Source organism: Sphingobium sp., from assembly GCF_048594625.1.
Lineage (GTDB): Bacteria > Pseudomonadota > Alphaproteobacteria > Sphingomonadales > Sphingomonadaceae > Sphingobium.
Genome location: NZ_JBMDWL010000006.1, coordinates 1 through 41936 on the forward strand (window position 1 = coordinate 1; position 41936 = coordinate 41936).

41 protein-coding genes and 4 pseudogenes are annotated in these 41936 nt (G+C 59.6%); 13 read left to right on the plus strand and 32 right to left on the minus strand.

All coding sequences use genetic code 11. The features are described 5' to 3' along the window. Nucleotides 1-208, plus strand: a 208-nt coding sequence (locus ACOJSJ_RS00325; protein WP_420142991.1) for a transposase, incomplete at its 5' end; no start/stop codon positions are given. Between the two features lie 88 nt (nt 209-296). Here ACOJSJ_RS00325 and ACOJSJ_RS00330 read toward each other — a convergent pair. The 13 genes and pseudogenes from ACOJSJ_RS00330 to ACOJSJ_RS00390 form a co-directional block, all read right to left on the minus strand. Next, the gene (locus ACOJSJ_RS00330; RefSeq protein ID WP_420142992.1) at nt 297-1136 is read right to left on the minus strand and encodes a glycosyltransferase family 2 protein; all 840 of its coding nucleotides are present in this window, start codon (nt 1134-1136) and stop codon (nt 297-299) included. Then, the gene (locus ACOJSJ_RS00335) at nt 1136-1717 is read right to left on the minus strand and encodes an SAM-dependent methyltransferase (RefSeq protein ID WP_420142993.1); all 582 of its coding nucleotides are present in this window, start codon (nt 1715-1717) and stop codon (nt 1136-1138) included. The genes ACOJSJ_RS00330 and ACOJSJ_RS00335 overlap by 1 nt, the downstream gene beginning before the upstream one ends. After that, nucleotides 1714-2364: a PIG-L deacetylase family protein gene (locus ACOJSJ_RS00340; protein WP_420142994.1), complete on the minus strand. Its 651-nt coding sequence runs from the start codon at nt 2362-2364 to the stop codon at nt 1714-1716. The genes ACOJSJ_RS00335 and ACOJSJ_RS00340 overlap by 4 nt, the downstream gene beginning before the upstream one ends. Nucleotides 2365-2375: 11 nt before the next feature. Further along, nucleotides 2376-3482, minus strand: a complete 1107-nt coding sequence (locus ACOJSJ_RS00345) for an acyl-CoA dehydrogenase (protein WP_420142995.1) — start codon at nt 3480-3482, stop codon at nt 2376-2378. Next, entirely contained in the window at nt 3479-4528 is a 1050-nt protein-coding gene (locus ACOJSJ_RS00350; protein WP_420142996.1) for a glycosyltransferase, read from the minus strand. The genes ACOJSJ_RS00345 and ACOJSJ_RS00350 overlap by 4 nt, the downstream gene beginning before the upstream one ends. Further along, nucleotides 4525-5448: a glycosyltransferase gene (locus tag ACOJSJ_RS00355; RefSeq protein ID WP_420142997.1), complete on the minus strand. Its 924-nt coding sequence runs from the start codon at nt 5446-5448 to the stop codon at nt 4525-4527. Before ACOJSJ_RS00355 ends, ACOJSJ_RS00350 begins: the two co-directional genes overlap by 4 nt. Continuing rightward, the gene (locus ACOJSJ_RS00360; RefSeq protein WP_420142998.1) at nt 5445-6551 is read right to left on the minus strand and encodes a glycosyltransferase; all 1107 of its coding nucleotides are present in this window, start codon (nt 6549-6551) and stop codon (nt 5445-5447) included. Before ACOJSJ_RS00360 ends, ACOJSJ_RS00355 begins: the two co-directional genes overlap by 4 nt. 241 nt (nt 6552-6792) lie before the next feature. After that, nucleotides 6793-6990, minus strand: a complete 198-nt coding sequence (locus ACOJSJ_RS00365) for a hypothetical protein (RefSeq protein ID WP_420142999.1) — start codon at nt 6988-6990, stop codon at nt 6793-6795. 19 nt (nt 6991-7009) lie between these two features. Continuing rightward, on the minus strand, nt 7010-7735 hold the full coding sequence (locus ACOJSJ_RS00370; protein WP_420143000.1) for a Crp/Fnr family transcriptional regulator: 726 nt from the start codon (nt 7733-7735) through the stop codon (nt 7010-7012). A 479-nt stretch (nt 7736-8214) separates the two neighbouring features. Continuing rightward, a pseudogene (locus tag ACOJSJ_RS00375) lies at nt 8215-8390 on the minus strand (ATP-binding protein); the annotation flags it as partial. A gap of 96 nt (nt 8391-8486) precedes the next feature. Continuing rightward, nucleotides 8487-8852, minus strand: coding sequence for a hypothetical protein (locus ACOJSJ_RS00380; protein WP_420143001.1), 366 nt, complete (start codon nt 8850-8852; stop codon nt 8487-8489). Nucleotides 8853-8900: 48 nt separating this feature from the next. After that, nucleotides 8901-9644, minus strand: a pseudogene (locus ACOJSJ_RS00385) (IS5 family transposase). Between the two features lie 808 nt (nt 9645-10452). After that, nucleotides 10453-10905, minus strand: a complete 453-nt coding sequence (locus tag ACOJSJ_RS00390; RefSeq protein WP_420143002.1) for a PA2169 family four-helix-bundle protein — start codon at nt 10903-10905, stop codon at nt 10453-10455. Nucleotides 10906-11068: 163 nt separating this feature from the next. Here ACOJSJ_RS00390 and ACOJSJ_RS00395 point away from each other — a divergent pair, with 163 nt between their 5' ends. The 4 genes from ACOJSJ_RS00395 to ACOJSJ_RS00410 all read left to right on the plus strand — a co-directional run bounded on the left by ACOJSJ_RS00395 (nt 11069) and on the right by ACOJSJ_RS00410 (nt 14101). Then, complete coding sequence (locus tag ACOJSJ_RS00395; RefSeq protein ID WP_420143003.1) at nt 11069-12736, plus strand: FAD/NAD(P)-binding protein; 1668 nt, start codon at nt 11069-11071, stop codon at nt 12734-12736. After that, complete coding sequence (locus tag ACOJSJ_RS00400) at nt 12733-13245, plus strand: DUF1543 domain-containing protein (RefSeq protein WP_420143004.1); 513 nt, start codon at nt 12733-12735, stop codon at nt 13243-13245. The genes ACOJSJ_RS00395 and ACOJSJ_RS00400 overlap by 4 nt, the downstream gene beginning before the upstream one ends. A 14-nt stretch (nt 13246-13259) precedes the next feature. Beyond that, entirely contained in the window at nt 13260-13682 is a 423-nt protein-coding gene (locus ACOJSJ_RS00405; RefSeq protein ID WP_420143005.1) for a hypothetical protein, read from the plus strand. Nucleotides 13683-13789: 107 nt separating this feature from the next. Then, the gene (locus ACOJSJ_RS00410; RefSeq protein ID WP_420143006.1) at nt 13790-14101 is read left to right on the plus strand and encodes an alpha-ketoglutarate-dependent dioxygenase AlkB; all 312 of its coding nucleotides are present in this window, start codon (nt 13790-13792) and stop codon (nt 14099-14101) included. A gap of 348 nt (nt 14102-14449) precedes the next feature. Here ACOJSJ_RS00410 and ACOJSJ_RS00415 read toward each other — a convergent pair whose 3' ends face one another. From ACOJSJ_RS00415 to ACOJSJ_RS00430, 4 genes are all read right to left on the minus strand, one after another. Next, nucleotides 14450-14830 carry a response regulator gene (locus tag ACOJSJ_RS00415; protein ID WP_420143007.1) on the minus strand — a complete coding sequence of 127 codons (381 nt, stop codon included), beginning with the start codon at nt 14828-14830 and terminating at the stop codon, nt 14450-14452. Between the two features lie 5 nt (nt 14831-14835). Beyond that, nucleotides 14836-18171, minus strand: coding sequence for a CheR family methyltransferase (locus ACOJSJ_RS00420; protein ID WP_420143026.1), 3336 nt, complete (start codon nt 18169-18171; stop codon nt 14836-14838). An 80-nt stretch (nt 18172-18251) separates the two neighbouring features. Then, entirely contained in the window at nt 18252-18854 is a 603-nt protein-coding gene (locus ACOJSJ_RS00425; RefSeq protein WP_420143027.1) for a PAS domain-containing protein, read from the minus strand. A gap of 301 nt (nt 18855-19155) precedes the next feature. Then, nucleotides 19156-19353, minus strand: coding sequence for a hypothetical protein (locus ACOJSJ_RS00430; RefSeq protein ID WP_420143031.1), 198 nt, complete (start codon nt 19351-19353; stop codon nt 19156-19158). Here ACOJSJ_RS00430 and htpG point away from each other — a divergent pair. Then, nucleotides 19340-21226, plus strand: a complete 1887-nt coding sequence (htpG, locus tag ACOJSJ_RS00435) for a molecular chaperone HtpG (protein WP_420143008.1) — start codon at nt 19340-19342, stop codon at nt 21224-21226. The two genes, ACOJSJ_RS00430 and htpG, sit on opposite strands and share 14 nt — an antisense overlap. A 218-nt stretch (nt 21227-21444) precedes the next feature. Here the strand turns inward: htpG and ACOJSJ_RS00440 are convergent, their stop codons facing one another. From ACOJSJ_RS00440 to ACOJSJ_RS00485, 10 genes and pseudogenes are all read right to left on the minus strand, one after another. Further along, a complete protein-coding gene (locus ACOJSJ_RS00440) occupies nt 21445-21699 on the minus strand; it encodes a hypothetical protein (RefSeq protein ID WP_420143028.1) in 255 nt (84 codons plus the stop codon). Then, complete coding sequence (locus ACOJSJ_RS00445) at nt 21696-21968, minus strand: hypothetical protein (protein ID WP_420143009.1); 273 nt, start codon at nt 21966-21968, stop codon at nt 21696-21698. Before ACOJSJ_RS00445 ends, ACOJSJ_RS00440 begins: the two co-directional genes overlap by 4 nt. Further along, nucleotides 21955-22512 carry a type 1 glutamine amidotransferase domain-containing protein gene (locus ACOJSJ_RS00450; RefSeq protein ID WP_420143010.1) on the minus strand — a complete coding sequence of 186 codons (558 nt, stop codon included), beginning with the start codon at nt 22510-22512 and terminating at the stop codon, nt 21955-21957. The genes ACOJSJ_RS00445 and ACOJSJ_RS00450 overlap by 14 nt, the downstream gene beginning before the upstream one ends. Nucleotides 22513-23718: 1206 nt before the next feature. Continuing rightward, nucleotides 23719-24102, minus strand: a complete 384-nt coding sequence (locus ACOJSJ_RS00455; protein ID WP_420143029.1) for an alpha-L-fucosidase C-terminal domain-containing protein — start codon at nt 24100-24102, stop codon at nt 23719-23721. Next, nucleotides 24100-25407 (minus strand): annotated as a pseudogene (locus ACOJSJ_RS00460) (alpha-L-fucosidase); the annotation flags it as partial. The gene ACOJSJ_RS00455 and the pseudogene ACOJSJ_RS00460, both read right to left, overlap by 3 nt. A gap of 294 nt (nt 25408-25701) precedes the next feature. Further along, nucleotides 25702-27126: a DHA2 family efflux MFS transporter permease subunit gene (locus ACOJSJ_RS00465; RefSeq protein ID WP_420143030.1), complete on the minus strand. Its 1425-nt coding sequence runs from the start codon at nt 27124-27126 to the stop codon at nt 25702-25704. Further along, the gene (locus ACOJSJ_RS00470) at nt 27123-27368 is read right to left on the minus strand and encodes a hypothetical protein (RefSeq protein ID WP_420143011.1); all 246 of its coding nucleotides are present in this window, start codon (nt 27366-27368) and stop codon (nt 27123-27125) included. The genes ACOJSJ_RS00465 and ACOJSJ_RS00470 overlap by 4 nt, the downstream gene beginning before the upstream one ends. A 60-nt stretch (nt 27369-27428) precedes the next feature. After that, nucleotides 27429-30278, minus strand: coding sequence for a TonB-dependent receptor domain-containing protein (locus ACOJSJ_RS00475; protein WP_420143012.1), 2850 nt, complete (start codon nt 30276-30278; stop codon nt 27429-27431). A gap of 51 nt (nt 30279-30329) precedes the next feature. Next, nucleotides 30330-31652, minus strand: coding sequence for an MFS transporter (locus ACOJSJ_RS00480; protein ID WP_420143013.1), 1323 nt, complete (start codon nt 31650-31652; stop codon nt 30330-30332). Then, nucleotides 31649-32491, minus strand: a complete 843-nt coding sequence (locus ACOJSJ_RS00485; protein WP_420143014.1) for a substrate-binding domain-containing protein — start codon at nt 32489-32491, stop codon at nt 31649-31651. Before ACOJSJ_RS00485 ends, ACOJSJ_RS00480 begins: the two co-directional genes overlap by 4 nt. 195 nt (nt 32492-32686) lie before the next feature. Between ACOJSJ_RS00485 and ACOJSJ_RS00490 the strand changes: the two genes are divergently transcribed. Next, nucleotides 32687-33931, plus strand: a complete 1245-nt coding sequence (locus tag ACOJSJ_RS00490) for a cation:dicarboxylate symporter family transporter (protein WP_420143015.1) — start codon at nt 32687-32689, stop codon at nt 33929-33931. Here ACOJSJ_RS00490 and ACOJSJ_RS00495 read toward each other — a convergent pair. Continuing rightward, on the minus strand, nt 33897-34799 hold the full coding sequence (locus tag ACOJSJ_RS00495; protein WP_420143016.1) for a LysR family transcriptional regulator: 903 nt from the start codon (nt 34797-34799) through the stop codon (nt 33897-33899). The two genes, ACOJSJ_RS00490 and ACOJSJ_RS00495, sit on opposite strands and share 35 nt — an antisense overlap. Before the next feature lie 759 nt (nt 34800-35558). On the opposite strand from ACOJSJ_RS00495, the pseudogene ACOJSJ_RS00500 reads away from it, so the two are divergent. Further along, nucleotides 35559-36736, plus strand: a pseudogene (locus tag ACOJSJ_RS00500) (IS3 family transposase). 409 nt (nt 36737-37145) lie between these two features. Here the strand turns inward: ACOJSJ_RS00500 and ACOJSJ_RS00505 are convergent. After that, the gene (locus ACOJSJ_RS00505; RefSeq protein WP_420143017.1) at nt 37146-37694 is read right to left on the minus strand and encodes an FMN-dependent NADH-azoreductase; all 549 of its coding nucleotides are present in this window, start codon (nt 37692-37694) and stop codon (nt 37146-37148) included. A gap of 90 nt (nt 37695-37784) precedes the next feature. On the opposite strand from ACOJSJ_RS00505, the gene ACOJSJ_RS00510 reads away from it, so the two are divergent. Next, nucleotides 37785-38162: a winged helix-turn-helix transcriptional regulator gene (locus ACOJSJ_RS00510; RefSeq protein ID WP_420143018.1), complete on the plus strand. Its 378-nt coding sequence runs from the start codon at nt 37785-37787 to the stop codon at nt 38160-38162. A 140-nt stretch (nt 38163-38302) separates the two neighbouring features. On the opposite strand, the gene ACOJSJ_RS00515 is transcribed toward ACOJSJ_RS00510, so the two are convergent. Both ACOJSJ_RS00515 and ACOJSJ_RS00520 read right to left on the minus strand, forming a co-directional pair. Further along, nucleotides 38303-38677: a GMC oxidoreductase gene (locus ACOJSJ_RS00515; RefSeq protein ID WP_420143019.1), complete on the minus strand. Its 375-nt coding sequence runs from the start codon at nt 38675-38677 to the stop codon at nt 38303-38305. A 76-nt stretch (nt 38678-38753) separates the two neighbouring features. Next, nucleotides 38754-39038: a transposase gene (locus ACOJSJ_RS00520; RefSeq protein WP_420143020.1), complete on the minus strand. Its 285-nt coding sequence runs from the start codon at nt 39036-39038 to the stop codon at nt 38754-38756. A 27-nt stretch (nt 39039-39065) separates the two neighbouring features. Here ACOJSJ_RS00520 and ACOJSJ_RS00525 point away from each other — a divergent pair, with 27 nt between their 5' ends. The 4 genes from ACOJSJ_RS00525 to ACOJSJ_RS00540 are packed head-to-tail and all read left to right on the plus strand — an operon-like array spanning nt 39066 to nt 41651. Beyond that, nucleotides 39066-39689: a TonB-dependent receptor gene (locus ACOJSJ_RS00525; RefSeq protein WP_420143021.1), complete on the plus strand. Its 624-nt coding sequence runs from the start codon at nt 39066-39068 to the stop codon at nt 39687-39689. A 2-nt stretch (nt 39690-39691) separates the two neighbouring features. After that, entirely contained in the window at nt 39692-40483 is a 792-nt protein-coding gene (locus ACOJSJ_RS00530; protein WP_420143022.1) for an MBL fold metallo-hydrolase, read from the plus strand. Beyond that, the gene (locus ACOJSJ_RS00535) at nt 40420-40710 is read left to right on the plus strand and encodes a hypothetical protein (protein ID WP_420143023.1); all 291 of its coding nucleotides are present in this window, start codon (nt 40420-40422) and stop codon (nt 40708-40710) included. Before ACOJSJ_RS00530 ends, ACOJSJ_RS00535 begins: the two co-directional genes overlap by 64 nt. Continuing rightward, nucleotides 40710-41651 (plus strand): amidohydrolase family protein, encoded by a 942-nt coding sequence (locus tag ACOJSJ_RS00540; RefSeq protein ID WP_420143024.1) that lies wholly within the window; start codon nt 40710-40712, stop codon nt 41649-41651. The genes ACOJSJ_RS00535 and ACOJSJ_RS00540 overlap by 1 nt, the downstream gene beginning before the upstream one ends. A gap of 81 nt (nt 41652-41732) precedes the next feature. Here the strand turns inward: ACOJSJ_RS00540 and ACOJSJ_RS00545 are convergent. Further along, nucleotides 41733-41936, minus strand: a 204-nt coding sequence (locus ACOJSJ_RS00545; RefSeq protein ID WP_420143025.1) for a hypothetical protein, incomplete at its 5' end; no start/stop codon positions are given.

Genomic DNA, 41936 nt, shown 5'->3' on the forward strand with positions numbered 1-41936 from the left:
AAAGGGCATCACCCCCTGCATCCCGGGTCGCAAATCCCGCAACAAGGCTGTCAAACACGACAAGCGCCGCTACAAACGGCGCAACCGCATCGAGATCATGTTCGGCCGTCTCAAGGACTGGCGACGGGTCGCGACACGCTACGACCGGTGCCCCAATGCTTTCTTCTCGGCCATCGCCCTCGCCGCCACCGTCATCTTCTGGCTCTAATCATTGGTCCTGACCCTAGCTTTTGATCATAGACTGGCTCCTGGGTCAGCATATCAATGTCGAACGCCGGCTCGTCTTTCGTACCGCATTAAAGCGGTTCGATGCGTGACGCAGCCATCTCGGCATCTGTCGGCAAACGCAGCAACTCCAGTCTGTCGGCGGTCCAGCTCACTAAACCGATACGGGCAAAGGCCTGAAGCCACCCTTCCATCGGCCAACTGTCCCAACGCGCACGAAACTCGCGCGCATTACGGACGATATCGGCTACATGCTGGACCGGTGGGTCGTAGTTATCGTGATATTGATGACAGGCGATAGCTTCTCCTACAAATAATAGCTTCAGGCCGCTCTGAGCGGCCCTAAAGCCGAAATCCGTGTCCTCGGCGCCATAGCCGGTAAACCCTTCGTCGAAACCGCCCAGCATCTCAAAGGTCGATCGGCGCAGGGCGAAGGCCAGCGACCAAAATAGCCCGGCATTGGCTTCTTCTCGCACGCCCGTTTGCGGAAATGAGCGGACCGGATGCGCCCGGCCACGCCCCAACAAGTCTGTCTCGTTCCAGGAACCACGCGCATCATCTGGGCCAAGATAACGAATGTCTGCGCAGAGAAGGGCATCATGTTCGCTGAGCGTATCGGCCAAAAGACCGATGCAATGTCGCATGGGGATGCAATCGACATCCAGAAACACGAGTTTGTCATGGCTGGCAAGCGAGGCAGCGCGATTACGGGCTGCTGCCAGTGGCAGACCGTCGGTCTCGAACCGATCGATATGGACTTGAAACTGTGCGGATGGGAGCGCAACCGGATCATTGCTCATATCGACGATGATCAGTTCTTCAGGTTGATGGTCACTGCGCCGCAAACCCTCTACCAGCTCTGCCAGATGCGCGCTTCGGTTGCGGACGATCGTGAGAACGGAAACGCCCATCAGCGACGTTTCCAGAGGTCGAGCCGGTATTTGGCCTTTCGCTCGGCCAGTTCCACCTCGAAATCCGAGCCTAGCTCAGTCCATAGGGCGTCGACCGCGTCATCTCCGCTGTGCGGATAATCAGTCTCGCCGGTATAATGGACGAGGATCACGCGGCCCCCAGCAGCGACATGATCGCGTAGCCATAAGGCTGCACGATCCAGGTCCACAAGGCCCCAATAATAGGCGACTTCCGACAAAACTACGAGGTCAAAGGCATCAGCAGCCGGCGTCTCCTGCGGAAACGCCATCTGGGCGAGCGTCACGCCGGGACAATCGCCTACCCGCTCTCGCGCTTTCGTAAGCGCCTTGGTACTGATGTCGATCGCCAGCAGGCTATCGCACATGGGCGCCAAGTGGCTAGTCAGCACCCCGTGCGCGCACCCAATCTCTAGGGCATGGGCATAGCGGCGATCTGCCAGCACATCATGGGTGTACGCGAATTTGGCCGCCTCGTAATCGCTCGACGCCAGATTCCATGGATCGTCGTCTGAGCCAAATATGTCGTCGAAATATTTGGCTGTCAGGCTCGTGCCGGTCATCGGCGGTCCTTCCTCAATGTCAGTATGTCCCGTGCCGGCATGCGCAGCTTTTCGCGCGGAAGCCGGAAACCCTTGCCCAGAACCGGCGACATCTGGCTACGATGGGCCAGAAGAGCGTACCGGCGCCGCCCGACAGGCATGGCAGGCGTGGCGATCCGCCGCGCAAGCCGGGGCGGCTCACTCCAAACATGATAGGCGAACAGCGACACTGGGCGCTTTGCCCTGCACGAAGCGGCCTCGGCAAGCCGATAGGCCGCGACATGATCGCAATGCGCCTCGCTATGATCGGATACAGCGATCGCATCGATCCGGCGCCAGCGAATGAAAGCAGCAAGGCGATCAGCGTCACGTGCAAAGGCTTTGCTATCGGTAGGGTAGGGGTGAGCATCGCGCCACCCCATCCATATCTTCGGGATCGCGGCGGCTTTGATCCTCCCAAGGGCGTGACTGGCTTCCCTGCGCCGGGTCATCGCAATGCGTGGCGTACCTTCAGAATGTGATCCCGTTCCATCGGTCAGGAAGACGATACCGCCCAATCGATCGCTGACAGCGCTATGTGCAATCAGCGCGCCGGCGCCCAGCGTCTCGTCGTCAGGATGGGGTGCCAGTACAAGCCAGCGCGCCTGCGACCAGCGGCTGCGCGTCATGGGTTCAGCGTTCACCACAGGCGGTCGCCATCATTCCAGATGTCATGGTCGAGCAGCGCCTTGGCGGCTTCATCGCGGGCATGATCCGGGCCGGCCTGCCGCAGATAGAGGGACAGGTCGCGGATGATCTTGTCGGCACGCTGTCCGTCAAAGGTGCTTTGCGTCCCCAAAATCCGGGCTGCGGCTTCCATTACGATGAACCCGGCATTTTCGACGATACCGCGCGTCAGCCGGGCGATAGCTACCGCGTCATCATGGCCCGATGCGAAACGCCGCGCGGCCTCGGCTACCCAGAAGCCAGCGGTTCGTACCGCGACCACTGCATCCGCAAACCGGCCGCGCTGCATCGGATCCTCGCGCGCGGCGTCGCGCATGGAACGGCGGATTTCTGAGACAAGCGCCTCGATTCCACCAAGCTGAGCTGCACAGAAGCGCCAGGCGCCGGCCGTGAAACGGGGATCGCGGTCATAGTCACCCGGCGCGCCCAGCAGCATGAGTGGTTCGACTGCCATGCCTTCCAGGGAATAGCGCCCACTCACGCTTGCGCGCATACCGCGCACTCGCCATCCGGAAAGATCGGTACGCGATTTCTCATTTGCAGGGACGATCGCGAGCCGCCGCGCCTCGCCGTCGCTGGCGGCAGTTACGAGCGCGAAATCGAGCCCCCCTGCGCCGCTGGCAAAGATCTTTTCTCCGATAAGTAAAGGGGTAGATTCTGGTGTCAATCGGACGCCGGGAGAGGGTTCGGTCGCCCAGACGCCGAACCACGCTCCACAATCGAGGGCATTTGCCAGCCAGCGATGCTGATCGGGCGAGCCGTACCAGTCGAACAGCGACATTGCGTTGACATGGCCCTCATACAGCCGACCAATGCTAAGATCGCCGCGACCAACTTGGCGCAGTGCCTGCGCCATTGCGCGGCAGCGATCGCTATCATTCTGGAAGGCTTCGCCTCCAGACGCCTGCGGCGCAAACCAGCGATGATGTCCACTTTCGATCAGGGCCGACATGCTTTCGGCCGGAAAATTGGGTGCGGCATCATAGCGCGTCCCAAGCATGGCGAGTCTGTCGATTACATCGATCATGCCGGCAGGCTGTTCCTCAGTATCGCGCTTCATGCGGTACGGCTCCTGTCTGCCCGTGGTGCGGCGATGAGATCGTTCAACCAGCGGGCGGCGGCTTCCGCCCCGCCTGCGTTCTTTAAGCAAGCAGGCCAGTGCTTGACCTGATCGATCGCCAGATCAATCAGACCCGCCCAATCACTTGCTGGGGGCCAATCAAAGCGCACGATAGCGCCGCCAACTGCGTCAAGCCGTCTCGCCTTTGACACCTGCTCGTCGAACGGTCGTGGCTCGGGCAGACAGATGAACGGACGGCGCGCCGCCAGTACGGCGCTAACAACGCCATCTCCGGCCGCACCGATGACCACCGCTGCAGCCGCGATCTGAGCATCAGCATCGTCAACCCATCCTCCCAGTTCAAGATTATCCGGCAGCAAGGTGGGCACGGTACAAGAGCCGATGATGCGAAACTGCCGTTCAGGAGTAGCGCGGGCAATTTCCGCCCACCTTTCACCGTCGGATATGCCACCTCCCCGCCCCAGGACGATCAGTACGGCCCCGTCGCGAGCATTCTGGCTTATGGATGCTGGCGGAATGATGCCCGGAGCGTAAAAGGTCTTTTTTCGGACCCATGCCGGGATGTCGTCATCGTCCAGCGCTTCGTGGAAAGGAGCAAGAAGGGCAGTTGCGCCGCGAAAGGCATCGAGATGCGCTGCATCGAGCCGAGTGCCACTCAAGCGGACATAGACTGTGGGCACCGATGCAAGGCGGGCCAACATGGCCACTTCGACCGATACATCGACCACCATCAGACGTGGCCGCGACTGTGCTATCCACATCGCCATCATAGCGCTGCGCTGCCGGATGCCTTCCTGATCGAACGGTGCATAATGGAGCGATGATGGCCGATCGGCATGGTCAATCCCGGCAAATCCATCATCAATTCGGTCATCGGGCAGATCGAGGAATGGAAGATTTCCGGTCTTGCCCGTCAACCCGGTCCCTAACAGGGTGGTGCCGCCCAGCGACTGACCGATCGCGATCGCACGCTGACGATGTCCGTCGCCGTGATGGTGGACATAATAGCCGGTCGGGCGGCTCACAGGGGCACTACCGGCTCTGGAAGCGGCATGTCGCAAGGCATGGGCGGCAAGGCGCGTTCGGCCTTCACATAGGCCTCTGCGCTCATGTTATGCTTGGCCTGAAGCCGCCATCGTGCGCGCTCCTCCCAATGCAAGAGAGCAGGGACGGAAGGTATTTCCCCACTCGCTGCGCAGTCGATCCATCGCTGTATGTCGGCCGCCATGCCGCCATCGGCGCGGCCCACGGTTCGGGATGATGCGCGGGTCCATACTGCATTGGGGTGAATGAGCTTTCCACCTACCTCGATAGCCGCGTCCACCAGAGCACGATCTTCGCCGGTGGGAAGGAGCGGAACACCGCCTGCACGAAGGTATAGATCCGATGATAATGCGAGGCTTGCGCCCGTATGATCGCCGTGCCGGGGCGGCATATCCCATTCGACCGGATCGATCGCATCCTCAATCGCGCGCACGGCCTGCCAATAGGCATCGAAGCGGCCGCGAAGTGCGAAGATTGCCGGTGCTTTTGCAGCCTCCAGCTCGTCCAGTTCGATCCGCCCACCGACGATCCGATCCGGTGTGAAATGCGCGAGGTTGGCATCGATCCAATCTGCCGGAGGCCGGCAATCCGCGTCTGTTGAAATCAACAAACCGTCAGGGCCGACTATTTCAGCGCCAAGATCCATCGCGGCACGGCGAGCCGATCCCACATGTGCAAGGTCGGGTTTAAAAACTCGCTGGATGATTTCGAGCATGAAGGAAGCGCGGAAGCGCACAGTGGCATCGACGGCGGCAACGCGCGTTGCGTCACTGCTGTTATTAACGCAGATTGCGACTGCAAACGGTGTTGGGGTTGTCTGCTGAGCCAGAGCTTCGATCAGGCGACCGATATGCTCGGCCTCGTTGCGCGCTGGTACGCAAACACAGGCCTTGGGTGTCATGCGACATTAGCAACACGCGGGAGGGCGACGTCCGGTTCGTTGGCGATTGCCACCGGCAATATTGCAAGCTGTCGATACAGTGCCTCATATTCATCGACCATGCGCTGCGCATCGCAGTAGCGCTCGGCATGTGTCCTGCACGCGCCGCGGTCCAGCACCGATGCTGCAAGCGCTGCCGATGCGAGAGAAGCAACATCATCCGGTTCAGCAATAACACCACAATCAGGGTTTAGGAGGGCAGGGACACCGCCACGCCGGAAAGCGGCAACCGGCGTACCGCAGGCTAGCGCTTCAGCCACCACCAAACCATAGGGCTCTTCCCAGCGCGGCGTACAAAGGGCAGCGATCGCGCCCCCAACTAGCCGGGAAAGCTCACGGTGGGAAAGATGCCCGACATGCCGTACATCGCCCCCGAGGCGAGGCGCGATAGCTTCATTGAAATAGCTCTGGTTGGAGATCGGCCCTGCGATCTGCAGAGGCAGTCCGGCCAATCGGGCCGCATCGATAGCGAAATCCAGCCCCTTTTCAGGCACGATCCGGCCATACCAGACCAGATAAGGTTCTATGCTGGCAACAGGCTGATACGGAAAATGCGTGAGGTCGATGCCGTTGGGGATGACCTGATCGGTATGCGCGATATGGCTCCACATCGCAGCCGTGGCTTCGGAAACGGCCACATAGGTCATGGGACCGCGATTAAGCCTCACACCACTTTCCAGCCAGCAAAAAGGTGGCGTATGAAGCGTGGTCACGACAGGCGTGGTCAACGTCTCGGCCATACTGACCGGGAGATAATGCAAAGAATTATTATGGATGACGTCGAACGAGCGCGAGCGCAGCTCAGTCATCAGCCGCAGATAGGCATGGTGTTCGCGGAAGAAAGCAACGTCATTTGCCTCCGCAGTACCTGTTTCGAGGAGTGATGTTTCATCGCAGATCGGCTCGACGCCAAGCGCTGGGTCGGAGCGGGTAGATGCAAAAAGCGTGACATCATGCCCACGTTTGCGAAGGGATCGCGCCAGCATGTGGGTGTGCATTTCGAGCCCGCCCGCAAACGGCTCGGATATGGGATATTTCAGGTGAGCGATGATTGCTATGCGCATTTTGTCTCCCTGACACGATGTGCAAGGAGTGCCATCAGTCTATTGCTCAACGTTGCTAGCGGCCAAACTGTCCCATGCCGACTGGGTCGGAACGAATGAATCTGATTGATAAAAATCATATAGCATAGCTTCTTCAGTAGCCATTACGCCAGATTATTATGGAACTTCAGTGCACCTTGCCGGGCGGGTAATGACAGGCCTGCTATCCTACTAGATTTGCATTTCAGAAGAAGAGCTTCAACTATATCTCGCCGCTTTGATCGCGCCCCCGTTTCAAAGCACTTTCGCCTGCTTCGAGAAGGCTACGTCCTGTCGCTACAGCGGCTTCTGCAGTCAATGTAATCGCTATACCATCGGGTCCGTCCAAGACGATATAGCCGTCTTCAACTGTAGCGACGCCCGCATCGGCAAATGGTTCGACAGCTGGGTTGTCATGCATGGGCGATCTCCGTTCGAGGTTATTGGGTTGATGGGCTCTGGCCCAAATACAAATAATGAGGATCAAAATCCCCGCGACGCGCCAGCGCTTCGCGGTCGCTAATCTCGACCAATGAAGCGTGCATGTTGCAGAGGCCTGCTTCGCGAAGCTGACGGAACGCTCTATTGGTGTGAACGGTCGTCAGACCGCAGATTTCGGCTATATCGCTTTGGGTCAGACCAAGCGCAAAACGGTGGCCATCGGACAGCTTGACTGCTTCCAGACGGGTGTTGGTTTCGCACAGGAAATGCGCGATCCTGCCAACAGCGTCGAGACGACCAACGCGGAAAAGCCAGGCCCGATGCAAAGCTGCGTCGATTAAAGTCGAAAACCAAAGCTTCCGTGCAAGTTCGGGTCGGGGATCCAATATGCCCTGGAGCGCACCATGTGGAACGATGGCTATCGTAGCGGCCGTAAGTGTTCCGATTGAATGGTCCAGTTCGCGCATCGGATAAGCATGAAGATCTACAAACTCGCCTGGCACATGTATGGCTACGAGTTGGCGCAGCCCTTTCTTATCGTCAATATACCGTGAGATAATCCCTTCCAGCAGAAAGGTACTGACTGACACATTTTCCCCAGCTTCGATAATCGTCTGACGAGAAGAAATGGACCGGATCTCACTTATCGCGCCTTCCAGCAACGATCTCTCCGCCAAGGTGAGTTCAACGCCGCGGCGATTTACAAGAAAGCGCTCTAAAAACATGCTCGGGGAACGGCTCTTCCGAAGGATGGGACTGTCAGCTAAACTGCGGAAAGCCGAGTACGATCCTGTTCTTTTAAACAATCGCTATGACGAATGTTAACGCAGGCCTCTGCTTTGAAACTTCGTTCGCAGGGGTTGGTTCGGTGTAGCGGGGCATGGAACTCATGCCGCCTTAGATTGGTAATCAGGAACCCATGCGACGGCAAAAGCCCCCTCGCGGCGTGAAAGCGCCGGCTGCTAATAAGCGCAAATCGGCAAGCACCGCAGCGGACTTGGAACACCAGCTGGAGGGGTTCGATCCTGAGATCGGATCTGGGTGCGAAGTGCATCGGTGTCAATCGGCGTGCAAACGGCCCCCCCTTTAAGGATGGTGCGACGGTCGAGGAACGCGCCTTGCGCTGTGTGCGGCGTAAGGAGGGCGGAGCCCAACCAGAGGCGCGCGCAGCGCAAGGCATCTTAATCCCGGCCTGCGGCGGGGATCAGTTTCGGTTCTTGAAGCGCCAGTTGTCATTGCCGGTCTCGATGATGTCGCAATGATGGGTGACACGATCGAGAAGAGCGGTGGTCATATTGGGATCGCCGAAGACGGTCGGCCATTCCCCGAACGCCAAGTGGTCGTGATGATGACGCTGGTTTGCTCGTAAAGTTTGCTGATCTTAGACAATGAAGCGACAAATGACGGTCCGTCTGGCTTCAGTAGCCCGGCAAATCGAAACATTGAATGCGCGATCGCCTAGCGAAAATAGGCTGATCAGGAGGGCGATTCTAGGTTTTCTGCCTTTCGATTCAGCTCTCTGGCCTTCACTTTGGCTGCCTCGCGAATGGATTTTGCCTGCTGTTCCAGCGTGTCAGCTTCCGCATCCGCCTGCGCTTCGATGGCGCGTCCCTGATCTTCCAGTGCATCAGCGCGGGATTCGCGGGCCTTCGCGGCGGCCCGATCTACACGATCTGCCGCGCGACCAGCACGCTCGGCAGGACCATCCCCTTCATAGGGGACGCCAGAAGCATTGGCCGCGGCTTCGTCCCTTGCGGCGCCCGCCTTTTCCTTTGGGCCATGGCAAGCGGCAATCGTGCAGGTGAATACTGCGGTGGTCATGAGCATCGTCGTCGTTTTCATGTTGCACCAACCTTTAAGATCAATGCTCGTTCCTCGGTCTAGAGGCTGTTATGATCCAGCGGCGATGGCGACAGCTTGCTTCATTATGATGCAGGCGAAGGCGACGACATGGAGCCCCGCGAGTGTTTCGGCATATCGTTCATAGTCTTTGACGAGACGGCGCAATCGCGTTGCATGCGAATGATCGCTCGACGACCCAGCGGTGCGGCAGGAGGACGAAGCCCCGCTTTGCCTCCGGGAGCTTGATGACTTCCAGCGTGGTGCCATGGGCAGCTGGGGCATTAGCGGCTCGCGCGCCGGTATAGCCCTGATCGACATAGGCGATGTCGACATTGTCACCGGTCACAGCGTGCATGGTCCGCGCGAGCCGCTCGACCTCACCGCCATCCTCGGCACTGGCCGGCGTCACATGCAGCGCGAGCAGGTCCAGCGTATCGACCGCAATGTGCAGTTTGGATCCCTTTTTGCGCTTGTTGTCATAGCCCGCACGTTCAACGCTCTCGGGCGTGAAACGCAGTGTCCAGCTGTCGATAATGACGGCGCTGGGTTCGACGGTGCGCCCTGCAGCCAGCGTTGCGTCTGCTGGTACACCGCAGCCCAGGGCGGCAGGTCATTCGGCATCCAGCGCCATGGCCCCCCCGTCTTCGCGATATGGCGAAGGCCATTGAACACCTCGCGCAAGCTAGGCTCACGCTGCCCCGCATCCTCGCGCTTGAGCGTCAGATATGGCGCGATCAGCGACCATTCTTCATCGGATACATCAGACGGATAAGGCTTGCGGACAATCTCCATACAAGCCTTTGAAGCCATTCGGACATAATAGCCTCTAGGCCATTCTTGGTTGCCTGACCTTAAAAGTCATTTGGCGATCTAGTGGCGAAACCGGCTTGCGCGATGGATTTGCCAGACCGTTTCGATCGGCGGTTGGGTTGACTGATTAAGGGCGATCCTCATGCCGTCGCAGAGGATCGCTCGCCATGCAATTCCTTTGGGATGGCTCAACAGCCATCACACATTGAAAGGGAAGGTCAACGGTTTTAAGCGTCAACTTGGCTTCGGCGATTTGCGCAGCGGTTGATTGCCGGGCGACTAATCGCACGATAGCGGCTGTCGCCACGTTCAGCTTTGGCACCGGCGCAAGCTCTATAATTACATCCCATGCTTATGCCCCGACCTCTAGCATGTCGGTTTCTGCCCTCAGGCAACCGGATGCTGCCTATTACGCCCGCCTTGGGCCACAGACTCAAGTGGGTTTGGAATTCCGCCGCGTTGGCGCGAAAAGCATCAATGATTGTTCGCTTCAAGCGACAGCATTTGTGTTCATGCCCGTTTCCGTTTTCCCCTGAGGTTATAGCTGCCGATGCGATTGGACATCCATGCGATGCAAACCGCCGCCTGTCTCATGCCTCGGCCACTAGCCGGTGCCCTTGTGTTAATGGTTCAGCGGTAGGAGGAGAGGGGAGGGGTTCGCAAGGTTAGGCTTGATTGTGCGCACCTTGCGGGAGATATGAAATTCCTTGCTATCAATTGTAGCGGTGAAGCCAGAGCCCTCGCTCACTCAGTCCTATCAGGGCTGGCGGGGTCTCCCCCGCCAGCGGATTTAGTCGCGCAGCGAATGCTTCAGATCGCGCATCTCGTCATGCCCCTCCTTGATGGAGACATATGCGGATTCAATCATTGCGCGCACAGCCGGGGACAGCTCGCGATCCTGCAGCGCATCTTCGAACTTCGCCTTGATGTGATCCTCGCCAGCCTCGACCTCATTGATGATCGCCTTATCATCATGGCCCGTGACAGCGGCCTTGAGATTGATGAAGAGGCGATGGGCGCTGGCTGCGATAGTGCCGTCATCCTCCGGCTTTCCGCCAAGGGTCGCAACCTGCTGCTGCAATCGCGTGGCGACCTGCTGGCGCTCGCTTGCTCGGGACGTGAACAGCGCGTTGTAACGGCCCGTCTCGCTCTCTTGGGCGGCTTCCGAATATCCCTTCACGCTGTCGAGCGTGGTTGAGATGAGGCCGTTAAGGGTCGAGATATCGTGGCTGGTCTCGGACATGATCACTCCTGTCTTTTGGATGGGGTGTCGCCATGGGTTGCCGACAGGCACTCAACGAGGGACATCCGGAAAAGTCGCAGAACAATCTCTGACCTTGACTTGGATCAGAACGATTTGCACGGCGCGTCTGGGACCAAACCGGGGCATGATGAATTGTGCAGGAATGATCCCGACCATAGCCTTCGTCGGCGCAGGCCCGACAACCATTTACACGCTCAATGCGCTGGTTGATCGTGCAGGGCGCCCATTTAGCCTTACAGTCTTCGAGGCTCAGCCCAGCGCTGGACGCGGCACGCCCTACCGTCCCGGATGGAACGATCCGGCGATGCTATCAAACATCGCCAGCGTGGAAATACCACCGCTAGCACAGAGCCTCGTCCAGTGGCTTGAAGGCCAACCGTCAGAACGACTTGCCCGGTTCGGCATCGAACATCGGGAGATCGACGACCGAACCTTCTACCCACGCCTCGTCCTCGGGGAATATTTCTTCGACCAGTTGCAGGCGATCATCGGTCGCGCCAAGGCGAGGGGCATAGAAGTGGCGATTTGCACGGGATGCCGTGTCGTCGATGCAGTGAATGAAGAGCACGGCATGAGGCTTGTCGTCCACCCCAAACGCGGCGCCCCTTTCGAGCAGAGCTTCGATCATGTCGTCCTCGCCACGGGCCACCAGTGGCCCGCCGAGCCGGAGGTCCGCCCTGGCTATTTCCTAAGCCCCTGGCCGGCATCGGCGCTTGCGGAGATCCCGTCAGTTCCGGTGTGCATCCGTGGATCATCGCTCAGCGCGATCGACGCGGCCGTCGCTCTGGCCGTTACCCATGGCGATTTCGTCGGAGGCGATGAAGAGGAACTGACTTATCGACCGTGGCCGGGGACGGACGATTTCCGCATAACCATGATCTCCCGCAAAGGCCTGCTGCCCGAGGCCGACTTCTACTTCCCGATCCCTTACGAGCCATTGGCTATATGCACGCGTGAGGCGATCGGGCAATTGGTGGAGCAAAGGGACGGCAACCTTCTCGACAGCGCCTTTGATCTGTTTCGGCAGGAGCTGACTGCGGTCGACCCACCATATGCGAAGAAGATCGGGCTCGATGGATTGGACCTGGAAGGGTTCGCCGGTTGCTACTTCGCCGAGCGCATCACGACCGGCACTTTCGAGTGGGCCGAGGCGAACCTGCGCGAGGCTCAGGCCAATTACAAGGCGAAATTCACTGTGCCCTGGCGGTACGCAATTTTGCGCATGCACGAGGTGCTGGAAACACTCGTTCCCCATCTCGATGACGAAGACTTTGCGCGCTTCTCTCGATTCTTCAGTCCCGTGTTCGTTGACGACTATGCCACCGTTCCCCATGAATCCATCATGCGGATGCTGGCGCTGCATCGCGTGGGGAAACTTGATGTCGTCGCTGTCGGGAACGACTATCGCGTCGATAGCCATACGCCTGACACCGGTGCTGATCTGATCCGCGACGGTCAGCGAACGCGCTTTCCTGTATTTATCGAGGCTATGGGGCAGCGTGCACTCTCCGCCACGGACTTCCCCTTCCCATCGCTTCGCCGCCAAGGTGTTATCCGCGACGTCGCGCCTGCGTCTATCGACGGTCCCGTCCGCGGCATCGCCATCGACGATGAGTTTCACCCCGTCTCCGAAGATATACGGGAGGATCGTCTGTTCTGCCTCAGCCTTCCCTTCCTCATGGGGCGGCACCCCTTCATCCAGGGCATCACCAGCGCCCATGAGATGGGTGGTAGGGTAGGCGCAAAACTGGCGATTGCGATCGAAGGAACCGACGCCGCGCCCGAAGGATCGAGGAGGACAGCGGCATGAAGCTTTTTGCCATCTACATCGGCGGAGAATTCCGCGGCGCCAACATCGAGATCCACGACGTTCGGTTCGTGGTAGCGGAATCCATCGAACAGACCCATGATGAACTGCGCCGCCAGTGGTGGGGCATTCCCCGCAGCCTCCACATCGACTGCTGGGCGGAGATCGTCCACGCTAACGGCTATGATGTCTCTCTGCGGCCTGAGCCGTTCGAGGGAACGGAGCGTCTCTACTTCGTGAACCTGGGCGGATACGAGCCGGGCGAGTTCGCGGAACGCCACCGCAACCTCTTTGTGGTCGCGGAGAATGAAGCCAGGGCGAAGTCTCAGGCATTGAAAACGGTGCGCCACTGGACCGAGCCCCATCGCGACGATCTTTACGAGGCGGAGAAGGCATTTCGTCTCGATAATGTCGTGAGCGAGCAGCGGCTCCATATCCACCTGACAGCTGCCGCTTCGGCATCTGATCCCGTCTTCACTTGCGAATATGTTCCTATCAGGAAGGCGCGCTGACATGAAGGGTAGACTTGTCTGATATTGCCACCCGGACGTCCGACGCCCGATACATCGTCGTGCGCGGGCGCCTATGGCGCGCTGCCAATCCTTTGTTCGCACGGAAGCGTCGCCAAGGACTTGTTGATGACCTTATGTGCGCCCGTCACGCAGTGGGTCTGGCGAAAAAGACCGGTGATGCGGAAGCGGAACGTGCGGCACGTTCCGTGATCGATCGGGTGAAGCGTGAACTGGGGGAGCGCGGTCCGGTTAGGTGGACTGATGGTGCGCTTGATTATAATCGCCACATGGCCGCGCCGATCCCTGACCTGCTTCCACCGACTGGCCTCTCGAAAGTCAATGCCATCGCACTATATGTATTGCATGCAGTGACCTCTTTCAAAGCAGCCAGCTGCCGCCTGTCGGCCCGTCGGGACGGCCTTTTCGCTGCGATGTAATCAGCAGGGAAGAGGAGAGGCAACTGATCCAGACTATCGAAACTCTTTCGCTAACACCGTTCCGCTTTCAGGGATGGCTCGGCAGGCGGCTGACCACCGCCTTTGGCTTGTCCTATGACTTTGAGACAGCAAAGGTCGCCGCCGCGCCTCCAATGCCCGACTGGCTCCTGCCGATCCGCTTCCGCGCCGCCTTCATGGACCTTTCCGACGACCAGCTCGTTCAGGCGCTCCTCATCCGCTACGATCCTGGCACCGGCATCGGCTGGCATCGCGACCGGCCAATCTTCGAGCATGTTGTCGGTCTCTCATTGGGCACATCTGCGTCCCTGCGCTTCCGCTTGCGCAACGGGGCCGGATTCCAGCGACATCGCGTCCCATTGCCGCGCCGCTCGATCTATGGGCTAACGGGTGCAGCGTGACATAGGTGGGAGCACAGCATCGCGCCGCTGGGGGAAACCCGCTGGCCGATCACCTTTCGCAGCCTGTCAGTGAAGGGGCAGCGGCATCTGACACTATGACCTGAACAATTCAAAAGCAATTTATTAATCAACGGTTGGCGACCAGATCCAAAGCCTCTTACGTTGCGGGGACTTGCAAAGCGGGTTCCCGAGATAATAGTTCGGTCATAGGCGACCCAAGGTGAGCCCTTAGTCTACAACTTCTAATGTCCGGGCGCAGAAGGTTTGCTTTTCCTACGGCTGCTTATCTCACAAACGCTCAGCGTCCGCAGTCTAACATATGGTTGACCAGAATTCTTGTGGCCGAAATCATTTGGCGGCGCAGGCCACATCTGCCAAGCGTCCGGCAACCTTCGTTAAGGTGTCGCGCAATTGGGAGGGCGAACATGGCTTGCTGCAAATTACTGCCCCAGGAAACCTCTCGACGAGCAAAAACGGATCAGCATGTCCAGAATGGAATATGACAGGAACACCGGCGGCGACAAGCGCGTCTGCCACCGGGTAAACCTCACCGTCTGCGAGCTGAACGTCCAAGATGGCACAATCTGGCAACGCGCTACCCACGGCGGTTAATGCAGACGAAACGGAGATGTAAGGCCCATCGACGGAGAAACCTGCATCCTCAATCGTATCCTGGATGTCGAGAGCGACGAACAGTTCGTCTTCAACCAGCAGTACCGTTCCGGCCATTCAAATCATCCATCCGTCAGCGCTTCTGGGGGCAAACAGAGCTCGATCACAAAAGTTCCGTCTTTCATCTCCCGCTTGACTACGGCGCTAAGTTGCTTTGCGGAAGTTTTTACCAGCACTGTCCCAAAACCGGTCCCTTCAGAAAGAACCGGCGCATGAAAGCAGCTCTCGACCCAGCGCAACTGCAAGCCGGTTTTATCAAGCGTCCAACCGATTTGCAGAACGCCGCCATCCGGACCCAAAGCTCCATATTTCGCTGCGTTCGTGGCCCATTCGTGCAGTATAAGTGCGAGAGGGGAGAGTGAAGAGCGGGCGATGCGAACATCCGGTCCATCGATCACTATGTCAGCGTGATCGTGATAGGGGGCCAAGGTCGCATTCAGGAGATCGACCAGATTGATCGCCTGCACCTGACCTGTTGGCGAGGCGAGAGAATGAGCGTTGCCCAAGGCCGCTATCCGTTCCCGCATGTCCGCCGCGAACGCGCGAACGTCCTGATGGGTACGCGAACCTGCTGAGACCATGCCGGCGACGATGGCGAACAGGTTCTTCACACGGTGGTTCATCTCGCGAAGCATCAGCTCGCGCGTTTCGGCAAGCGCATATTCCGGCGTCACGTCGATGGAAACACCAACAAGCCTTGGCGATCCCTCGCCGACAATTAGCCGGCCGAAGCTCTTTATCCTACGCGTCTGGTCGCCCTGGATCACCCGGTAGCTCGCCTCAAAGTCGCCGCCATCCGCGACGACCTTTGCGAGCGCGGCGTCGAATTCCGGTCGATCATCAGGGTGAAGTCGGCTCAGCCGCGTTTCGGCGTCGGTAGAAGCCGTATCGGCCGGAATACCGAGAATCTCCCGACCATGCGCGTCCACGACCGCTTCGCGGGTGTCGACGTTATATTCCCATACCGCGATGCCGCCTGCCCGGATCGCCATATCAAGCCGCTCACGCTGTGCAGCCAAATCCCGCTCCATCGTAAGGGCATCCGTAATGTCCGTCAGCACCAGGGTTGCGCCGTCCGTGGCGCCGCTCTGCGTGCGATAGGGAAGGGTCCTCAACGACAGGGCGCGCTCCCCATCCCGTGTCGTAACCCGGCGCTGGATCGCCGCATGTCCTGCCGCGACGGCGCGGGCATCATCCATGTAGCCCGCCTCCAAAAGGCGCGTCGACACGTCCTCCAGTGGCCGTCCTCGGTCGCCGGGCTGTAGGGGAAAGAGTGACGTCGCGGCCTCCGTGAAGCTGCGGATGCGCAAGTCCGCATCCAACACGATCACCGCCAATTCGGTGGATTCGAAGAAATTTCGCAAGTCGGAATTGGCTACAGTAAGCTGATCAACCTTGGATTTGAGCTCGTCGTTGACGGTGGACAATTCCTCGTTCGTGGACTGAAGCTCCTCGTTCATCGACATCATTTCTTCGTTGGAGCTTTTCAGCTCCTCGTTCGCCGTCTCCAGCTCCTCCACAGTGGAGCGCAGCCGGTGCCGCGTGATGCGCAGCTCGTCCTCCAGCGCGTCGAGATGGTCGTCGCCTGCATCCATCTCCGCCACATCATCTTCCAGCACAGGCCGGAAGGGAGCGGTATCGCGAAAGACGAAGAGCAACGTACCGTCGGGCAACGGATCGCACACGACGTCGATCTGCTGGTTGCCATATTCCGTCTCGACCTGAACGTCGCGCACGACGACGCGTTTGCGGGTGTCGCGGCCTTCTCGCAGCAGCGGGCCGAGCACGGTTCGCAGACCCGCCCGGGCTAGGCTGATCGCGCTCGATCCGCCAGTGCGGGTGACTGGGAAGTCGAAATAGCGTCCCAATCGACCATAGGCCGCGATGATACCACCATCCTGGTCCAGCACCAGACTGGCAGGTGCATAGCGGTCCACGATCCGGCGCACTGCTGCGCCCTCGTCCGATAATGTACGTCCGCTACTCCTTTCAGTTAGGCCGTCCGCGCGGGTGCCGCGCGGGTAGGCACTGCCGGGCAGGTCTATAGGATAACTGGGCGGACCGGGCGCGCGCCTGAACAGACGCCCCTGCTGATCAAGTGTCGGGAAAAGATGCTCGAAACGGCCGACGCTTTCCGACGGTCCGAGGAAGAGATAGCCGCCCGGCCGGATCGCGTAGTGGAGGAGCGGCATTACCGATTGCTGCAGGCGGTCGTCGAAATAGATGAGGAGGTTGCGGCACGACACCAGGTCAATCCGCGAGAAAGGCGGGTCCTTGACGATGCTGTGGCTGGAGAAGCGGATCATGTCCCGGATCTGCGACGCGATCGTGAAGCGCTCCGCGTGTGGGACCACATAATGTTCCCGCAGCGCGATCGGCATGTCGGAGAGGGCCGAGGCGGGATAGACGCCGTCCCGCGCGATCTGGAGCATGCTCTCGTCGATATCCGTCGCGAAGATCTGCACCGTGGCCGGCGTCACGCCAAGCTTGCGCGCCGCCTCCGCAAACAGAATGGCGATGCTGTACGCTTCCTCGCCGGAGGAGCAGCCGGGCACCCAAACGCGTATCTCCTCGCCATCGCTCTCCCGCATCAGCGGTTCCACGACCTGCGTGCGCAGTCGCTCGAACAGTTCGGCATCACGGAAAAAGCGAGTGACGTTGATGAGGAGGTCGCGGAATAGCGCCTCGCACTCCTCCACGTCGGATTTGATGCGCGCTAGATAGGCGTTGCCTGAACTAATGCCCAGCACATGCATGCGCCGTTCGACCCTGCGTATCAGGGTCGTGCGCTTGTAGCCGGAGAAATCATGGCCCACGGCTGCGCGCAACGTCCTACACATCTCATCGACATGGTCCGCGACCAGCGCTGCTTCTCGCTCCGCGGCATCGACAGCTCGATGGTTAAAGAAGGCCGTCAGGCAGTCGAGCATCTCTCCTGGCGGTTTCACATAATCGACAAGTCCGGTCCCAACGGCCGACAGCGGCATGCCGTCATAGCGCGCACTTTCAGGCTCTTGGACCAGACAGACGCCGCCATTCTCCTTTATCGCGCGCAGGCCCGTAGTCCCATCAGCGCCGGTGCCCGAAAGGATGACACACGCAGCATCCCCCTGCTGGTCGGTGGCGAGTGAGATGAAAAAATCGTCTATTGGGCGGCGCAGGCCCCGTGGCTGTGCGAATTCGGTCAGTTCCAGTACGCCGTCGCAGATAGCAAGGCCATGTCCAGGCGGGATAATATAGACCTTGTCCGCCGCGATGCGCTCGCCGCCTTCGGACTGCAGCACCTCCAAGCTCGTGTGGCGATCAAGCAGCTGCGCCATCATGCTCTCATGCGTGGGATCAAGATGCTGCACGATGACGAAGGCCATGCCGGTCGGTCCCCGCGCCGTCGACAGCATCTCACGTAGTGCCTCCAGCCCACCGGCCGAGGCACCGATGCCGACGACTGGCAGGCGAGGCGAGAGGATGTCCCCGCTGCTCAAAGGAAGGAACCGCGGTCTAGTTCGATCAGGGTCAGCTTGGCCTGTGCTATGGTGGCGGCAGAGTTCGCGACGGTCATCAGCGATCCCTGGACCACGATGCCGCTTTCCGCCAGTACCGGGCTCATTCGGTCCAGCGTCCGGCTGAGGTCGGCATCATATTCTCGCAGGAGGTCTGGTTGCGTACGGCTGACGTCGAACTGCGACGCAAAGATATAGCGTATCTCGCCAGATTGGGCCCGCAGCTTCGACATGTAGAGGAGATTGACGAACGGACGGCCATCCTTGCGGAAGTTGACGATGGGCGTGCGGACGTTGGCAATGCGATCCTCCGCTAGAAACGCATGGATTTTCTCGCGCGCCTCGTCATTGCGGCTCTCGCCCTGAAGAAATCGGCAGTTGCGGCCCACGATCTCGCTGGTCGCGTACCCAGTCAGATCGCGAAAACGACTGTTGGTCAGAACCAGGGGATGATCGCTCGATGCCTCTGCGAGGGACAGGGCGACCGGAGAGCTGTTGAAATAGTCCCGCAGCTCTACGGGAAGGTCGTCATGGCGCATGGACTCTCCGATAGCGTCAAATTGCCAGAAACATTCCAGCATGCTCAAGGCCCGGTTGTCCGCACTACCGGCTGAGCCTCGCCGGGACAAGGTGCAGCGATTTAATCCAGATTGGCCGGTGGGCAGCCGTTCCTTTACCCTTGGCGACAACCAGCTATTTTACGCCCATCATGCTTGCTTGATCTCTCTGGATGCCAGACTGAGATTTCCTGGATTGCTCGAGGAGCCTGTGATGACCAGATAAAGTGCTCCCGCCGCCCCCAATATTGGATGTGGAGCTCAAACGGCAAATTTGTTACAAGGACGGCTGTCGGAACCATCGAAACCGTTCCTTGTCCACGGTTCAGCCAGCAAATCCCGGTTGCTGGGTGCTGATGCTCAGCTTTACTTTGAAGCCATTGCGCGCCGCGATACCATCCCGTGGCCCCCTATCTTTTTGAACGAGCAGGCTTCTCATACCTCTTGATCGTCGAATGCTTTGGATCCATTTGTCGCGCGAAAATTTAGGAATTTGAGCCATAGAGACGATGACAATGGACACCGTTACCGCCCCTGAAACACGGGCTTTCGAGGCAGATGTTTCCAAGCTTCTGCACATGATGGTTCACTCCGTATATTCGGACCGTGACGTTTTTCTGCGCGAACTTATCTCCAATGCTGCCGATGCTTGCGAAAAGCTGCGCTATGAGGCGATCTCCAGCCCGGGATTGCTCGGCGACGAGTCCCAAGCGCGCATCAGCCTGAAGCTGGACAAGGAAGCCGGCATCCTGGTGATCGAGGATAACGGCATCGGCATGACCGCCGCCGATATGGGCGAGACACTGGGCACCATTGCGCGGTCGGGCACCAAGGCATTTATGGAGAAGCTTGCTGCGGACAAGAATGGTGAGGGGCAGCAGCTTATTGGCCAATTTGGCGTCGGCTTCTATTCTGCCTTCATGGTGGCGGGGAAGGTAGAAGTTGTTTCTCGCCGTGCCGGAGAGGCTCATGCAGCCAGCTGGTCCTCCGACGGTCTGGGCACTTACACGATCGCACCGGCAGATCCTGCAGCAGCGCCTGCGCGCGGTACACGCGTGACATTGCACCTGCTCGACGACGCCAAAACCTATGCCGAGCGCTACACCGTTGAGCGGATCGTCAAAGCGCAGTCGGGTCATGTCCCGGTTCCCATTTTCCTTGAGGAAGTAGGAAGCGAAGATGAACCAGGCCAGGTGGCTGACGGCGTGGCGCTGTGGACCAAGGCGAAGACCGACATCAGCGAACAAGATTATGCTGATTTTTATCGTAGCCTGGCAGGGCAGTTCGACAATCCAGCTCTGACGCTACATTACCGCGCAGAAGGGCGTCACGAATATTCCGTTCTGACCTTCATCCCTAAAACCAAGCCCTTCGATCTATTCGACCCCGACCGCAAGGGGCACATCAAGCTCTATGTGCGCCGGGTATTTATCACTGACGAAGCAGAGATTTTGCCGCGCTATCTTCGTTTCGTGCGCGGTCTTGTCGATTCTGCCGACCTGCCGCTCAACATGTCGCGCGAGATGATTCAGGACAGCCCGGTTTTATTTGCGATCCAAAAAGGTGTGAGCAACCGCATCCTTTCCGAACTGGACAAGCTTTCAACCAACGAGCCTGAGCGATATGCCGATATCTGGGAAAATTTCGGGTCGGTTTTGAAGGAGGGTCTTTACGAAGATTTCGAGCGTCGCGAAGCGCTGCTGGGTCTGGCCCGCTTCAAGAGCACGACTTCTGATGGCGCATGGCGTTCGCTTAAGGACTATGTCAGCGCCCTGAAAGAAAATCAGACGGCGATCTATTACGCGACTGGCCATGATCTGGATCGGATCGCGCAATCCCCGCAGATCGAAGGCTTCAAGGCGCGTGGTATCGAGGTTTTGCTCCTTCCCGATCAGGTCGATAGTTTCTGGACGACGACAGGAGTCGATTATGAGGGAAAGCCTTTCAAATCTGTCACGCAGGGTGCGGCTGATCTGAGCCTCATTCCTTTGGCCGAAGGAAGCAACGAGGCGGCCGCGTCAAGCGAAGAGGCAAACAGCTTCATTGCCTTCGCAAAAGAGGTATTGGCAGATCAGGTGTCCGATGTCCGCATTTCCGATCGCTTGACCAGCAGCGCGGTCTGTATCGTCGCGGCGGACAACGCCATGGATCTCCAACTGGAGAAAATGTTGGCCTCGGCCGGCCGTGCACCGGAGCGAGCGAGGCCCGTTCTGGAGGTGAATGCCGGCCATGCGCTCATTGCAAAACTGGGGCAGGCCAGTGGCGATGAGGAAGGGCGACGGGATCTGGCATTTCTTCTGCTTGATGAGGCCCGGATTGCCGAGGGCGAGGCGCCTGCTGATCCGAGGGCCTTTGCCGAGCGTCTGGAGCGTTTGATGGCGAAGGCATTGAAATAAGATATTTGTCGGGAGCCTGCGGGCTCCCGTCGCGCAGCCGCGCGGCATCGCCGGGATCGGGACCAGACCCTCCGTCGAGGAAGGACAGCATGCCTGAGAAGGGAACCTTCATTCCCGAACCAATCAGCGCCAAGATCATGCACAACAAACTGCACGAGAAACTGTTGGACGGGAAAAAAGCCCGGATCGCTCAAGTTGGCCGCCTACCTCCCTGTTCGCTATCCGCCGACAAACGGTGCGGCCGCCGGATTGGGGGACGGCGCCACGTTGCGCGAATAGGCGGCGACCAGCACGCCAACGGCAAGAACTGGTATCGCGCGCAAGGCGTCGAGCACCGCCCCACGGTCAAGATGCGCGCCGAGTTCAGGAGCGTCTGCCAGCGCGTACAAGTAAAACACATAATCATGCTCGCCATGTCCGGTCGGCGGATCAGGCGGCAGCCATCCGCTGGCTAGGTAAGAATTGCGCCCTATCTATCGAGGCGTTGCCGATATTGGCGTGCCACCGCACCCTCTGATAGACTATGCTCAGTCCTATCGATACCCCAGAGGATGGCGTGTATGAGTGGATGCAATGCCGGCGCATCCCGACCCTCGACGACAAGTGCCAGCATCTGCGTCTTGGCAGGCGGCGCGCTCCAGATGAGGGGTGGCGAAACCTCGGCGCCGTCGGCGGTGAAGCGGCCGCGCAACCGGCCGCCAGATGTTCGAGCGTGATAGGCGCTTTCTTCAGGCGTCGGCATGTCGACCTTCGGCGAACTCCTCAACCAGCTTTGCGCAGAAGGCCGGAAGATCGTCAGGCTTGCGGCTCGTCACCAACCATTCGTCGACAACCACCTCTTCATCGACCCACCTGCCACCGGCATTTTCAATATCGGTGCGGATGCTTGAAAAGGAGGTTAGCTGCCGGCCGTTGACGACATCGGCCTCAACCAGCAGCCACGGACCATGGCAGATCACCGCGACGGGCTTCTTTTGGTCAAAAAAGGCTTTTACGAAAGTGATTGCGTCATCGGCGGCGCGCAGCTTGTCGGCGCCCACGCAACCGCCAGGGATGATCAAGCCATCGAATGCGTCCGCAGAGACATCGGCGAAGGTCTTGTCGATCTGATATTCGCCGCCCGGATCAAGGTCTTTGTTGTTGGTCTTGGCGGTGCCGGCTTTCAGGCTGATGACCGTGACCTTGGCCCCCGCCTGCTCGACCGCTTGCTTGGGCTGGACGAACTCCGGCTCTTCGGTGCCGCGCGGCGCGATCAGGATTGCGATGGATTTGCCTTCAAGGGACATCAGCGGCCTTTCAATATATGTGCCGGCAAACCTAGCTTTGGAGCCGACAGCGTGGTCCCGGCATCCACCGGTCTTGTGATGATAACCAACCGGTCCGCCAAGCCGTTCCCGCAGAACGTGTGACGGGCGCCAGAACAATCATTATAGACAAATTTAAAGGGCATAGCAGCCTCGGCAGGCCCACGACATTGGGGCTGATTGTTGCCCATCCGCCGTCACATGCATCATATGCGGGCGGTGTGTTAATCGCATGACCAGCTCGAATATCTTTTGCCATCGACCTTGGCCTATCCAAGAGTGACAATCGCGCTTCACGCCTGCATGCTGCGTACCGCTGCCGGATCAGTGCACCTTCAGCCATAGCCGTGGCACATCCGGGATATTCTGCGACTAGGGGCGCGATCGCCTTATCATTCCAGTCTCGACAATTACGCTATGCGAAGCATAGGTATGCAGAGACGAAATGGCCGTCATGGCGTTGGCTAGCACAAGGCTTTCCCGAACCGTGTTTTCGATGAGCGTATCGGGGTCAGAATATTGACCAGTTGCCCGAGCATAGGGCAGTCCATGATGCATCTCGCCTCCTGTCGGCGACAAACCTGTCGTTGCACACGTCGCGCGGGATTGTTTGATATGTCCCTGCTCCCGTTGCAAGGCGAACGTCCGCTTCAAGACCTGCCAAAATCCAATCTGAACGGCTTCGATGGGCGCATAGCAGGCGCTTCCGCCCTCGACCCTCGCCGGTCGTTCAGCCGCCAGTTTTGCGTCCCCAGATGCAGCCCGTCAGCTTTCCCGTTCTGGATGCGCAAGAGAGCCAGATGGCGGAACTTCCGGTTAGGATTTTGAAAGACAGTTTAGCTGCCGTTCAACTGTATAGCTGAGCGAATGCTACCCTCGTCTCCTCCGTTAAGGCTGCAGCAGATATGAATTAAGGCGATTAAATCGATCGCCATTTGACCTGCTCATGCGCCGAGCTGTGCTCTGACAATGCCCGCCAATTTATCACGCTTTCAGGACTATCGTGATTCCATGGCTATGTTGTGGCGATGGTCAACGGGCACTTCGATTTTCAGGTCGTCGCTATGGCCGGGTAGGTGAACTGACTTCACTGCCTCAGCCTGTTTGCCTGCAAAGGTCCCGATAGTGAGGATGGTGTCCACATCCGGCACCTCACGGCAAAAGGCATAGACGGCTCCATCGCACCTGCTAAGCGCTTACTTTGTCGCCGGACAGAATGATCGCCACGCCGATTTTGTTTCGCGCCGCCTGCGGCAGGGTGACCTCCAGCGCATCGGCTGTACGCTTGAACGCCAGCGGTTCGGTGCTGCCCGGGAGCGTCACCCGCCGAACATCGCCTCGCAGCGTTGGATCGTCACCGCCAAGCAAAGTCAGTCGTGCGATATTATCGTTCGGCCAACCAAGGATGAGAGCATGCAGATTTTCGCCCTTGGTGACATAGCGGACATCCTTCGCGCCATAAGGCGATACCGGTCCACCTTCGGAGAATAGTCCGGTAGTGGCCTTTGTCGGCCCTTCGCCGTTGCGCCGCCAGGGCCGGGTGGAGTAGATGGCGTCGCCAAACTGTCCCATCCAGACCGCGATGTCCTCGACGATCCGCTCGGCTTTGTCGTCGATCGTGCCATTGCCGCGCATGGGCACTGAGAGCATCAGATTGCCGTTCTTCGACACGACATCGCACAGCGTGTGCATGACGGTCGCTGCCGATTTATAGCCGTCGCGTCGATACAGGTCAGCGTCATAATGCCAGTTGCCCAGGCAGGTGTCAGTCTGCCAGGGGAAACGCTCGATGTAATTTTTGCCGCCGCGCTCGACATCGTCGACGATCCCCATGCGCCGCTGCGGCGGGATCGTCTTGGCGGTCACCACCGCTTCCAGCCTTCCCTTGTTCCAGCGCATCGACTGGTTGTAGAAATGAGCGGTGATATCCAGGCCATATTGTTCGAGCGGCAGATCGAAATTGTCGAAATAGACCATGTCGGGCTGATATTTGTCGATCAGTTCGCGGCAGCGCAGGAGCCAGTTGCACGCAAAGGCAGGATCGGCCGGGATACCCTCGCTCCAGAGACGATCGGTGCCCTCATGCCATTCATTGGCCTCTGCGATCGTACGGATTCCATCGGGCATAGGCATCATCCGCCCGGTATATAGTTGTTGGGGGTTCAGCCCCTCCCACCATTTGCCCTTCCCCTGTGCGGCAGTGAGGTTGAACGCATCATAGCGTTGCCCGGCGCGCGGCCCTTCCGGGTCATAGCCATAGGCAGGCTGGTTCCAGTGCCAGGCGTGGGACGAATGGTTGGATACGCCGAAACGCAGGCCGCGCTCGCGTGCCAGCTTAGCCCAGGTGCCGATAATGTCCTTCCTCGGCCCGACCCTTGTGCTGTTCCAGGGATGGTAGGAGGAGGCATAGGTATCGAGATTGTCATGATGATTGGCTAGGGCCATAAAATATTTGGCGCCGGCACGCTGGTAGAGATCGAGCAGCCGAGCGGGATCCCAAGCCTCCGCCTTCCACTTATTCTGGATCTCCATAAAGCCAACCTCCTAGGGATGGCCATAATGCTGCACATGATGCCTGTTGGCCCGCGACCCTTGCAGATACATGTTGCGGGCATACCAGTCGCCCGCCTCCGGCACGCATTGCGCGCTCCAATGCGCCCACATGCCGAACTTGGCATCGCGAAACCAGTCGGGGGTGCTGTAGCCGGCGGTCAGCGACGCCCAGTCAGGGGTAAAGGCTGCCGGGGCCGGAACTTGGACCGACCGGCCTTCGCCGGGCAATGTCGGTAGCGAAGAAGCTGCGGCATTGGCAGCGACACCGGCGATCGCCACCGCAGCGGCCCCACCCTTGATCACTTCGCGCCTCGTCGTCGTCATTATCGCATCCCCTCAAGCTATATCTCTTTTAATATGCGAGACCATGATGGGACGCGCATACGGCAGCGTATCGACAATATATGGACCGATGATCCATATATTGAATTACAATCTCAAGGAAAATCTGCGCTTTTGTGAAACCAACCAAGGGCCATATTTATTGTGCCGAGGTCTGACAGGAACGACCTTTGCAGACGTACGACGCCGACTTTTCCGTTTCTCAGATGCTGACGGACCGCTTTTGTTATCTCCGATCAAAACTGGTTTGTGGTGACCTACAAGCTTTGGAGCAGCTCACATCCCTGCGTTAACTGCAATGCGTCGATTTAAGATGGTTGCTCCCGCCGAAATGGCACTCACGAGCAGAAACGCGATTACGAAACCTCTGTAGGCCTCAGATGGTCGCATACCCAGCTCGAGGGCGGCGGCGGCCACGCAAATGCCAAGCGAAAGACTGAGTTGCTGGATCGTTGCATAGATGCTGGTTGCAGCGCTCATCCGCGATGGTTCGACATCGACAAAGGCGACGGCGTTATAGGCTGTGAACAGAAAAGACATGAAAAAGCCCGAAGCGACCAGGATCGCGACGATCGCCGCCAACGGCCAGTCAGGGCGGAAAAATGCGCAACTGGCATAGCCGATGCTGGCTGCCAGAGTGCCTACGGTAAGGCTGTCGCGATAGCCGAAGCGGCGGATGATGGCTGGCGCGATCGGCTTCATCGCTAACGCCCCGACCGCGCTCGTCATCATGATCGTGCCGGTCGTTGCAGCGGACAGACCCAGGCCGATCTGGAACAGCAATGGCAGCAGGAAAGGCTGCGCGCCTTGGGTAATCCGCGCCAGATTTCCTGCGGCAACCGATAGCCCGAAGGTCGGGATGCGCAACAGCGACAGGTCGAGAATCGGGTCGCTGACCCGGCGTGCATGGCGCAAATAGGCGAAGGCCAGCGCGACCCCGCTGCCCAGCAGCAGGACGATGGCGGGAATGGGCAGCGGGCGGCTGGCCAGTTCGAACCCGAATATCAGGCAACCCAGCGCCATGCCCGACAAAATGAAACCCTTGCCGTCGAACCGGCCGGGCTCGTCTTCTTTTACCTGGGGAATCAGTAAAAGGGACAGGATCAGCCCGGCCACGCCGATCGGGATGTTGATGTAGAAAATCCATCGCCAGTCCAGATAGGTGACAATCAATCCGCCAAGCGGCGGTCCCACGATCGGGCCGACTAGGGCAGGCATCACCAGCCATGACAGTGCGGCGACCAGATCTTGCCGATCGACGCTGCGCAAGAGGACGAGGCGACCTACGGGAACCATCATTGCGCCGCCCAGCCCCTGAAGGAAGCGGGCCGCGACCAGTATGGCAAGGCTGCTCGACTGGGCGCAGGCGATCGAACCCGCCATGAAGACGGCGATCGCGCCACAGAAGACAGTCCGGGAGCCGAAACGGTCCGCCAACCGCCCGCTGGCAGGAATAAATACGGCCAGGGAAACGAGATAGGCCGTCAGCGCGAGACTGAGACTGGACGCGGTAACACCCAGATCGTGCGCCATGGCTGGAAGAGCGATGGTCAGCACGGTTGCGTCCAACTGCTGCATGAACAGCGCGAAAGCGACGACCAGAGCGATGATGCGATAATTGCGGGGGCGATCAGACAATGGAACGCCCGGACTTTGGGGGAAGGGGAGCGCCCTGACCGCTGGTGTCCGCCGGGATATTATCCGGCGGTATTATCCAGCCCCGACCTGCCGCCCATTGCGTTGCTGTCAAGAACACGTCGCTCCAATCTCCGTGCAACCGAATCCCGGATCGGATCGCCCGCCCGGATCTTGCGCCATGTATTATAGCTGATGCCAAATTGCATCATCAGCACGTCACTCGTCTGGCCTAGCATGCCGGCCAGCATATGATCGACCACATGCTGCGGCACCGGCCGCATCGTGGCCAGACGGGTATTGGTCATTATCTCCTCTCCCCCCGTGAAAGTGCGGGCGCTGCAACAGGCCGCGCCCGCGTTGGTCGATCAGAAAGACACCCGCACGCCCGCCGTGATGTAGCGGCCAATGGGATCATAGGCGCTGCTCGCCGCCGTGGTGAAGGTGGTGACAGGCGGCGGCGACAGCGGCGGCGCGCGATCGAACAGATTGGCGACCGACAGGTAGATCTGTTGTTTTCCGCCGCCGATATTCAGATTATAGGTACCGGTGACGTTGGTGTAGACCACCGCCGGGGTGCTGTTGTCGTTGATGTCGATCCCCTCGACGCGGGTGGCGTCCAGTTTCGCCGCGCTGATGAAGCGTTCCTGCACGAACAGGGAGAAGGCTTCGTTCGACCAGTTGGCCTGAAGCACCCCGCTCCATTTGGGCGTGATCGTTTCGCCCAACCCTTCGCGAACCGGCGAACCGGGCGTCTGCGAATTATTCGTCGTACCATGGTTGCCAATCAGCCGCACGTTAAGGTCGCCGCCAGCAAAATCGGTCTTGTAGCCGATCTCGAAATCTATGCCGGCGACGGTCTGCACCGCCAGATTGAGGTTGGGGCGCAGGATGCTGAGCGATCCCGAAGGCAGCACCGTGATATTCGCGCATTGGACCTGATTGCCCGCCGCGCATTCGTCGACCACCCGCTGTTCCGGCAGCGTGGAGATCGCGTCTTTCAGCTTGATCTTGTAATAATCGAGCGACGCCTGGAAGCCGGGTAACCAACCGGGCTGATAGACGCCGCCGAAGGTCAGGGTGCGCGCGCGTTCCGGCTTCAGATTGGGGTTGCCGGTAGCGAAGTTTACCTGCGGCGTGGTGACGCCCCTGTAAACGACGTTGCCGTTGAGCTGCGTCGCGGGGTTGAACAGTTCGAGCAGGTTGGGCGCGCGAATATCCTGCGACACAGTGCCACGTAGGCGCAGGGCGTCGTTCAGTTGCCAGCTTCCACCCAGCTTCCATGTCGTGACGCCGCCGGACGTGCTGTAATCGGCGTAGCGCACGGCGCCATTGAGATCGAGCGACTGGGCGATCGGGCTGTCCTTCAGGACCGGGATCGCGATTTCCAGATAGCCTTCGCGGATATCATATTCGCCGGAGAATGGCAGCGGGTTGAAGAAGCGATAGGGCCCCTGGCGCCCGGAGAGCGCGGCTGGCCCGCCGCGAATGCCGGTGAAGTCAATGCGTGTGGGAGACAGGGCATCGGTGGTCTGGTTCGCCGTTTCCTTACGATATTCGACACCCGCAGCGATCGCGATCGGCCCGGCCAACTGGAGTTTCTCGCCCAGATCGCCGTTGATGTTGGCGGACACGACATGCTGACGCAGACGCAGATTGAGCACGTTGTCGCCAGTCACGTAATCGGTGATCGCCTGATTGGCCGCCTGCGGCCCGAACAGGTTGCGCGGAGTGCAGCCCGGATCAAGACCTGCCAGCGTGGAGCGGCAGACGATCTGACCCGCCGAGTTCCGCACCGCATCAGCAGAGGCATAAAGATTGCGCGCGATGGTCAGATTATTGGAACGCAGTTCCTGATCCGACTGGCCGAAATTATAGGACGCATCATATTTCCACGATCCACCCAGATCGCCGCGAACGCCGACGGAAGCGTGATAGACATCGATGGTCGACTCATTTTCAACCAGCGGCAATTCCTTTTCGAAACGGCCAAGCTGGAACGACTGGACATTGGCCGCGATCATGCGGGTCAGGATGTCGGCGGGCAGATAGGCATTGTCGCGATAGATGGTGTAGGCCGCGTTCGACCCCACATTCTGGCTGACGAACGCGCCCTGATTGGTGTGGCTGCGGGCATATAGCCCTTCCACGAAGAAGGTGGCCGCCGGTGACAGGTCGAATTCGGCGCGGGCGAAACCATTATAGCGTTCCTGCGTCGGTTGCAGGCCGATATTGGCGCGCGCGCCATCGCCGCCACTTTGGAAGGCCGTGCCTGTCACCGTGCCATAGTTGAACGGCGCAGACCTGCCGCCCTCCAGGAATTGCGTGCCCCTGAGCGGCCCCGAGCTGATCAGGCCGCCATAGGTGCCGATCGAGCTGCGGATCGAGGGGATGATGAGGTTGAGCGGACGCGCGCCTGCCACCGGGTTCACGATCTGGCCCGCATTGTCGTCGAACCAGTCGCGCCCGGTTTCCTGATCCGCGCGTAGCCCCTTCTGGTAGAAATAGTCGACGCCCGCGACGAAGCGCAGCCGATCGTCGGCGCCCGACGTGCCATAAGCGAGCGAGCCGCCAAAGGATGGCAGGTCGCCATGCGTCGAAATGCCCGTCAGCGCCTCGGCCTTGAAGCCGTCGAGCTTGGTGTCGAGGACGAAGTTCACGACGCCCGCTACCGCGTCCGAACCATAGGCCGCCGATGCGCCGCCGGTGACGACATCGACCCGGCTCACCAGCCCCTGCGGAATGATGTTGATGTCGACCGACCCGCCACTATTGGTCGCAGGCAGGCGACGGCCGTCGAGCAGGATCAGCGTGCGCTGCGCGCCAAGGCCGCGCAGATTTAGCAGATTCTGGCCGCTGCTGCCGCCCCGACTGTTGGTGGTTGACGGGCTGGATGTCTTCGTGCTGCCATTGAAGGCGGGCAACTGGTTCAAGCCGTCGGCCAGATTGGTGGGCGCTGCGACACGCAGCTGTTCGGAACTGGCCATCGTCACGGGCGTCGGTGTCTTGAAACCGTTGGCGACGCGGCTGCCGGTGACGACGATCGATGCGTCATCGACGGCGGCCGCGCCCTGGGCAGGTGGCGGATCATCAGCGGGCGTCGCCGTTTCCGTGACCAGCGCGGCAGCATCCTGCGCCATGACCGGTGTCGTGATCGCCAGCGCCAGTGCCATCGGCGCTGCCCCTTGTGCGAACAGGCTTTTCAGTTTGGTGTGCATCTCAAATTCTCCCGGATTTTTTATCGTTGGTTTTGAAACGTCAGTGAGTGTTTAGGCCTGATCCTCTGCGCGGCGGTTGATACGGCTGCCGATCAGCAGCGCGAGCAGGGAAATGACGGCGGCGGCGGCGCACCATGCGCCGGGGATCGCCTTGTCTCCTGTCACGCCGATCAGCGCAGTGCTGATGGCCGGCGTGAAGCCACCAAAGATCGCCGTCGCCATACTGTACGCCAGGCTGAAGCCAACCGTGCGAACATGGCCCGGAATGATTTCTGTCAGATAGACGATGAAGGCGCCGTTATAGGTGGCGTAGATGGCGGCCAACAGCAGTTCGACGGCCAGCAATTTGCCAAAGCTGGGGTCGGATACCAGCCAGCTCATCAGCGGATAGGCCAGCACCGCGCCCAGCACCGTCGCGGTGATCAGCAGCGGCCGACGACCGACCTTGTCGGACAGTGCGCCCATTACCGGGAGCATGATGAAGTTGGTGAGGCCCACGCAGGCGGTAACGAAAAGCGCGTCGCCCGCGCCCAGATTCAGCACTTTGCTGCCGAAGGTCGGGGTGTAGGCCGTAATCATATAGAAGAAAACGGTCGTCATCACCGCCATCAGCGCGCCCTGAAGGACGATGCCCCAGTTATTGCCGATGATCCGCATGATCTGGCCGATCTGGGGATGTTCCTTACGGTTCAGGAAGGCTTCGGTTTCCTCGACATGGCGGCGGATGATGAACAGAAAGGGGATCATCACGCAGCCGATGATGAAGGGGATGCGCCAGCCCCATGCCTGCATCGTTTCAGGCGACAGGCTGGTCGATACGATCAGGCCGATCAGCGCGGCGAACACTACCGCCGCCTGCTGGCTGGCCGACTGCCACGAGGTGAAGAAGCCCTTGCGGTGCGGCGGCGCGATTTCGTTGAGGTAGACGGAGACACCGCCGACCTCGACGCCCGCCGACAGGCCCTGAACGAGACGCCCGGCCAGAATGATGAGCGGCGCGGCAAGGCCGATTTGTTCATAGGTCGGCGTAATGGCGATAGCGAGCGTGCCGAGCGCCATCAGGCCAAGCACCAGCAGCAACCCCTTGCGGCGGCCATGATGGTCCACATAGGCGCCCAGCACCAGCGCGCCCACTGGCCGCATCAGGAAGCCCGCGCCAAAGGTCATCAGCGTCAGCAGCAGCGACGCAAATTCACTACCGGTCGGAAAGAAAGCCTTCGAAATATAGGTGGCGTAATAGCCGAACACCATGAAATCGAACATCTCCAGAAAGTTGCCGCTGGCTACGATGAAGATGGACTTGAAGGCGGATGTCTTTTTTTCCGCCGTGACTTTGGCGATGTCGCCGCCCGTCAGGATCGTTTGCGCAGTCATGGTTTCGCCTTTCGTGATGCCGGTTCCAGCCCGCTTTCACGGATGACGGCATCGGCCTTGGAGGAGGAAAGATAGTCCAGCAGGGCGCGGGCCGGCTGCTGTCTGGAGGAATAAGCGACGATGCCGCCGGAGAAGGCCGTGACCTTTTGAAGAGAGTCAGGGAGCAGACCGATGATGCGGATCCCCTTGACGGGTTTCAGTTCCGACAATTGCTGGAAGCCGATTTCGGCCTGTCCGCTTGCGACGATCTCGCCGACGGGTGTGGCGGGAATCATGCGACCCTTGGGACGGACTTGGTCTGCGATACCCAGCTTATCGAGCATCGTGGTCTGGATGTAGACGCCGCTCGCGCTGTCCGACCACGCCACCGATTTCGCAGCGATCAAGGTGGCGCGCAAAGCATCCGGCGTCGAAATGTCGGGAACCGGCGCGCCCGCCCTGACCGCAATCGCGATTTTCGACAGGCCCAGATCAACCTGCGTGCCAGGCGTCACCTTCCCCTCGGCCGCAAGGCGATCAAGCGCAGACCGGGCGAGGATCACGACATCGGCATCCTCACGCCGATCAAGACGTGCGGGGATGGCCTGAGGCGTTTCGCCCATGGACGGACCATATCCGGTGACGATGCGCGTGCCGGTTTCCGCGGTATATTGTGTCGCCAGGGCGTCGAATGCGATGTTGAAGCCGCCTGACGTCAGGACGTGCAGCTCGGCAGCAGGTGCTGCATTGGGACTGGGGGGGCTGGAGACCGACTGGCACCCGAAGAGCAGGGGCGCAACCAGTAGGGCAATCGCCGTTCCCATGCGATCGCGCCGACAAAACAATCGCACGGCCATCATGAGAAATTATCCAATGGCCCTTGCATTGCCTTCCCGCTCCCTTGTTCCTGCCTCTGTGGGCAGCGCTCACTTCGATGGATGCAAAGTGATTCACCACGCGACATTCGTTTGACGATAGAAGCGGCTGGCCATAGATTTATCAAATGCAATGACCGAGGCAGTTGATGTGCCTTGCGCATGAATGGGGAGAGCGGGGTGCTTCGTCAGCTTTATGTCCAGATGATTCTGGGCATCGTCGCCGGTACGATCGTGGGCCATGTCTGGCCCGCGGTCGGGGTCGGGCTTGGCCCGCTGGGCATCGCCTTCATCAAGACGATGCGGATGATGGTGCCGCCGATCCTGTTCTGCACAATCGTTGACGGCATCGTGCTGCACGGCGGGGCGCTGCGCACCGGATCCACCATCGCCCGCGCGTTAATCATTTTTCTGGCGATAACGATCCTTGCCTTGTTGGCTGGCACGACCGTTGCCAGCCTGATGCGGCCCGGCGCGGGGTTAAGTCTCCCCCCCGTGCCCGTGAATCTCGATCTGCACCGGCAACTTGCGGCAGCGCCCATCAACGGTCCCGGCGAATTTCTGTTGCGCATGGTGCCGGAAACCTTCTTTTCCGCCTTCACCGCAGGCGATGTTTTGCCGGTGCTGTTCATCGCGGGTCTGGTCGGCTTTGGACTCGTCCGTATCGGCCCAGCAGGCGAACCGATCGCCAAGGGATTACGAGCCCTTACCAAATTGCAGTTCGCCATTTTCGGTTTCCTGGTGCGGATCGCGCCCGTCGGCGCCTTTGGCGCGATCGCCTATACGGTTGGCACCTATGGTATCGGCTTTATCGGATCGCTTGGGATGCTGGTGGGCACATTAGCTCTGGCCTGCCTGACAGTGATTGCCGTTCTCCTGATCGTCGTCCGCGCTGTCACGGGCCTGTCGCCGTTCCGACTGCTGCGCTATCTTGCCGACGAATTGCTCATCGTGGCCGGCACCTCATCCAGTGAGGTCGTGTTGCCGCGACTGATGACGAAACTGGAAGCGTTGGGGGCCAGCCCTGCGGTCGTGGGTCTGGTCGTACCGCTGGGCTATACCCTTAACCTTGCGGGGACGGCGGTCTATCTGGTGGTGGCCACGTTGTTCCTGTCCGAAGCGCTCGGCATCGCGATGCCTCCGGACCGGCTGGCGCTGTACCTGATCGTCATGCTGGCAACGTCGAAGACGGCTGCGGGCGTTACGGGAAGCGGCTTTTCCGCGCTGCTGCTGACCCTGTCGCTTTTACCCGATGTCCCTGTAGGTGCCGCTGCAATGCTAATCGCGGTCGATCGCATCCTGTCGACCATGCGGGCGCTGACCAGTGGTCTTGCCAATATCAGTGCGTCATTACTGATCGCGCGATGGGATGGTGCCGCGATCCGGCTGGTCAGGCCGCCGCCCACGCCTCTGTCAGAAGAGTGACGAGTCGCGTGGCAGCAGGCGATAGGGGCGCTGCCGGCCTTTTGAGCAGGCCAATCGTACGGGCAATTACTGGCTCTCCGAGCGGTCGCCAGACAAGATCTCGCGCCTCCGGCCCCTCGCAAGCGAGGCGCGGCAGGATTGATGGTCCTAGCCCCGCATCGACCAGCGCCAGCGCCGATGTAAGCCGCGTGACTTCGTAGAACCATGTCAGATTGATGCCCTGCGCGGCGAGCCCCGCTTCCAATGTTGTGCGATTGCCGCTGGCGCGGTGGACAGTCACGAGACGCATACCCACTAGGTCGGTCCAAACCACATCCGTTTTGATCGCCAGCGGATCATCCTTCCGGCAGATCAGGCCATATGGGTCTTCGTGCAGCGGCATGTAGTACAGATCCGAATCCACAGAAACCGGCAGCGAGAGGCCAAATTCCGCCTCCCCTGTCCGCACAGCCTCGGCACATTCGGCAGCGGAGAGGTCGAGGATGCGAACTCGGGTATTGCGATAATCCTCGCCGAATTGCTGGAGCACCTGCGGCAGGAAACGTACCGTGGCGCTGGGCACGCTGGCCATGGTTATGCGCCCGGCCTGCCGTTCGCCCTGCGCCATCAGCCCGACCAGAGACCCGTCGATTTCGTCGAGCATCCGGCGAATGAGCGGGATGACCTCCTGCCCCGACGGTGTCAGCCGGACGGTACGCGTCGTCCGCTCGATCAGCAGAGTTCCCACCGCATTTTCAAGCTTCTGTATCCGCCGGCTCAGCGCGGGTTGTGACAGGTTGAGCTGTTGCGCCGCTCTATGGAAGCTGCGCCCCTCCGACACGGCGACAAGGGCGCGAAGATCCAGCAGTTCACAATTGATCGTCAGCATCTAGGCACCGGAGAGTGTCGTGAAAGACCGATACGATAACATGAGCAAATAAAATTGACTAACCATTGCTCTTTTTGCATAAACATTTGGAACTTGAGCCGACAGATCGCAAAGCGCGACGACGGTAGGAATGTCCAGAAAACTGAGCCGCAGCCGACCCTTCCCGGACACTCAGCATTCAATTTTTGATCTTCAGATGCTGACGGTCCGCTTTCCCGGCAGGTGTCGGCAGAACTCGCCATTTGCAGAGCCCAGTATCTTCTGGCACCCGTGCGAGAACCGCCGAGCGACAAAGTTTCTGCATCTGTGATGCAATCGGATCTTCGATGATATTGCGACGGTAAAGTCAGTGTCTCTCTAGGGACAAAGATCGATGGGCGCGAACAAAGTTACCCGATTGAAACGGACGCGTCTCGAGTTGGGATAGATCGGCAAGCGAAAAAAAGGGGCCCATATACCTAATTAGCCAAGCGGATTGAGCTGATGCGGTGGATGCCTCCCTTCATAGGGCATCGTATGATGCTCAATGGCGCCATGGCGGCGCATGAAGGACGAGTATATGGCAAATGCACACATGCCGTCGTTCGACCTGGCAAAGCGCAGCTTCCAGGTCTGTGCGACTGATCGAGCAGGGTCGGCTTTATATAATCGGACAATCTGCTGGTCCAAATTTGAGGCACTTCTCAGGGAGGAGTGAGGTGGTCCCGCTTTTCTGGACAGAATGCTAAGCTCATCCCGACCTGATGGATTGGTACGGGAATGAAGGCGGCGAGGAAGCGCTACAGCGCGGATTTCCAAGGCCGAGGTGGCGCTGGAGGCGATCCGGGGTGACCTGACGCTGGCGGAGCTGGCAGCCAAGCACGGCGTCCACCACATGATGATCGCCTCTGGGAAGCGGCAGGCTATTGACGAGATGGCAGGCATATTCTCCGGAGCCGGTGGTGCGGTCAAGGCTGCCAGCGAGAGCGAGGTAGAAAAGCTGCACGCCAAGATCGGGCAACTGGTGGTGGAGCGGGTATTTTTAGCGAAAGCCTTCGGTCGATGAACGTGGAGCGGAGGCGGGCGATGGTCGAACCTGCTCACCACCGCCTGTCGATCTCGGCGCAATGTCGCCTGCTCTCGATTGGCCGTTCATCTTATTATTATGCGCCTGTGCCGGAGCCGAAGGCCAGCGCAGCTAAACGGATGAGACGCTGGCGCTGATGACGGTGATCGATGCGCCATTCCTGGAGTGCCCATGGTATGGCAGCCGCCAGATGACGCGGCACCTGCGGCGTGCAGGCCATGAGGTTGGTCGCCGCAGGGCCCGGGCAGTTGATGGCGAAGATGGGCCTGACGCCGATCTACCAGCGGCCGCGCACGAGCGATCCGCACCCGCAGCACCGGGTCTATCCGTATCTACTGCGCAAGCTGGCGATGGAGCAGCCCGATCATGTCTGGTGCGCCGAAGTGACATACATCCCGATGCGCCGGGGCTTCCTGTACCTAGTTGCGATCATGGAGTGGGCAACCTGCAAGGTGCTGGCCTGGCCGCTGTCGAACACGATGGATGCCGGCTTCTGCGTTGCGGCGCTGGAGGAGGCGCTGGCCCGGTTCGGCAAGCCCGAGATCTTCAACACCGACCAGGGCAGCCAGTTCAGAGCTTCGCTTTCACCAGCGTGCTACGCGAGGCCGGAGTCCGCATAAGCATGGATGGCCGGAGACAGTGGATGGACAATGTCTTTATCGAACGCCTTTGGCGATCCCTGAAGTAGGAGTGCGTTTATCTCCACGCCTTCGAGACCGGCTCGGAGCTGAAGGCTGGCCTTGGCCGGTGGATCACCTATTACAACACCCAGCGTCCGCACTCGGGCCTGGCCGGAAAAACCCCTGCCGAGGCCTATCGGGCAATCAGATCATGGGGGGGCATGCCCCCCATGATCAAAAAGGCGGCGTGAACGACAACCGGGATGAGCTCAACTTAGCCGCCAAACTGTCCAAGAAGGCGGCACCACCTCAGTCCGCCGATGCCATCTGAACCGTCCAATGCGAGCGTCGAAATGTACCAACATCCGACGTTGCTTCCGGGAGGGCTTGAATAAGCTTGGTCGTTCCACGAACACCATATGAACGTCTAACCGATTCTGACGAGAGGTGCTACCGATCCCTGAAATGCGCCGCAAAGTGCGACATAATCGTAGCTTTTGGGCACGGCATTGGTGACTCCATGACTTAATCATCCAATCGCCGTTGATCATGACGCGCGCGCGCCAGATAGGCTTCATAAACCGAGGCGCCGCTTCAAAAGGAGATGCGGCCGGAGCACATGCAGAACCATATATACCGCTACCGAATCCCGCTAACATTTTAAGCAGCGAGCGATCGGATGGTCTCGGCCGCGCTATCTATTGCCGACTGACGGTGTTCGGGACCGACCATCACGCCTTCCGCGACGATAAATTGCGCTTCGACCCCAATGAAGCCGAAGACAGCTGACAAATAGGTCTGAAGATGCTCGCTGGATGCAGCAGCCGCATCGGGCCCGTAGAAACCGCCACGCGCGATCGCGACGATGACACGCTTGTCGCCGACAAGCCCCACCACGCCGGTCTCGGAGTAGCTGAACGTCTTTCCAGCAACCAGGATGCGATCAATCCATGCCTTGAGCTGGCTTGGCACGCTGAAATTATACATGGGAGCACCAACAACGACGACGTCGGCTGCAAGGAACTCGTCGAGGATTGAGGTTGACCCGCCCGCCGCAAGCGTCAGATGTTCGAGCGGATCGGCAGTGAGATCGCGATAGGTATATGCAACATCTTCATTCTCTTGAAGATGCGCGACGATTTGCGCCGTGAGCTTACGGCTGACAGAAGCGTCTCCCGTGATCGAACTGTCTAAGTGCAGTAGTTTCATTTTGTTCCTCACTTCCGCTTTGTGCCTTAGTGGGAATGCGCTAAGCTATAGGAACCTTGCAAGAAGGCACATTTTGGTAACCGGAGGCACATGAAAGTGACCACCCCACCGCAACACGATCCCGCCGCATGTGTTCGCGTAAGCGAAGTGCTGGGCAGGGTCGGGGATAAGTGGAGCATTCAGGTCGTAAGTGCGCTCGGCAACGGCCCCCATCGGTTCAACGAACTGCGACGGGCTATAGACGGCATTTCGCAGCGCATGTTGACCTTGACCCTACGCGGGCTTGAGCGCGATGGGCTGATCGGGCGCAAGGTCACGCCAAGCATCCCGCCCCGGGTAGATTATTGGCTGACCGATCTGGGTCAATCACTGCTCGTCCCAGTGCAGGCGCTCGGTAATTGGGCGCTGACCCACCGCAATTCCGTCGATCAAGCACGCAACGCATATGACAGGCTCGTCGATGAATGAGCCTTTTGCATACTGAGTCACTCAGTATGCAAACGGCTCAGCTTGGCATCATCCGGCAGCGCTGAAACGATATTGATCCTGCAGGATCTCCGCAGCTCGCTCTCCGACGATTGCACAGGGCGCCTGTGTATTGCCCGTCATCACCGGCGGGAGGATGAACCGTCGGCAATCCGCAATTTTTCGATGCCATGCACGGCGAGGGAGCCGTCCACGACCGACATATCATCGGTGCCCATCCGTGCTGTGCCACGCAGGTGCCAATAGGTGACGGCGGCATAGCGCAGGAACTGGTCTGTGATCGGCTGTCCGGCTCCCGGGATCGCTTCTCTCACAACATAAGGCGCAAAGGCGGCGTCATTGCCGATCTCGCGACAGAGTTTCACGCAGGCGCGGGCTGCCTCAAGATCGCGCGGGTCCGACAGCATGTTGGGATCGACCAGCGGTGCCACATGCGGGTCCGCCGATGTCAGCCTGACTTTGCCGCGACTATGTGGTTGTGCAAGGCCTGCGAACATCGTCCAGCCATGCTCCGGGACGCCGAGCGTTGCGGTCCGCTCGCTCGGGACCGGAAACTCGCCCTAAGATCAGGACTCATTGATTGATCCAGAAGATGACTGTTGCAGCGATGCATATGGCGGACATGAATGTGTGGGCGCAGCGGTCATAGCGGGTATGGATGCGCCGCCAGTTCTTGAGCCTGCCGAACATATTCTCGATCTTGTGGCGCTGGCGATATAGCATGGCGTCGTGCGGGATCGGGACCTTCCGGTTCTTCTTTGACGGGATGCAGGCCGCAATGTTGCGTTCGGCGAGCGCCTTGCGGAACCAGTCGGCGTCATAGCCTCGGTCGCCAAGCAGAGTTTTGGCTCCGGGCAAGGCATCGAGCATAAGGGCGCGGCTCTGATGCTCGATCAGTGCTTTACCGGCAATCAGCTGGCATGTTCGCAGACCAATCGCGACGCTAACGGCAATTTGATCAGCGTGCTGGGCGCTCCCATCAACCTGGCGCTCTTGCGGGTCACGGGTGTCGATGCCGAAGCCTCCTATCGTATGGATGCGAGGGAAATTCTCGGCCCGTCCTCGCAACTTTCGATCCGGGCGCTGATTGCCTATCTCGACCGGCTGGAAAATACGGTACCCGGTTCGGCGCCAATCGAGCGAGCTGGTGAAGTTGGCCTAAGCCCTACGCCGCACTGGTCGGCCAGCAGCCAGATCAACCTCAGCAGCGATGTTGCGTCCGTGCTCTTCCAGGGGCGTCTGATCGGTGGCGGAAAATATGACGTCACAAAGACCGCCGCCGACATCGACTTCCAACATATCAAGCCGCAATTCTACCTCGATGGCCAGATGTCCTACAAGCTGCCCTTCGCGAACCGGAAGATCGAGCTCTATGTCGATGTTCGCAACATACTCGACCATAAACCGCCGTTCGCACCTGGCCCCGGCAACATTGCCATCGCCACCAACGCGGCGCTGTATGATCTGGTCGGCCGCAACTTCCGCTTCGGCTTCCGTGCGAGGTTCTGATCATGAAAAAGAATGTGACACTTGCGACACTTTGCATTCTGTCAGCATCGCTGATTGGGGCCGGTTCGACGGCGGCTCGAGGGCGCGCCTTTCCCAAGCCGGTTCGGACCTATGAAGAGCTGAAGCAGGAGACAGGGCTCTCGACACCGGACGGGCTTGTATGGGGCAGGATGGCGGTGGACGTAGGTGGCAAGGACTGGCCTGTCACGGTGTCTTTCCGCTGCCATGCGGATGGCGGGCACGTCGAGTCCGGGCTGACGCCACCGCCGGCGACGAAAATCTTCGACAACCTCTATTATGTCGGCGACGCGGACACTTCCGCCTGGGCGGTGAACACGCCGGACGGCATCATTCTGATCGACGCCCTCACAACGGAGGCGGACGCGCAGAAATTTATCGTGAACGGCCTCAAGTCAGTCGGTCTCGACCCGGCGAAGATCCGTTATATTCTGGTCAGCCACGAACATGGCGACCACTATGGCGGCGCGCCGATGCTCCAGAAGCTCTCTGGCGCGCGCGTGGGCCTGAGCGAAGTTGGCTGGAAGGCGGTCGAGCAGATGGGACCGAACTCCCCTCTGGCGCAATCGCCTCGACCCGCTCGCGATCTGGTTCTTGAGGACGGCGAGGCAGTGTCTCTGGGAGGGACTACGATCCGCATTGTAGCGACGCCTGGCCACACGCCGGGACCTTGTCCTTCATCGTGCCGGTGTCCGAGAAAGGGGTCCAGCATATGGCGGCCTTTTGGGGCGGCAATGGCTTTCCAAGGAACCCCGCTGACCGCACCACCTTCCTGAAATCTGTCGATCAGTTTGCGGCGCTCACGGCTGATGCCAAAGTTGACGTACAGCTATCCTCTCATGGGGATACCGACGATCTGGTGGCGCGGATTCAGACGCTGCGTAGCGGCAAGGCGAAGAGCCATCCGTTTCTTGTCGGACGAGAGAAATATCTCCGCTATGAAGAAATTTATCGCCTGTGCAGCCAGGCCCGCATTGCCGAGAGCGGGGCGAAAACACAGTGATGGAGCTCGCCCCCGATCGCCGGACGTTTCTCGCGGCGGCTGGCCTAACAATGCTCGGCGCCTGTGCGCCGAAGTCGCTTGTGACCCCGCCTTTCTCGGCAGGGCAAGGAGCACCGCACCTTCGCATCCCCAAGGATGCGTGCGACAGCCACATCCACATTCTCGATCCGCGCTTTCCCGCTACGCCGGGCTGGAAAGGGGAGCCGGTCAATGACGCGACGGTGAGCGCCTATCGGGCCTTTCAGAAGCGGATCGGGACGTCCCGCGTGGTCGTCGTCACGCCATCGACCTATGGCGATAACAATGCCGCAACCATGGACGCGCTCGCGCAATTCGGTACCAGCGCCCGGGGCGTGATCGTCATCAACTCCGATACTCCACCGTCCGATCTCGCTAGGATGCGGGACGCAGGTGTAAAGGGCATCAGGGTCAACTTTGTTTCACCCCAGCCTTGGGGGCAGTCCGATGCGCGTCGCCTGGTGGCCACGGCGCGCATCGCGGCCGACATGGGCTGGCATATCCAGATCTACGCGAAGGCTGCGCAGATCGCCGAACTTGAGAGCAGCATCGCATCTTTGCCGGTGCCGGTGGTGATTGATCACCTGGGCTATGTGCCGCCTGCGGAAGGCGTCAACCATCCGGGACACCTTGCCATATTGCGCCTGTTGGCAAATGGCCGGACATGGCTGAAACTGTCGGGCGCATACATCAGCAGCGTTATTGGCCAACCCAGCTATGCCGATCTCGCGCCGATCGCGCAAAGCTACGCACGCGCGGCACCCGACCGGCTTGTCTGGGGCAGCGATTGGCCCCATCGCGGCCAGGCCGGCAAAATGCCCGACGACGCCAACCTGATCGATTTATTGACGATCTGGCTTCCGGACGAGGCTTCGAGGAAAATGGTTTTGGTGGATAATCCAGCTAAACTCTATGGATTTTAGACAAATAGTCGGCTGGTGACGCGCCCTGGCATCTGATCTGCCCGAACGGCAGACCGGACTCAAAGCTATCGTTAGACACGCTTACGAGACCTGTGTGGGGTGGCCTTGGACAGAGGTGCCAATTGCTAATTCTATGGGCTTTCCTACGCGGGTTCGCTGATTGATTGGCACGCGGTCGCGGCTCTTCTCGATCCGCTTTATCTGGCCTCCAAAGGTGAGCGCGCTTGGCCGCCCCTGGCAATGTTCAAAGCGTTCCTGTTGTCGATCTGGTATGATCTGTCCGAT

What these genes read in the sequence shown, in the direction of transcription:
- ACOJSJ_RS00505 (WP_420143017.1), bottom strand. Translation starts at nt 37,694, where the DNA reads ATGAAACTACTGCACTTAGACAGTTCGATCACGGGAGACGCTTCTGTC.
- ACOJSJ_RS00540 (WP_420143024.1), top strand. Translation starts at nt 40,710, where the DNA reads ATGGAGCTCGCCCCCGATCGCCGGACGTTTCTCGCGGCGGCTGGCCTA.
- ACOJSJ_RS00365 (WP_420142999.1), bottom strand. Translation starts at nt 6,990, where the DNA reads ATGCATGACAACCCAGCTGTCGAACCATTTGCCGATGCGGGCGTCGCT.
- ACOJSJ_RS00335 (WP_420142993.1), bottom strand. Translation starts at nt 1,717, where the DNA reads ATGACCGGCACGAGCCTGACAGCCAAATATTTCGACGACATATTTGGC.
- ACOJSJ_RS00535 (WP_420143023.1), top strand. Translation starts at nt 40,420, where the DNA reads ATGGCGGCCTTTTGGGGCGGCAATGGCTTTCCAAGGAACCCCGCTGAC.
- ACOJSJ_RS00415 (WP_420143007.1), bottom strand. Translation starts at nt 14,830, where the DNA reads ATGGCCGGAACGGTACTGCTGGTTGAAGACGAACTGTTCGTCGCTCTC.
- ACOJSJ_RS00380 (WP_420143001.1), bottom strand. Translation starts at nt 8,852, where the DNA reads ATGAAAACGACGACGATGCTCATGACCACCGCAGTATTCACCTGCACG.
- ACOJSJ_RS00360 (WP_420142998.1), bottom strand. Translation starts at nt 6,551, where the DNA reads ATGCGCATAGCAATCATCGCTCACCTGAAATATCCCATATCCGAGCCG.
- ACOJSJ_RS00445 (WP_420143009.1), bottom strand. Translation starts at nt 21,968, where the DNA reads ATGCCGACGCCTGAAGAAAGCGCCTATCACGCTCGAACATCTGGCGGC.
- ACOJSJ_RS00400 (WP_420143004.1), top strand. Translation starts at nt 12,733, where the DNA reads ATGAAGCTTTTTGCCATCTACATCGGCGGAGAATTCCGCGGCGCCAAC.
- ACOJSJ_RS00530 (WP_420143022.1), top strand. Translation starts at nt 39,692, where the DNA reads ATGAAAAAGAATGTGACACTTGCGACACTTTGCATTCTGTCAGCATCG.
- ACOJSJ_RS00485 (WP_420143014.1), bottom strand. Translation starts at nt 32,491, where the DNA reads ATGATGGCCGTGCGATTGTTTTGTCGGCGCGATCGCATGGGAACGGCG.
- ACOJSJ_RS00340 (WP_420142994.1), bottom strand. Translation starts at nt 2,364, where the DNA reads ATGACGCGCAGCCGCTGGTCGCAGGCGCGCTGGCTTGTACTGGCACCC.
- ACOJSJ_RS00515 (WP_420143019.1), bottom strand. Translation starts at nt 38,677, where the DNA reads ATGTTCGCAGGCCTTGCACAACCACATAGTCGCGGCAAAGTCAGGCTG.
- ACOJSJ_RS00495 (WP_420143016.1), bottom strand. Translation starts at nt 34,799, where the DNA reads ATGCTGACGATCAATTGTGAACTGCTGGATCTTCGCGCCCTTGTCGCC.
- ACOJSJ_RS00480 (WP_420143013.1), bottom strand. Translation starts at nt 31,652, where the DNA reads ATGACTGCGCAAACGATCCTGACGGGCGGCGACATCGCCAAAGTCACG.
- ACOJSJ_RS00475 (WP_420143012.1), bottom strand. Translation starts at nt 30,278, where the DNA reads ATGCACACCAAACTGAAAAGCCTGTTCGCACAAGGGGCAGCGCCGATG.
- ACOJSJ_RS00355 (WP_420142997.1), bottom strand. Translation starts at nt 5,448, where the DNA reads ATGACACCCAAGGCCTGTGTTTGCGTACCAGCGCGCAACGAGGCCGAG.
- htpG (WP_420143008.1), top strand. Translation starts at nt 19,340, where the DNA reads ATGACAATGGACACCGTTACCGCCCCTGAAACACGGGCTTTCGAGGCA.
- ACOJSJ_RS00330 (WP_420142992.1), bottom strand. Translation starts at nt 1,136, where the DNA reads ATGGGCGTTTCCGTTCTCACGATCGTCCGCAACCGAAGCGCGCATCTG.
- ACOJSJ_RS00450 (WP_420143010.1), bottom strand. Translation starts at nt 22,512, where the DNA reads ATGTCCCTTGAAGGCAAATCCATCGCAATCCTGATCGCGCCGCGCGGC.
- ACOJSJ_RS00345 (WP_420142995.1), bottom strand. Translation starts at nt 3,482, where the DNA reads ATGAAGCGCGATACTGAGGAACAGCCTGCCGGCATGATCGATGTAATC.
- ACOJSJ_RS00455 (WP_420143029.1), bottom strand. Translation starts at nt 24,102, where the DNA reads ATGGGACAGTTTGGCGACGCCATCTACTCCACCCGGCCCTGGCGGCGC.
- ACOJSJ_RS00395 (WP_420143003.1), top strand. Translation starts at nt 11,069, where the DNA reads ATGATCCCGACCATAGCCTTCGTCGGCGCAGGCCCGACAACCATTTAC.
- ACOJSJ_RS00525 (WP_420143021.1), top strand. Translation starts at nt 39,066, where the DNA reads ATGCTCGATCAGTGCTTTACCGGCAATCAGCTGGCATGTTCGCAGACC.
- ACOJSJ_RS00510 (WP_420143018.1), top strand. Translation starts at nt 37,785, where the DNA reads ATGAAAGTGACCACCCCACCGCAACACGATCCCGCCGCATGTGTTCGC.
- ACOJSJ_RS00425 (WP_420143027.1), bottom strand. Translation starts at nt 18,854, where the DNA reads ATGCTGGAATGTTTCTGGCAATTTGACGCTATCGGAGAGTCCATGCGC.
- ACOJSJ_RS00420 (WP_420143026.1), bottom strand. Translation starts at nt 18,171, where the DNA reads ATGCTGTCGACGGCGCGGGGACCGACCGGCATGGCCTTCGTCATCGTG.
- ACOJSJ_RS00470 (WP_420143011.1), bottom strand. Translation starts at nt 27,368, where the DNA reads ATGACCAATACCCGTCTGGCCACGATGCGGCCGGTGCCGCAGCATGTG.
- ACOJSJ_RS00370 (WP_420143000.1), bottom strand. Translation starts at nt 7,735, where the DNA reads ATGTTTTTAGAGCGCTTTCTTGTAAATCGCCGCGGCGTTGAACTCACC.
- ACOJSJ_RS00390 (WP_420143002.1), bottom strand. Translation starts at nt 10,905, where the DNA reads ATGTCCGAGACCAGCCACGATATCTCGACCCTTAACGGCCTCATCTCA.